The sequence below is a fragment of the Bizionia paragorgiae genome, assembly GCF_900107625.1.
GTDB lineage: Bacteria > Bacteroidota > Bacteroidia > Flavobacteriales > Flavobacteriaceae > Bizionia > Bizionia paragorgiae.
In genome coordinates, this window is sequence record NZ_FNQK01000010.1 from 57,672 (window position 1) to 115,342 (window position 57,671).

Below are 57,671 nucleotides of genomic sequence, written 5' to 3' on the forward strand. Positions count from 1 at the left end.
ATGAGTCAAGTTAAAATTTTTGAAAACACAGAAGTTGCATTTTCTTTAAAGAGTGATTCTCAATTAGAACGTGCTTATTTTCTGTTTAAAATGATTTCTAGCCAACCTTTAGTAAGAATAGGGGCAGCGGCTACGAATTTTGCATTAAAGGCAAATTTACCGGTAGAAGGGTTGATTAGAGCAACCGTTTTTGATCACTTTTGTGGTGGTGTAAATGAGGAAGATTGCTTGGAAGTCATAGAAAATATGTACACCAAAGGCGTGAGTTCTGTTTTAGACTATTCGGTAGAAGGTAAAGAGGAGGAGGAGCAGTTTGATGAAGCGACCTTAAAGCTTCTTAAAATTGTTGGTTTTTCAGATGAAAAAGAAGCTATGCCGATAGTTGTTTTTAAACCAACAGGGCTTGGTCGTTTTTACTTATACCAGAAAAAAGGAGAAGGGAAACCATTTACTGAAGCTGAAACTTTGGAATGGGGGCGTATAGTATCTCGTTTTGATGCGATTTGTAAATTGGCAAGTGAAAAGGATGTAGAGGTTTTAATTGATGCTGAAGAAAGTTGGATGCAAGATGCTGCCGACGAGCTTGTGGAGCAAATGATGTCTATATACAATAGAGAGAAACCTATGGTGTATAACACCCTTCAAACGTATAGATGGGATCGTTTGGATTATCTAAAAGAACAACACGAACGCGCTAAAAAAGAAGGCTATAAGTTGGGCTTTAAAATTGTTCGCGGCGCCTATATGGAGAAAGAACGCGAGCGTGCTCACGAATTAGATTATGAGTCTCCAATTTGTAAGGATAAATATACTACAGACGTAAATTTTAATGACTGTTTAAAATATATTTTGAATAACTTAAATGATATATCGATTTTTATAGGAACCCATAACGAAGAGAGCTCATACCTAGGCATGCAGCTTATGGAAAATTTAAAAATTGACAAAAACGATAACCGTGTGTGGTTTGGGCAATTGTATGGTATGAGTGATCATATCAGTTTTAATCTTGCTGCTTTAGGTTATAACGTAGCGAAATACGTGCCTTTTGGACCTGTAAAAGATGTGATGCCCTATTTAATTAGACGTGCTGAAGAAAACACCTCGGTAGCAGGACAAACAAGTAGAGAGTTGTCTTTATTGAAAAAAGAAAGAAAAAGAAGAAAACTAGAATAAAAAGTTCTTCTTTTTAGATTAGAATATAAAAAAACCTCATAGTTTAAACTATGAGGTTTTTTTTATTGAGGACTATAGTTAGTTTATAAATTCAATACGTTTTAATAGGGCTTCTTTTTCGCAATTCTCTATGGTAATCGCGGCTTCTTTTTGGTTAATTTGACCTTCTATATAATATTCTCCGCAGGGTTCTTTGCGAGTGTTACTTTTAGAAAAATGAACATCTCCTTTGTGGAGTATATAATTAATTTGAATCGTATCTATACTATTTTGTTGGGCAAATAATTGAGCCTCATCGGATAGTACCAGTGTTTTAGTTCGTATATTTTTTAGTACCCGAGATTCCGGACCGTAGCTACACGATACTTTTTTTCCGTTTAAAAAAAAGGCTAAAAGTAACAAGCCTAAAGAGAATCCTCCTATGTAATAGGCTATTCTTCGAAGTAAAGACATAATGAATTATTAATTGTTTAGTAAATAGAAATTATTTACTGCAAATTTAGAATATTAAAAGGTTAATGTCACTATGTTTTAAGTCAAACCATTCCCCAACGGAACGATTTGTTAAAATCCCATGATAAAAGTACAAGCCATTTTTTAAACCTTTGTCCATTCTTATCGAATGTTCCAATCCGCCATCATCGGCAATTTTAAGTAAATAGGGAGTAAAAATATTGCTTATTGATGCCGAAGCCGTTCGAGCATAACGCGAAGGAATATTTGGTACGCAATAATGAACGATACCATGCTTTTTAAAAGTTGGTTTAGTATGTGTCGTGATTTCACTGGTTTCAAAACACCCGCCCATATCAATGCTAACATCTATAATTACAGACCCAGATTTCATTTGTTCAACCATTGCTTCGGTAACTATTACCGGTGCGCGATCTTTTCCGCGTACAGCGCCAATAGCTACATCACAACGTTTTAATGCTTTGTTTAAATATTTTGGTTGAATTGTAGAGGTGTAAATTGTTCGGCCTAAATTAGCTTGTAGACAGCGTAATTTAGTGATTGAATTATCGAAAACCTTAACATTAGCACCTAGACCGATAGCACTACGCGCTGCAAATTCTCCTACGGTACCGGCGCCCAGTATAACCACTTCAATGGGTGGTACACCACTAACATTTCCAAATAGAAGGCCATTTCCTTCACTAGCATTACTTAGTAATTCTGAGGCAATTAAAACTGATGCGGTTCCGGCAATTTCACTTAATGAGCGCACTGCTGGATAAGCGCCGTCTTCATCGCGAATAAACTCGAAAGCTAAAGCGGTAATGCGTTTACTTGCTAAAGTTTCGAAATATTTTTTTGATTGGGTTTTTAATTGTAAAGCAGATATTAAAATAGTTTGAGGATTAATTAGTTTTATTTCCTCTAGAGTAGGAGGGACAACTTTTAAAATCATCGGACAGCCATATACTTTCGCAGTATCATTACTAATTTCTGCACCGGCCTCACTGTAATCTTTATCGCTAAATTTAGATCCCAAACCTGCCCCCGTTTCTATTAATAAGCGATGTCCATTGTTTACTATCGCAGATACAGCATCTGGTGTTAGACACACCCTTTTTTCTTGAAAAGCCGTTTCCCTGGGAATTCCTATAAAAAGATTGCTTTTCTTTTTTAAAATCTCTAATGTTTCTTCTTGAGGAAGTAATTGTGATTTTGAAAAAGGAGAGTGTATTGATGACATATAACGGAGCTATAATTTATTAATAAATGAAATTACGAATAAATTTTGAATGCTCATATCTAGAATTAAAAATACTGCTTAATTTTATCAATTAAATTTTTGGGTTTAATTTTTAATTCGTCCTCTAAATCTTGAGTGGTTTTATTTACGGTGTTTATACGATCGAATAATTGGGCACGTATTAAATATATAGATGGAATAATTACGGCCATTAATGGAAGGAAGTACGTGAGTTCTAATCTATCAAAATAAGATATATCTTCATTGATAACACTAACTAACTGTATAATGTACATTATAATTGGTATCAATAAAGCGTGATACCACCAGTGCCTACAAGTGAAAAACCATATTACAAGAAAGTATAATGGCATTACCTTTCCTGTGATGGTCCAAAATGCAACTTGGGCATTCTCATAATGAACACTCGTATACTTAAAAAATAGAGTGTCCCAAACAGCTTGTTCTGGAACACTCTCGTATGCGTAAAATAGGTAAGGAGAAATCGCAATTAAAATAGCGAAAACACTCCCTAGTAAAATACTTTTTCTATCCGTTTCTCGGAATTTTGATTTTTCTTTTGTCAATTTGTGTTTGTACTTGATCGTTTAAGTCTATAATATGTGTTGCTTGAGCAGTAAATAATGTACCTCCAAAAATTGCTAGTGCTATTAAAAAATTTCTTGCTTTCATAAAATTAGGTTTTTTATTTGATTAAACTAGACTGCTAAACTATCAAATATGATCCTTCAAAAATGAGCTAAATGTTAATAAAGTGTTAAAACAAGCGTTTTTTCGATAAGTGGTTACGGCAAAAACCGTAATCGCATAAAAAAGCCTCTTTTTACACTAGTATTTTCTATAAATTATTACTTATATACTGTAATTGAAGCTTACGCTTTTCATTATTTACCCGTTCAATTGTAATCTCATAAAACCCATCTCTAAGTAATGGCTTTAATAATGATGGCCACTCTACAAACTTCCAAGAAGGCGCATCTAAATAATCTTCAATTCCGAAATCATACAGCTCATCCTCATGTTCCAAACGGTATAAATCAAAATGATAAATAGATGCGGAATCCGAGTGGTATTCGTTAACTAAAGAATACGTCGGACTACTAACGGTATCGTTGCAGCCCATCGTTTTTACTAATTCTTTTATTAAAGTCGTTTTACCTGTACCAAGATCTCCATTGAAAAGGATGATATTAGAACGCGTTGCCGTATTAATTATCTCATCTGCAACCGCTTTAAGGGATTCTAAACTATATTCAATTTCCACGAGTATCCAATTTTGTGCAAAGCTATTGTTTTGGATTTAAAACAGCAAAGGGAATGATCATTTCCTCTAAAGAAACTCCGCCATGTTGATAGGTATTTCTATAATAACTCACATAGTGATTATAATTATTAGGATAAGCAAAAAATAAATCTGTTTTCGCAAAGATAAATGCGCTATTCATCGATAAGGATGGTAGGAGTATAGTTTCTGGGTTTTTAGCAGCGAGTACATCTTTTTCTTCATAGCTTAAACTGCGACCTGTTTTATACCGTAAATTTAAACTTGTATCACGATCTCCAATAACTTTCGACGGATTCTTAACATTTATAGTACCGTGATCGGTGGTTATAATTAACTTAAAACCCATTTGCTGTGCTTGGATAATCATCTCTAAAAGTGGAGAATTTTTAAACCAACTCTGTGTTAGTGAACGATACGCTTTATCGTTGGATGCTAATTCTTTAACGACATCCATTTCTGTTTTCGAGTGGGATAACATGTCTACAAAATTATAAACCACAACGGTTAAATCATTTTCTTTTAATCCTTTAAAATTTTCGGCTAGCTTTCGGCCGGATTTCAGGTTGGTGATTTTATAGTACTCATGCTTTAGATGTGTTAACCCTAAACGCTTCATTTGAATATCTAAAAAATCCGCTTCATGTAAATTTTTCCCACCATCATCGGTGTCATTTTTCCATAAATCTGGATGAAGACGCTCCATATCTCTAGGCATCAACCCTGAGAATATCGCGTTTCTAGCATATTGAGTTGCAGAAGGTAGAATACTAAAGTAAGGGGTTTCTGATTCTTTTTTATAGTAGGTCGACACAAAAGGTTCAAAGGCTTTCCATTGGTCGTATCTTAAGTTGTCAACAACCACAAGCAGTGTAGGTTGCTCTTTACTTAATTCGGGAACGACTTTGTCTTTAAATAAATTATACGATAAGGTAGGGGCTTCAGTATTCGGTTTAAACCAAGACGGGTAATTTTTATCTATAAATTTACCAAACTGTATATTAGCTTCGTTCTTTTGCGATTCTAAAATTTCAAACATCGCCGGGTCTTCAATATCCTCTAGCTGAATTTCCCAATAAATAAGCTTTTGGTACAGCGTAACCCACTCTTCATAGGAGTTTACCATAGATAAATCCATAGCAATCTTTCTAAATTCTTGTTGGTAATTAGACGTCGTTTTTTCTGAAACTAATCGCGAATGGTCTAAATTCTTTTTTAAACTCAGTAAAATCTGATTCGGATTAACAGGTTTTATAAGGTAATCAGCAATCTTATTACCAATAGCCTCCTCCATAATATACTCCTCTTCACTTTTGGTAATCATAACCACTGGAAGGGCGTTATTTTTCTCTTTAATCTCATGTAAGGTCTCTAAACCTGTTAGGCCCGGCATGTTTTCATCTAGAAAAACAATATCGAAGGTATTACTTTCTAATACTTCTAAGGCTTCCGTACCACTTTTGCATGTCGTTACAATGTAATTTTTCTTCTCTAAAAAAAGAATATGTGGTTTTAATAAATCTATTTCGTCGTCAACCCAAAGTATATTAATAGTGTTCATGTATATTTGTTTAAATTTAATTTAAAATATTAAAAGCTTGCAGACTATTAACAAACTCAAAATATTAAACGACCCAATTTACGGATTTATTACCATACCTAATTCGATGATTTTCGATTTAATAGAGCATAAGTATTTTCAGCGGTTACGTCGTATCTCTCAAATGGGCTTATCCTATTTGGTATATCCTGGTGCTCATCACACGCGATTTCACCATGCTATAGGGTGTATGCATTTAATGCAAAAAGCGGTTAATGTACTGCGTTTTAAGGGGGTGGCAATTAGTGAAGAAGAGCAAAATGCACTTTATATTGCTATTTTATTACACGATATTGGTCACGGACCTTTTTCTCATGCTATGGAACACAGTATTGTAAATGGGGTGTCTCATGAGCATATTTCTATGTTTTTTATGCAAAAACTGAATAAGGAATTTAACGGCGATTTAACACTTGCTATTGAGATTTTTCGAGGAAAGTACAAGCGACAGTTTATGTGCCAGTTAATTTCTAGTCAAATTGATATGGATCGCGCAGATTACCTTAAGCGCGATAGTTTTTATACCGGGGTGGCCGAAGGGAATATTAATAGCGAACGTTTAATTACCATGCTCAACGTAAAAGACGACCAACTGGTTGTTGAGAATAAAGGGATTTACAGTGTCGAAAAATTCCTTACCGCAAGGCGTTTAATGTATTGGCAAGTCTATTTACATAAAACGGGAGTGGCGGCCGAACAATTGCTAATAAGAGTATTAAAAAGGGCAAAGGAGCTTACACGCCAAGGCGTAACCTTAACGGCAAGTATGCCTTTAATGTACTTTTTAAAAAACGATATTACTTTAGAACATTTTAATACAGAAGCCTTAGAGTTATTTTCAGAATTAGATGATTATGATATTGTTTCGGCAATGAAGGCCTGGCAGTATGAAGACGATTTTGTTTTGAAAAACCTCTGTGGAATGATTATTAACAGAGATTTATTAAAATGTAAATTAAAAAAGAAACCTATAAAAAAAGAATTGCTAACAAAACATCGCGAGGCCTTAATCGCAAAATACAACATCTCAAAAACAGAAGCAGATTACTTTGTGTTTTCGGGAGAGGTTTCTAATCAGGCGTTTACAGAGAAAAAGCAGCGAATAAAAATTTTACATAAAAACGGTAAAATTGAAGATATAGTTAAGGCTTCAGATCAATTAAACATAAAAGCCTTATCAAAATCGGTGACGAAATATTTTATATGTTACCCAAAGGAAAAAGTTTGATACATTTTTTCTATTTTTGTCAATCATGAAGTTTACAGCAGAACAAATAGCAGATATTTTAGAAGGCGAGGTTTCGGGGAACCCAAGCGTTGAAGTTTCTAAATTATCAAAAATTGAAGAAGGCGTCGAAGGAGCATTAACCTTTTTGGCAAACCCTAAATACACGTCACATATTTATAATACAAAAGCATCTATTGTAATTGTAAATAAAAGTTTTACACCCGAGAAAACGGTAACGCCCACTTTAATTAAAGTTGACGACGCCTATAAGTCATTCTCCAAACTTTTAGAATATTACAATCAGGTAAAGCTTAATAAGTTCGGAATCGAGCAACCCGTTGTGGTGCCAGAATCGACCGTAATAGGAAAAGATGTCTATATAGGTGCCTTTTCATATTTAGGTGAAAATGTGGTAATCGGTGATAATGTAAAGATTTTTCCTAATAGTTTTATCGGTGATAACGTTACAATAGGAGATAACACCATTCTGTTTTCAGGAACTAAAATATATTCAGAATGCAGTCTCGGTAAATATTGTATTATCCATTCTGGAGTTATTATAGGAGCCGATGGTTTTGGTTTTGCTCCTAATGAAAATGGTGAGTATATTAAAATACCCCAGATAGGTAATGTTATTCTTGAAGATTTTGTAGAGGTAGGAGCGGCTACAACTATAGACCGCGCAACCTTAGGTTCTACAATTATTAGAAAAGGTGTTAAGCTAGACAATCAAATTCAAATCGCTCATAATGTTGAGATTGGTAAAAACACGGTTATTGCAGCGCAAACTGGTATAGCGGGTTCTACTAAAATTGGTGAAAACTGCCAAATTGGTGGTCAAGTTGGTTTTGCGGGACATATTACAGTGGGGAATAATGTAAAAATACAGGCGCAATCTGGTATTGGTCGTAATGTAAAGGATAATGAAGTTTTACAAGGCTCTCCTGCTTTGTCTTATGCCGATTATAACAAATCTTACGTATATTTTAAAAATTTGCCTAAACTGGCAAAATCCATAAATGAACTAGAAAAAAAAGAATATGGCAATAGTTAGTACTGAAATAAAGCAAAAAACGATAAGTAAGGAAGTATCCCTTAAAGGGGTGGGCTTACATACAGGAAAAGATGTCACATTAACCTTTAAGCCTGGTCCAGTAAATTCTGGGTTTGCTTTTAAAAGAGTAGATTTAGAAGGTGCTCCTACTATAGAAGCTGATGCTAATTATGTTACAACTACACAAAGAGGTACCTGTTTAGAAAGAAATGGAGTGACTATTCAAACTTGTGAGCACGTTTTAGCGGCGTTTATAGGTTTAGATATTGATAATGCTATCATAGAACTCAATAATTCTGAGCCACCAATTATGGACGGGTCATCAAAGTATTTTGTGGAAGCTATTGAAGAGGCTGGTATTGTAGAACAAGATGCATATAGAGAAGAGTACGTGGTGAAAAACGTAATTTCTTACACCGACGAAGAATCGGGAAGTGAAATTCTTGTTATGCCAGCAAATGAATACCAAGTTACTACTATGGTGGATTTTGGAACCAAAGTATTGGGTACCCAAAATGCGACCTTAAATAACATGTCTAATTTTAAGGATGAAATAGCAAGTTCAAGAACGTTTAGTTTTTTACACGAACTTGAAATGTTATTGGAGAACGGACTGATTAAAGGAGGGGACTTGAACAACGCTATTGTATATGTAGATAAGGAATTATCTGAAGCTACGATGGAAAAGTTAAAAGTTGCTTTTAAAAAGGATTCTATTTCTGTTAAACAAAACGGTATATTAGACAACCTAACATTACACTATCCTAATGAAGCCGCAAGACATAAATTATTAGATGTCATTGGCGATTTAGCATTAATTCGTACACGAATCAGAGGTAAAGTTATAGCTAATAAACCTGGACATTTTGTAAACACCCAGTTTGCTAAAAAAATGTCTAAACTCATAAAAAACGAGCGTCGAAATAATGTGCCTGCAATCGATTTGAATCAAGAACCAGTAATGGATGTGAATCAAATTATGCAAATGTTACCGCATAGGCAACCTTTTTTGTTAATCGATAAGATTTTTGAAATTACCGATGATCGTGTTATTGGAATGAAAAATGTGACTATGAACGAGTCGTTCTTTCAAGGTCACTTTCCTGGCGCACCAGTAATGCCAGGGGTACTTATAGTGGAGGCAATGGCTCAAACAGGAGGTATTCTTGTTTTAAGTACAGTTCCTGATCCAGAAAACTACCTCACATTTTTTATGAAAATGGATAATGTGAAATTTAAACAAAAAGTAGTTCCTGGAGATACTCTAATTTTTAAATGTACCTTAATTTCACCTATACGTCGTGGTATTTGCCATATGCAAGGTTATGCTTATGCCAATGGTAAATTATGTGCTGAAGCCGAATTAATGGCGCAAATTTCAAAAGTAAAATAAAAATCAATCACAAAAATCACAACATGAACCAACCACTAGCTTACGTGCATCCCGGTGCTAAAATTGCTAAAAATGTAGTCATTGAGCCTTTTACAACAATCCATAATAATGTTATTATTGGAGAAGGCACTTGGATTGGAAGCAATGTTACCATAATGGAAGGTGCCAGAATTGGAAAGAACTGTAGTATCTTTCCAGGTTCAGTTATTTCGGCAGTACCACAAGATCTAAAATATAATGATGAGGATACACTTACTATTATAGGTGATAATGTTACTATAAGAGAATGTGTAACCATTAATAGAGGAACAACCGACAAAATGAAAACCGTTGTTGGTGATCATTGTTTAATTATGGCTTATTGCCATATTGCTCACGATTGTGTAGTTGGTGATTATTGCATCTTTTCGAATAACACGACATTAGCAGGACATATTACAGTTGGTGATTATGTTGTGCTCGCAGGAATGACGGCTGTTCACCAATTTTGTTCTATTGGTAACCACGCTTTTGTAACCGGTGGATCTTTAGTAAGAAAAGATGTGCCTCCATTTGTAAAAGCAGGTAGAGAACCTTTATCTTACGTCGGTATAAACTCTGTTGGTCTAAGACGTCGCGGTTTTACAACCGATAAAATAAGGGAGATTCAAGATATTTATCGCATTTTATATCAAAAGAACTATAACAACACACAAGCAGCAGGAATTATTGAGGCTGAAATGGAAGCGACACACGAGCGCGACGAAATCCTTCAGTTTATAAAAGATTCTCAAAGAGGTATTATGAAAGGCTATTTCAAGTCTAACTAACTTCTATAAATCGTAATAATTAAATATTAAAATATTAAAACTAGATCATGGCATCAACATCAGACATAAGAAACGGACTCTGTATTAGATATAACAACGACATTTATAAAATTATAGAATTTTTACATGTAAAACCTGGTAAAGGTCCAGCATTTGTAAGAACAAAAATGAAGAGTGTTACCAGCGGTAAAGTGTTAGAAAATACATTTTCAGCAGGACACAAAATTGAAGACGTTCGTGTAGAAACTCATAAATTTCAATTTTTATATCACGATGGTGAATTCTACCATTTTATGAACCAGGAAGACTACACGCAAATTCGTTTGTTAGAAGCGGCTTTAGATAGACCTGATTTAATGAAGGAAGGAGAGGTAGTAACAGTATTGATTAATACCGAGGATAACATGCCGTTATCTGTAGAGATGCCTGCTAGTGTTGTATTAGAAGTAACCCATACAGAGCCTGGTGTTAAAGGAAATACTGCCACTAATGCAACAAAACCTGCTACTGTAGAAACAGGTGCAGAGGTTAACGTGCCATTATTTATTAATGAAGGGGATAAAATTAAAATTGAAACTGATAAAGGAACCTATAAAGAAAGGGTAAAAGAATAATTATAAGGTCTTTTAATCTTTATAAACGCATTTAAAATGAAATTCCCCAAATTACATTCTTTAAAGGAAATTGCACAATTAATACAGTGTGATTACATTGGTGATGATGATTTTCCTGTTTTAGGAATGAACGAAATTCATGTTGTAACCCCTGGGGATATCGTGTTTGTAGATCACCCTAAATATTATGATAAGGCCCTTCAGTCGGCAGCAACCGTAGTATTAATAAACAAAAAAGTAGATTGTCCAGAAGGTAAAGCCTTGTTGATTAGTGACGATCCTTTTCGTGATTTTAATGTATTAACGCGTCATTTTAAACCTTTCCAAAGTGCGAATGTAAGCATCTCTCCAACAGCAAGTATTGGAGAAAATACTATAATTCAACCCAATTGTTTTATAGGACACCATGTAACTATAGGAAAAAATTGTACTATTCATTCTAATGTGAGTATATATGACGATACGGTAATTGGAGATAACGTTTCTATTCACGCCGGTACTGTTTTGGGAGGAAGTGCTTTTTATTATAAAAAACGCCCAGAAGGTTACGATCAGTTAGTATCTGGTGGTCGCGTTATAATAGAAAACAATGTGCATATTGGCGCCTTGTGTTCTATTGATAAAGGGGTAACTGGTGATACAACAATAGGGGAAGGGAGTAAGTTGGATAATCAAATTCAAGTTGGTCACGACACCATAATTGGTAAAAACTGCCTCATAGCCTCACAAACTGGAATTGCAGGATGTTGTATCGTTGAGGATGGCGTGACGCTTTGGGGTCAAGTTGGCACAACAAGCGGTATTACAATTGGTGAAAATGCAGTGGTCTTAGGACAAGCAGGTGTAACCAAATCGATTTCAGGAAATAAAACATATTCTGGAACACCTATAAATGAAGCGCGTGCAAAACTAAAAGAAATAGCAACGCTTAGAAAACTTCCAGAACTAATAGAACAACTAAAAAAGAAATAATTATGACAGCTAAAGAAGTAGTTAAACAATTTTACGATCTTGATTTTGCTAAAGATGACACTGTTTTAGATTTAATTCACCCCAATTGCGAATTAAATTGGAACAGTAGTAAAGGCTACACATGTTTAGATTATAAAGGTATTCAGGAAAAAATTGCTGATATAAGAGAAACGTACTTTACGTTTAATTATAAACTTAGTCATTTGTTAGAGGATAATAATACGGTTACAGCGCGTTATACGATTTACGGAACGCCTATCGAAAAAGATGGTGAAGACAATAATCAAGAAGCTATAGCGCATTTTATCTCTATTTGGGAGGTAAAAGATGGCAAATTATATAGAGGATATGAGATAAGTCAGCTGTTAGATGACAAGGCAGAAAATATCTCTACTTTTTCAGAAATAAACATATAAAAATAATTCGTAAATAGCGCTCAAAACCTTATTTTTGCAGCGTTTTAAATAATAAACTATAAAGATGAGCGTTTTAGTAAACAAAAATTCAAAAATAATAGTTCAAGGATTTACTGGTAGTGAAGGTACTTTTCACGCAGGACAAATGATTGAATACGGAACTAACGTAGTTGGTGGTGTAACACCAGGTAAAGGTGGTCAAACACATTTAGACAGACCCGTTTTTAATACTGTATCAGAAGCTGTTGAAAAAGCAGGTGCTGATACTACAATCATTTTTGTACCGCCAGCATTTGCTGCTGATGCAATTATGGAAGCTGCTGATGCAGGTATTAAAGTAATCATTACAATTACTGAAGGTATTCCTGTTGCTGATATGATCAAAGCAGCGGATTATATTAAAGACAAAGACTGTCGTTTAGTAGGTCCTAACTGTCCAGGAATTATTACTCCAGGTGAGGCTAAAGTTGGTATTATGCCAGGTTTTGTTTTCAAAAAAGGAACTGTTGGTATCGTTTCTAAATCAGGAACATTAACTTACGAAGCTGCAGATCAAGTTGTAAAACAAGGATTAGGAATCACAACTGCTATCGGAATTGGTGGAGATCCAATTATTGGAACTACAACTAAAGAAGCGGTAGAATTATTAATCAACGATCCTGAAACGGAAGCTGTTGTTATGATTGGTGAAATTGGAGGTCAACTAGAAGCTGATGCCGCTAACTGGTATAAAGAAAGTGGTAGCAAAAAACCTGTTATTGGTTTTATCGCTGGTGAAACTGCTCCTGCAGGTCGTACAATGGGACACGCTGGTGCAATCGTTGGTGGTAGTGATGATACCGCTCAAGCTAAAAAAGCAATTATGAGATCATGTGGAATTCACGTGGTAGATTCTCCTGCTGAAATTGGTAAGAAAGTTGCCGAAGTTTTAAAAGGATAAGTAGAACATACATCGTATATAAAAAAGCTGTTTCAATCGAAACAGCTTTTTTTATGCCCAATTATTTGATTTCAATCACTTACAAGTAGTAACACTGGTAACATCTCCGCCTAATTCGTTAAAAAAACAAGTTTGTTACTGTTAAAATATGTTAAAATAATTATAATATGCTAATGTTATCGTCGCGTTGGCAGTACATTAGCTTGCGAACTTAACTAGTAATAAGCTACAAAACTGTAGCTTGCTTAACCCACCACAAATGAAACATTTAAATTTTGTTGTTGTGTTTATACTTGTTGCTTTTGTTTACAGTTGTAAGAAAAGTAATAAAGAAACACCAACACCCGTAAAAACAGAAACTATAACCGATGCAAATGGTTTTAGTTATGAAACAGTTAATAATGATCCTACCGGTTTACGCTTGTACACGTTGGATAACGGACTTAAAGTGTATTTAAGTAAGAACACCGACGAGCCTACAATTCAAACCTATATAGCTGTTAGAGCAGGGTCTAATTACGATCCTAAAGAATCTACAGGTCTAGCGCATTACTTAGAGCACATGGTGTTTAAAGGTACTCATAAAATAGGTACTCTAGATTGGGAAAAAGAAAAAGTGTATTTAGATTCTATTTCTCAATTATACGAACAACATAGAGCTGAACAAGATCCTGATAAAAAACGCGCTTTATATAAAAAAATTGACGAGGTTTCACTAGCGGCATCACAATTTTCTGTGGCTAATGAATACGATAAAATGACGAGTTCTTTGGGAGCTACAGGTACAAATGCACATACCTGGTTTGAAGAAACAGTATATAAAAATAAAATTCCTGCGAACGAGTTAAGTAAATGGTTAGCTTTAGAAGAAGAGCGTTTTAGTACTTTAGTACTACGTTTATTTCATACCGAGTTAGAGGCGGTTTTTGAAGAGTACAATCGCGGTCAAGACAATGATTTTAGAAAAAGCTATGCCGCAATGTTGTCAGATTTGTTTCCAAAGCATCCTTATGGTCAACAAAAAACGATTGGTACGGCAGAACATTTAAAAAACCCTTCTTTAGTAGACATCAATAATTATTTTGACAAATACTATGTGCCTAATAATATGGCTATGGTATTGGTAGGGGATTTGGATTTCGACAAAACAATCCAAGAAGTTAACGCTACGTTTGGTAACTTAGAAAAGAAAGAAGTTGTTCACCCAGAGCTTCCTAAAGAGGAACCTTTATCAGGAATTATTGAATCTGAAGTCTTCGGACCTACTTCAGAACGCGTTACGATTGCATTTAGATCTCAAGGTGTTAACACTAAAGAAGAGCAACTTGTAACCCTATGTGATATGATTTTAGCAAATGGAAATGCCGGTTTAATAGATTTAAACTTAAATCAGAAGCAAATTGTTCAAAATGCTGGATGTTCCCCAACATTTTTAAATGATTATGGTTACCATAGTTTTAATGGTTCACCTAAAGAAGGGCAGTCTTTAGAAGAGGTTAAAGATTTACTTTTATCGCAAATAGAAAAGCTTAAAAAAGGGGAGTTTGAAGATTGGATGATTGAAGCCGTAGTTAACGACTTAAAAAAATCTCAACTTCAGCAATATGAAAATAGTACCGCTTTAGCTACTGCTTATTTTAATGCCTTTATCCACCGTGAAAACTGGGCCGATAAAGTAGCATTTTTAGATGAATTAAAAAGCATTACGAAACAAGAGGTTGTTGATTTTGCTAATTCATTTTATCAAAATAACTATGTTGTAACGTACAAACGCAAGGGTGAGGATAAAAGTATTGTAAAGGTATCAAACCCAGGTATTACACCAGTAAATCTTAATCGCGATAAAGCGTCGGAGTATATGACTAATTTTAACGCGATTAAATCCGAAGAACTTAAACCTGTTTTTATAGATTATAAAACAGAAATAAAAGAAACGACTACAGATAACGGCCTTAAAGTGTCTTACGTTGAAAATAAAACCAACGATTTATTTAATATGAATATCATTTTCGATATGGGAAGTGATCATAATAAACAATTGGATTTAGCGGTTGGTTATTTAGAGTATTTAGGTACCGATAAGCTTTCAGCTGAAGACCTTAAAAAAGAATTTTATAAGTTAGGTATCGATTATTCTGTAAATGCTGGCCCAGAAAAAACATATGTAGGATTAAGTGGATTAAAAGAAAACTTACCTAAAGGCTTAGAGTTATTAGAGCAACTATGGACTAATGCTAAACCTGATCAAGAGGCTTATGAGAAATATGTTAAAGCTATAAGTAAAGACAGACAAAATAACAAAACAAACAAAGCAAGTATCTTACGTGGTGGTTTATTAAATTATGCCAAATACGGTGAAAACTCGAGATTGCGTAATATTATTCCGATTACTGAATTAGAACTAATCACACCTCAAGAATTGGTGGACTTAGCTAAAGATTTAAGAAACTATAAACAACGCATATTTTATTATGGTAAAGATGTGGATGCGGCTGTAGCAGCTTTAAATACACATCACAATGTTTTTGGAGAATTAAAAGATTATCCAGAAGCTAAAGTGTATACTGAACAGGAAACTGGAGGTAATGTCTTTTTTGTTGATTTTGATATGGTCCAATCAGAAATGATGTTTTTAGCTAAAGGTGATCCCTTTAAGCCAGAAAACATGGCAGCATCAACCTTATTTAACACCTATTTTGGTAGCGGTTTATCATCTATAGTCTTTCAAGAAATTCGTGAATCTAAATCTCTAGCCTACTCTGCATGGGCAAGTTATGCTACAGCAAGGGATAAAGATGATTCTAATTATGTTATGGCATATATGGGGACTCAAGCCAATAAAATGCCTCAAGCCGTAGAAGCTATGATGAATTTAATGAGTGATATGCCCGAAGCAGAAGATCAGTTTAACGCGGCGAAAGAAGCAACGCTTAAAAAAATAGCTGCTCAGCGTATTACAAAAGCTAATATATTTTGGAACTACGAAAGACTGCAAAAATTAGGTATCGATAACGATAATAGAGAAGAGATGTATAACACGATCCAGAATATGACTCTTGAAGATTTAAAAACATTCTTCAATACAAATATTAAAGGTGAAAAATACAATGTTATGGTTATTGGAAATAAAAAAGATGTCGATTTTAAATCTTTAGAAAAACTTGGAAAAGTAAAGGAAATGGATGTCGATTATTTATTTAATTACCAAAAACCTACAGACATTAAAATCTAAACTATAAATACGTACTTCTATACCGTAATTATTTAGCACAAAAACCTCACAGTTTATATTAAATTGTGAGGTTTTTATATATAAAACACTTTGTATTTACTATATTTGAATGACTAATAAATCACAAAAACTAATGAAAATTTTAGAAGGAAAAACAGCTATCATTACAGGAGCAAGTCGTGGAATTGGAAAGGGAATTGCTCAAGTTTTTGCACAACAAGGTGCAAATGTAGCATTTACATACAGCTCTTCGGTGGAAGCGGCTAATGCGTTAGAAAAAGAATTAAATGCCTTAGGCGTTAAAGCTAAAGGATATAAAAGTAATGCCGCTAATTTTGATGAAGCTCAAGCGCTTGCCGAAGATGTTGTAAAGGAATTTGGAAGTATAGATATTCTTGTTAATAACGCAGGAATTACTAAAGATAATTTACTAATGCGTATTACTGAAGATGATTTTGATAAGGTGATCGAAGTCAATTTAAAATCAGTATTTAATATGACTAAAGCGGTGCAACGTACCATGCTTAAACAACGTAAAGGATCTATAATCAATATGAGTTCGGTAGTAGGAGTAAAGGGTAATGCTGGTCAAACTAACTACGCTGCATCTAAAGCTGGTATTATAGGATTTTCTAAATCTGTTGCTTTAGAACTGGGCTCTAGAAATATTAGAAGTAACGTAATCGCTCCTGGTTTTATAGAAACCGAAATGACAGCAAAATTAGATGAAGAAACCGTAAAGGGATGGCGTAATGCAATACCTCTAAAACGTGGTGGGACTCCAGAAGATATTGCCAATGTTTGTGTGTTTTTAGCCAGCGATATGTCGGCTTACATTACAGGTCAAACACTGAATGTTGATGGTGGAATGCTAACTTAATAGATTTTTAAAATTAATGAGTTACCCAACTCTTTTATATATCATTTTAGCTGGAATTGCAGCTCTTTTAATAGCGCTTTTTCAATATAAATTCAAAACAAAAAGCGCTGCTAATAAGACAGCGCTTTTTGTGGTTTTACGAACCATTACATTTTTCGCTGTGTTTTTGTTGTTAATAAATCCGGAATTTGAACAACTTACCATAAGCACAGAAAAACCAAACTTGGTAGTGGCCGTCGATAACTCAAATTCTATTAAACACCTCAATAACGACGATAAAATACTAGAAATTTTAGAATCGTTAAAAGAGAACAACGCTATCTACGATAAATTTAATGTGGATATCTTTTCCTTCGGTAACACACTGCAACCATTAGACACCTTAGATTTTAAAGAAAACCAAACCAACATCGCTGCAGCTTTTAATAGCTTAAACCAGGTTTATAAAAACACCTTGTCTCCAACCATAATTATAACCGATGGAAATCAGACTTATGGTAGCGATTACAGTTATGCAGCTAAAGCCTATAACCAAGAGATATATCCCATCGTAATAGGAGATACCACCAGTTATACCGATTTAAATCTGACCCAGTTAAACGTTAATAGGTATGCCTTTTTAAAAAATAAGTTTCCTGTTGAAGCTATTGCAGTATACACCGGTAAAGATCCGATAACGACTACCTTTCAAATCACTCAGGGTAAGGCAATCATCTACTCGAAACAGTTAACCTTTTCAGAAACAAAAACCTCTGAAATAATAAACTTGACTTTACCAGCGCATAGTGTCGGAGTACAATCGTATACAGCTACAATACGTCCTATTGATATAGAAAAAAACACGACTAATAATTCTAGAAACTTTGCAGTCGAAGTTATTGATCAAAAAACAAACGTTGCTTTGGTGAGCTCTATTTTACATCCAGATTTAGGCGTCCTTAAAAAGAGTATTGAAACCAACGAACAACGCACGGCAACCATCTTAAAACCCCACGAGTTACTAGGTAAATTAAATGATTACCAAATGGTTATCGCCTATCAGCCCAACTCAAAATTCACTCAGTTATTTGCGGAAATTGAGACTTTAAATAAAAATAAATTTGTGATTACCGGGACAAAAACAGATTGGAATTTCCTTAATACGCAATCCCCACACTACAAACAAGAGGTAACATCGCAAACTGAAGATTATCAAGCACATTTAAATACCAGTTATTCATCATTTATTGTTGAAGATCTAGATTTCGAATCATTACCTCCATTATCATCTCCTTTTGGAGCACCCGAATTTTCAATCCCAATAGAACCTTTATTGTATAAAACAGTAGGGAATTTTAAAACTAATGAACCGCTTTTAGCGACGTTTGAAGTAGGAGGGAATCGTGAAGCTATTTTATTTGGTGAACACCTTTGGAAATGGAGGGCTCAAAACTATTTAAACACAGAAAGCTTTAGCGAATTTGATAATTTTATAGGAAAACTGGTTCAATATTTAAGTTCTAACAAACGTAAAAATCGATTAGAAATTGAGTATAAATCATTTTATCAAGGGAATACAAATGTAACTATTAAAGCACAGTACTTTAATAAAAACTATGAGTTTGATAAATCGGAAACTTTAATGTTAACAGTTAAAGATGAGACGAATACAGTCGTAAAAACCCTGCCGTTTTTACTTAAAAACAATGGTTTTGAGGCCGATTTAAGTGACTTACCAGCAGGATCCTATCAGTTTTCAGTCCAAACGAAATTAGAAAACATTTCTAAATCCGGAGCGTTTCAAATTCTCGAGTATAACGTAGAACAACAGTTTTATAGCGCTAATGCTTCAAAATTAGACTACATTGCCACACAGCGTTATTTTGCGACAAATTATCAAGAGTTATTTACTAACTTGTTAGAGAATTCGAACTATAAACCGATTCAAAAAAGTAATAAAAATACAGTGCCTTTAATCGACTGGAAATATCTATTAGCATTAATAGTATTAAGTCTATCGATTGAATGGTTTTTAAGAAAATATAAAGGATTAATTTAAAATAGATAAATAAGAAAGTAAATGGAAAAATTACCAAAAGTAGGCGTACCAATTATCATTGGAATTGTAATAGTATTAATAGTAATGTTTAAATCGACAGTCACTATCGACTCAGGACAAGCGGGTGTTTTATATCGAACATTCGATAATGGTGTAGTAACCGATGAGCCGCCATTAGGTGAAGGCTTTCATGTTGTTGCCCCTTGGAATAGAGTAACAATTTATGAAGTTCGTCAGCAAGAAATTTTAGAACAAATGAATGTGTTATCTTCAAATGGATTAGACATTAGATTAGAAGCTTCGGTATGGTTTCAACCTAGTTTTAAAGATTTAGGAAAATTACATCAAGAAAAAAGTGAAATGTATAAAGACCGTGTGCTTTTACCAGCTATTCGATCGGCAGCTCGTAGTGTTGTAGGACGTTATACACCAGAGCAATTATACTCTAGTAAACGTGATGCTATTCAACAAGAAATTTTTGAAGAAACTAAAAACATTGTAAAAGATCAGTACATTCAACTTAACGAAGTTTTAGTAAGAGATGTGACTTTGCCATCAACAATAAAAGATGCCATAGAACGCAAATTGAAACAAGAACAAGAGTCTTTAGAATACGAATTTAGATTAGTTACGGCGACAAAAGAAGCTCAGAAACAAATTATTGAAGCTCAAGGTAAAGCGGATGCTAACAGAATTTTAAGTGCCTCTTTGACCGATAAAATCCTTCAAGACAAAGGTATCGAAGCTACTATTAAACTATCAGAATCACCTAATAGTAAGGTTGTTGTGATCGGATCAGGAGATAGTGGAATGCCTATAATTTTAGGCAACTAATTATTGTCATTATAAATATAAATTACAAATCATTAGGATTTGTAATTTATATTTAACAATATTTGTACTCAATAAAACAAGATCAATGCCTTTTATTCAATTACATCATCATTTTCATATTTGCTCTCAAGCGAAGTGAAAGTGTATTGAATAAATTCAACATATTTTTTAAACCCGTTTGAGTAAATCAAACGGGTTTTTTATTTCTACTCACTAGCGGTTTACTCAAATTTTATTAATCTAAATATAAATGAGTAAATTAAAAATTGCAATTCAAAAATCAGGACGACTCAACGAAGAGTCCATGCGAATCCTTAAAAACATTGGTATTTCTATAGATAATGGTAAAGACCAACTTAAAGCATCAGCAAGAAACTTCCCCTTAGAGGTTTTTTACCTTAGAAACGGTGATATTCCTCAATACCTTAGAGATGGCGTTGTAGATATTGCTATAATTGGAGAGAATGTATTAATAGAAAAAGGTCAAGATTTACCTATAGTAGAACGTCTAGGATTCTCAAAATGTAAAGTCTCTATTGCCGTACCAAAATCCTCAAAAAGCAAAAGTTTACAAGATTTAGAAGGGAAGCGCATAGCAACATCGTATCCAAATACCGTAAATCATTTTTTAAAACTTAACAAGGTCTCTGCCGATTTGCACGTTATTAATGGCTCTGTGGAAATCGCTCCAAATATAGGTTTAGCTGATGCGATTTGCGATATTGTTTCTAGTGGAAGTACCTTATTTAAAAACGGATTAAAAGAGATTGAAACCCTATTAAAATCGGAAGCCGTTTTGGCTGTATCTCCAAAAATATCGAATGAGAGTAAAACTTTATTAGATACACTTCAATTTAGAATACAAGCGGTATTAAAAGGTCAGAATTCTAAATATGTCTTACTGAATGCGCCTAACGCAAAGCTAAATACTATCATCAGTCTTTTACCAGGGATGAAGAGTCCTACAGTTCTACCACTAGCTAAAGAAGGTTGGAGTTCTGTACACTCGGTAATTAACGGAAATGAATTTTGGGCGGTCATAGATGCTTTAAAAGCTGCTGGGGCCCAAGGCATATTAGTTTGTCCAATCGAAAAAATGGTCGTGTAATGAATTATATAGAAAACCCTAGTAAAAACCTGTGGACTGAGATTCTAAAACGTCCTACACAGTCTGTAAACACTATCGAACAGACCGTAATTCAATTATTTGATGATATTAAACGGAATGGTGATAAGGCCATTTCCAAATACACCGAGCTATTTGACGGCGCCTCTTTAAGTCACTTTCTCGTTTCAGAATCAGAGTTGAAATCAGCTTCTAAATATGTGACAGCTGAATTAAAAGAAGCTATACAGCAAGCTAAATCTAATATAGAAAGATTTCACGCAGCACAAAAAACTGCGCCCATAAAAGTAGAAACCCAACCCGGGGTTTTATGTTGGCAAGAGAAAAGAGCAATTGAAAACATCGGATTGTATATTCCTGGAGGATCGGCACCTTTATTTTCTACCGTTTTAATGTTGGCCGTACCTGCTCAGATTGCAGGATGTAAAGAAATTATTTTGTGTACTCCACCAAATAAAGATGGGCAAATAGCTAACGAAATCCTTTACACAGCAGCACTTTGTGGTGTTACAAAAGTGATAATGGTAGGAGGAATTCAAGCCGTTGCCGGCTTAACTTTTGGTACCGAGAGCATCCCTAAAGTAAATAAAATATTTGGACCAGGAAATCAATTTGTGACTGTAGCCAAGCAAATGGCAACAAAATACGGTGTAGCTATCGATATGCCTGCTGGACCCAGTGAACTTTTAGTAGTTGCAGATCATAGTGCAAACGCTAGTTATGTAGCTTCCGATTTGTTAAGCCAAGCAGAACATGGTGCCGATAGTCAAGTGATTCTAGTATCCACGTCCAAAGCGCTTATTAAAGCTGTTGAGCGTGAACTCTATAAACAACTAAAAGCATTGCCAAGACAGGAGATAGCCGAACAAGCACTTGCTAGTTCTAAATTAATTTTAGTCGATTCTCATGCCATAGCTTTGGACTTAATAAATGAATATGGGCCAGAACACCTTATAATATGCACTAAAAATGAAGATTATTACTGCACTAATGTTGTAAATGCAGGCTCTGTCTTTATCGGTAATTTCACTCCTGAAAGTGCTGGTGATTACGCTTCAGGGACTAATCATACCCTACCAACAAACGGATTTAGTAAGGCCTATTCCGGAGTGAATTTAGATAGCTTTATGAAAAGTATGACCTTTCAAAAAATCACTAAGAGCGGTTTGCGAACACTAGGTAAAGCCATAGAACTTATGGCAGAAGCAGAAGGACTACAAGCTCACAAAAATGCAGTATCAATACGATTAAAAGACTTATAATGAGTATACAACACTTACTAAGAAATAATATAAAAAACTTAAAAGCTTATGCTTCTGCTCGCGATGAGTTTCAAGGGAATAGTACTAGTTTACGGTTTTTAGATGCTAATGAAAATCCCTATAACACAGGATTTAATCGTTATCCAGATCCGAAACAATTGCAATTAAAAGCACTGCTTGCTAAACATAAAAAATGTAGGCTAGAAAACATCGTTTTAGGTAATGGGAGTGATGAGATATTAGATTTAATCATTAGAGCATTTTGTGAGCCTAATCGAGATAGTATCATCACGCTACCACCCACTTATGGAATGTATGAAGTATTAGCAACTATTAATGCGGTAGCTGTAAAAAAAATAAATTTATCATTGGGTTTTCAACCCCAAGTGGATGCTATTTTAGAAGCAACTACACCTCGAACTAAAATTTTGTTTTTGTGTACTCCAAACAACCCTACGGGTAATAGTTTTACGGAGCAGGCTATGGAAGAATTGCTCTTGAAATTTAAGGGAATTATTGTGATTGATGAAGCGTACATTGATTTTTCAAATCAAAAAAGTTGGTTGGAGAAATTAGACCAATTCCCTAATCTTATTATCACACAAACCTTCTCTAAAGCTTATGGTTTAGCTGGAATACGCTTGGGAGTCTGCTATGCTTCAGAAGAAATAACTGAAGTACTTAATCGGATAAAACCGCCGTACAATATTAATGTATTAACCCAGAAAAAAGCTTTTGACCGGCTTTTAGAACACCAATTGGTTCAAACAGAAATCAACCAAATAAAAACAAATAGAGCACAGCTAATTGAGGCATTAAAACACGTCGCGTGTATAGAAGAAATTTATCCTTCAGAAAGCAATTTTGTCTTAGTTAAGGTAGATCATGCCACAAAGCGTTATCACGAATTGGTTAGTAAAGGTATTGTTATTAGAAATAGAACTAACGAGCCATTATGTACTAACTGCTTGCGTTTAACAGTAGGTAACGAAGAAGACAACGTGCTATTAATAACAAGTTTACAAGCTCTAAAATAAAATGAAAAACATGAGAAAAGTATTATTTATAGACCGCGATGGCACTCTAATTAAAGAAGTTGCAGACGAACAAATTGATGACTTTAACAAGCTAGAGTTTTATCCTAAAGTCATTCAGTATTTAAGCAAGATAGCTACAGAATTGGATTTTGAAATTGTAATGATTACTAATCAAGATGGATTAGGAACTCTAGAGTTTCCTGAAGACACCTTTTGGCCGGTTCACCAATTTATTATCAATACGTTTGAATCTGAAGGAGTGATTTTTAAGCAACAGTTTATAGATAAAACATTTGCTAAAGATAACGCCGCAACACGCAAGCCCAATACCGGGTTATTAAACCAGTATTTTTCTGCAGAATATGATTTAGAAAATTCATTTGTGATTGGAGATCGCTTAACAGATGTTGAATTGGCTAAAAACTTAGGAGCCAAAGGAATTTATATTAACGATAATACCCATTTAGGAACCAACGAAATTACTGTTAAAACAGCGGAGTTAAAAGCTGTTATAGCACTAGAAACCAACGATTGGCAAGTCATTTATGAGTATTTAAAATTAAAATCCCGTTCGGCGACTATCCGCCGACAAACTAATGAAACGCAAATAGCCATAGATTTAAACTTAGATGGTACAGGGTTGAGTGACATTGACACAGGGATTGCTTTTTTCGATCACATGTTAGATCAAATTGCACGCCATGGCAATCTGGATTTAGTCGTTAAGGTTAATGGCGATTTGGAGGTCGATGAGCACCACACTATTGAAGATACCGCGATTGCTTTAGGAACCGCTTTTAATCAAGCTCTAGGAAGCAAATTAGGCCTCGAACGCTATGGTTTTTGTTTACCAATGGACGATTGTCTAGCGCAAGTAGCTATTGACTTTGGCGGGCGGAATTGGCTCGTTTGGGAAGCCGATTTTAAACGTGAAATGATAGGGAAAATGCCTACAGAAATGTTTATGCATTTTTTTAAATCGTTTACCGATGGTGCGCAATGTAATTTAAATATAAAAGCAGAAGGCATTAACGAACACCATAAAATTGAATCCATTTTTAAAGCCTTTGCAAAAGCTATTAAAATGGCTATTAAACGCGATGTTAACGCTATGGTTTTACCAAGTACTAAAGGCGTATTATAAAAAACGTAAAACACTTTAAATTAAAACTATGAATGTTGTTATTATTGATTACGGAGCAGGAAATATTAAAAGTCTGCAATACGCTTTTAACCGATTAGGCAGTAGTGCTATACTTACAAATTCTCCTGAGAAAATTAAAGCCGCCGATCGGGTAATTTTTCCTGGGGTAGGTCAGGCGAGTAGCGCTATGAAAATGCTTCAAAAGAATAAACTTGACCATCTTATTCCCACCTTAACACAACCGGTTTTGGGTATTTGCCTTGGGATGCAATTGCTTTGTAATACCTCCGAGGAAGGCAATACTAAAGGACTTGGCATTTTTGACACACAGGTCAAGCAATTTTCAAAAAACGTAAAAGTGCCACAAGTAGGATGGAATACTATTGAGAATTTGAAATCCGATCTCTTTAAATCTATTAATGACAAGGCTTATATGTATTTGGTGCATAGTTATTATGCTGCTATAAATTATCAAACCATTGCACATACCAGCTACGATACAATCTATGCTTCGGCCTTACAGCACAATAATTTTTACGGGGTTCAATTTCATCCCGAAAAAAGCGGTGATGTAGGCGCCCAATTATTAAAGAATTTTTTAGAACTAGACTAAGCAATTGGATAAGACTAAAGAAAAGGATAACAGACAATAAAAAAGTTAATTATGAGAATAATACCCGCAATAGACATAATAGATGGTAAATGTGTTCGCTTATCAAAAGGCGATTACAATACAAAAAAGATATATAACGAAAATCCTTTGGAGGTCGCCAAACAGTTTGAGGATTCTGGTATTCAATATTTACATTTAGTGGATTTAGATGGTGCCAAGGCAAAGCATATAGTAAATTATAAAGTACTCGAGGCTATCGCGACGAAAACAAATCTAAAAATAGATTTTGGTGGGGGTTTAAAATCAAGTGACGATTTAACCACTGCGTTTAATTCTGGTGCAAAGCAAGTTACTGGAGGAAGTATTGCAGTGCACAATACTGAAATCTTCGAAAATTGGTTATCTACCTACGGTTCACAAAAAATTATTTTAGGAGCCGATTGTAAAAATGAAAATATCGCTATTAGTGGATGGTTAGAAGACAGTACCCTAAAGGTAATCCCGTTTATAAAAGGCTATCAAAAAAAAGGTGTCCAATATGTAATCTGTACCGATATTTTAAAGGATGGCATGCTTGAAGGTCCGTCGTTAGCATTGTATAAAAAGATACTCTCAGAATGTTCAAACAGCAATAGTAAAGATCAGTCTGTAAAACTAATCGCTTCTGGAGGAATTACAAGTATAACGGATTTAGAAACGTTAAAAGACCTAGGCTGCGAAGCGGCTATAATAGGAAAAGCCCTTTACGAAAACCGAATTTCGTTAAAAGATCTAGAGCGTTTTTATTAATCCCAATCAACTAATTATTATGTTAACAAAACGCATTATACCATGTCTCGATATTAAAAATGGGCGTACAGTAAAAGGAGTGAATTTCAAGGGCTTACGAGACGCCGGCGACCCTGTTGAGCTTGCTAAACGCTATGCAAATATGGGGGCCGACGAACTTGTTTTTTTAGATATTTCGGCAACTTTAGAAGAGCGCAACACCACCTTAGATATGGTTTTAAAGGTTGCAGAGCAAATCAACATCCCATTTACCGTTGGCGGCGGTATTTCCTCGGTTGCTGATGTAGATAGACTTTTAAAATCAGGAGCCGATAAGATTTCTATTAATTCATCAGCCATAAAACAGCCTGCTCTAATTAACGAGCTATCCAATACCTTTGGAAACCAGTGCATAACTGTAGCTATTGATGCAAAAGAAATTAATGGCGAGTGGATTGTTCACTTAGCTGGTGGACATATACCCAGCAAATTAAATCTCTTTGAATGGGCAAAAGAAGTAGAACGCAGGGGAGCTGGTGAAATTTTATTTACCTCTATGAACAATGATGGAACTAAATTAGGTTTTGCAAATAAAGCTTTAGGTCAATTATCGTCGACTTTAAATATTCCTATTATTGCTTCTGGTGGCGCAGGAACCATACAGCATTTTATCGACAGCTTTAAAAAAGGAAAAGCCGATGCCGCCTTGGCAGCAAGTGTTTTTCACTTTAATGAAATCACTATACCCGCCTTAAAAAAAGAATTACAAAATAATGGTATTCCTGTGCGGTTATAATTGTAACCCGCATTAAAACACTAAAAAACGAATGATGACTATAGATTTTAATAAAAACAAAGACGGTTTGGTACCCGCTATAATCCAAGATTACAATACTAAAAATGTATTGATGCTAGGCTATATGAATGAAGCGGCTTTTAAAGCTACTAAAGACACTAAAAAAGTAACTTTTTACAGCCGATCTAAGCAACGCTTATGGAGAAAAGGAGAAGAAAGCGGTAACGTATTGCACGTGGTAGATATGCAACTGGATTGCGATAATGACAGTTTACTTATATTTGTTAATCCTGATGGACCCACTTGCCATAAAGGATCTGATACCTGTTGGAATACCAAAAATGAAACGCAGTACGGATTTATCTCTGTATTAGAAAACACGATCACATCACGAATTAGTGGAAACCAAGAAGGATTGTCTTATGTCGCATCCCTTTTTGAAAAAGGCATTAATAAAATAGCACAAAAGGTAGGGGAGGAAGCGGTAGAAGTTATTATAGAAGCTAAAGATAATAACGATACGCTGTTTTTAAATGAAAGTGCAGATTTGCTATTTCACTATTTATTATTACTTCAGGCCAAAGGCTTTAAGCTCAATGATGTCGTTTCCGTTTTACAAGAAAGAAATCATTAAAAAACCTTGATTTATTAGTCATTTTTAGAACAATAAATCAAGGTTTATCGGTTATTTAGTCATTGATTTTTATGAAATCCAACCTTTACTTAATGCTTTTTTAGCTAGATAGTAAATTACAAATCCGAATATTAACACCATAATAGGCATAATAACGGCTCCAGGGCCATATACTTCTAAAGCATTACTGATGAATAAATTATAAATCAGCTGAACGATGATCCCTATCAACGACACCAATAGCAGTACTTTTGCCCAACTTTTTCTCAATAAAAGCGCTAAACTCCCTAGAAATCCAAAAAACACTGCAGTTGCAAATGCGGCCATAACCCATCCGGGAGTATTTATAACCATTTCTAGGATTTCTGGATCCGGATACATGGCTTTAAAGGCTTCGGTTTGGTAAGCTTGTTGTAAATACTGATAGACTCCCATAGCATTCCAGATTAGTGCAAAACCTGCTATAATCCAATACCAAATGGGCGGTTTTTGTGTCGTTTTTTCAGTCATATATTTGATAGTTTTAGTTAGTTAATAGAATACAAGGTATTAAAATTTTGCGAAATGTGATTATATAAGCTACTTTCGGCCAAAAATAAATTATTTTGAAAAAGTTTTTCTACGTTATAACATTACAATATTTAGGATACCGTTTTCACGGATGGCAAAAACAGCCTAATGTTAAAACGGTACATTTAATGGTAGATAGGACCTTAAATTATATTTTAGAAGGCAAACGCTTTAAGAGTTTGGTGTCAGGGAGAACCGATGCCATGGTTTCTGCCGAAAACGCAGCTTTCGAATTGTTTTTGTATGAACCAATTGAGGATTTACAGGCATTTTTAGATTTGTTTAATTATAATTTACCTCAAGATATTCGCGCTACAGGTATTCGGGAAGTGGATGCCAAGTTTAATATTATTCAACATTCAAAACTTAAAGAATACAATTATATTTTTGCGTTTGGAGATAAATTCCATCCCTTTTGTGCGCCTATAATCACCACCATATTAGACGATTTGGATATTGATATTATGATGGAAGGCGCTAAACTGTTCGAAGGCGAACATTATTTTAAGAGTTATTGCTTCCGACCAACAGATCACGGTATTTATACGCGGACAATAGAACTTTGCGAACTGGTTGAAAACACAAAATATACAGCAAATTTTTTCCCTGAAAAAACCTATATGTTACGAGTTAAAGGAAAAGGTTTTATGAGAAACCAAATCCGATTAATGATGGGGACTTTAATCGATTTAGGAAAAGGAAAATTAAGCCTACAAGACATTAAAGACTCCTTAAAGCCTGAAAACACAAACAGAATGGAATATATCGCTCCTGCATCAGGGTTAATATTAAGCAAAATAGATTTTGAGTAATAACAAGGTGTTAAAATTATTAGCAGTATTTAAGCGGGTTTAACTTAAATTATGTTAATTAAATCCTAAGCAGGTTAAAGGTTGTTAAAGCCTTGTCTTCACTGTAATATGTCTCTATATTGAATGGAAACCAAAAATCTATTCAATTATGAGTTATTTAAATATACAAGACGAAAAATTATTACCTGTAGTTATGGAGCTAAACACGTTATTAGCAGATTACCATATCTATTACCAAAAACTGAGAACGTTTCACTGGAACGTTTTAGGAAAAAATTTTTTCGATTTACATGTTAAGTTTGAAGAAATGTACAACGATTCAAAAGTAAAAATTGACGAAGTAGCGGAACGTATTTTAACATTACGTCATCATCCTGTTAGTAAGTTTAGTGACTATCTAAAAATGTCTTCTATTAGAGAAGGTAACACTTTAGAAACAGACGAGGATATGGTTAAAGAACTTTTATCTGATCACAAAATCATTTTAGCACAAATGTCTAGTGTCCTCGATAAGGCGGATAAAGCTGGGGATGAGGGAACAATTGACTTAATAGGAGCGTATATTCGTGAATTAGAAAAAACAAGTTGGATGTTGAACGCATGGTCTAAAAGTTCTAAAGAACAACTTAAAGTGAGTGGGTTAGAAGCTGCAACTCATTAATTATTTGTATATTAATACAATTAAATAACCCAATTATATCTTTAACCTTAAAACAACTAGCCAATACCGCGTATGGAAGACCAAATTAAAAACTCTTTTAATTTACTGTCAGAAAAATTGTTAGGGTGGTTTAATGCTTTTGTAAACAACCTCCCAAATTTATTTATTGCAATTATAGTTTTAGTCATTTTTTACTACCTCTCTAATTATGCAGCAAAACTGGTCAAGCGATTAATTTCTAAGCGTATACACCAAGATTCTTTAGTAAATATAATCTCTAAGATCACGACAATTTTAGTATTGGCAGCGGGTTTATTTCTTGCTTTAGGCGTTCTTAATTTAAGTCGGACATTAGAAACACTTATTGGGGCTGCAGGAGTATCAGGATTAGTTATTGGTTTGGCATTACAAGGCACTCTTAGTAATACTTTTGCCGGAATCGTGCTCAGTTTCAGAAAATCGATTGAATTAGGACATTGGGTTGAAACCAATGGGTTTTCTGGCGAAGTTATAGAAATTAGTCTCAAAAATTTTGTTGTGAAAGAAGCCGATAATAATATGGTGATGATTCCCAATAAAAGCATTTTAGAAAACCCGGTTAAGAATTATTCGCTGACATCGAAAATGAGGGTCTCATTTAATTGTGGTGTAGGGTATGAGTCGGATCTAGAGTTTGTCGAAAAACTAACAAAAGAAACTATCGCTAAAGCATTTCCGAATATAGAGAATACAGAGCAAGTCGAGTTTTATTATCAAGAGTTTGGATCAAGCTCTATCGATTTTTTATGCCGATTTTGGATTGAAGGCGATAAAGCAATTTATAAATTAAGAGCTATTAATACAGCTATAATTGAAATAAAGAAAGCGTTCGACAAAAACGCTATAAATATCCCGTTTCCTATACGAACGTTACAATTTGATAATGATTTATCGCTAAATAATGATGTGAAGCCTTCTGAATAATATGTAGTGGTATAGCCGATTGACAAGCTTAAAAAGTAATGTGATCAATGATAAAATAATTATATGAAGCAAAAATTAATTAAAAATTGATTACATTTAAAACAACCAAAAACCTATTATTAATTTTTAAAAACCAATTAACATGAAAAAATTAGCATACACTTTTATTGTATTGTTTACAATGGCGACTGTCTTTACAGGCTGTCGTGAAGAGAAATCGGCAGGAGATGCCATTGAAGATGTAGCAGATGATATCGAAGATGCAGTAGATTAATGTACTGCGTTAATAATTCATTATAATATAAAGTCCCGAAAATCTCGGGGCTTTTTTCTATGCCCTAAAACCTAAAAACAGACTTACACTTATGAATGCTGAAGCTATATTTAAATTTCTTACTCAATTAGAACTCAATAATAACAGAGAGTGGTTTTCTGACAATAAACAAGAGTTTAGAGCTGTAGAAACAGAAATTAAAATAGTTTACAATACTATTTTAGAAGCTTTAAATACGCATGATAATGTAGATAAAGTAAAGATTTTTAGAATTTACCGCGATGTTCGTTTCTCTAAAAACAAACTTCCTTATAAAACTCATTTTGGAGGCTCTTTTCACCGCGTAAAACCAGAATTAAGAGGTGGCTACTATTTACAAATACAACCCGGTAATAAAAGTTTTATGGCCGCTGGATTTTGGAATCCTGAGCCTGCCGACTTATTAAGAATTCGTAAAGAATTCGAAACAGACGCTAGTGAAATTAGAGCGATAATAGAAAACCCTAATTTAAAAAATACCTGGGGAGAACTTACCGGAGACGAAGTGAAAACCGCTCCAAAAGGCTTTAATCGCAATGATGAAAATATTGACCTTATAAGAAAAAAGCAATTTATATTTACTAAAAACTTTACTGACAAAGACGTTCTAGATCCTGAATTTACGACTCGAGTAAATGCTGCTTTTAAAACTATTCGTCCGTACTTTGACTATATGAGTTCTGTATTAACTACCGACTTAAATGGTGTTTCTACAATCTCATAAAAACGTAGTAAAAAGTAAAAAAGCATCCTTTTTATAGGATGCTTATAATAGTATAATTCTTGTCATTAAACGTAAAGCGATCGCCTTTAGTTTTTCCTCTTAACAGTTGTCCAATAGGAGATTGCAAAGAGATGGCATAATAGGTTTTATTTTCAATTTCTATTTGCCCTACACTAGTTGAAATATAAAATGTAACACTTTCAGTTTCAACGACACTTCCTAAAACTGCAGTATTGCAGACGTTATTCGCGTTTATTTGCAATAAAAAGTCACGTATTCTTATGGCTTCATTTAAATACCCCGCGTTCTTTTCGAGATCGTTTAATAATTTTCCATTTCCAGAGTCTTCATCTTCCGACTCTTTATCATTGGTTTCTATAGCTTCATTAATTAAAGCCATTTCATTTTTGTAATCGGTAATGCGTTTTTCGACATTATCCTTACACGCTTGCAAAAGGAGTTTTTTTGTGGTCATTGTTTATCAAACAGCAGATAGGGTTTTGGGTTTATCTAATAATTGTATATTGCTTTGTAAACGCTCTCTTATTATATTTATTAATCGTTTATTTAAAGCGGAAGAATTTTTAATATAACGTGAATATTCTTCAACCGTAAATTGACCGATAACCATGCCCTTTAACGCATTGCGTAATTTAATGTCTTTTTGAAGCGCATTTTCAATATAATCTAAGCGTTTTTCTAAAGGTAATTGGTAAAATACATTTTTGTGTTTATCAATGTAGTTTCTAAAGACCTCTGTAAACAAGTTGCTTTGTAATTTTATAACAGGTCGTAAGGTTTCGTTTTGAAACCGCTCACCACTACTCATACCGTCGGTGATCCTAATAGTTGATATCACTGGTCTAATCGCTAATAATTGCTCTTTACGTGTATTCATAATTTATAAGCCTTTGTTATAAAAGTACAGACAAAGATATCGCATAACACGATATGAAAATTATTTTGTTCACTAGGTTATGAACAATTACACCTGCCATGTTATGGCTTTTCATGACGATATTATCCGTCTGTAAAGCTCTAGAAATCACTATGAGATACCACTAGTTTTGTAATAATTAATCAGATCATTTAGCTAACGCTGAAGAGATAAAACAACTGCAAACATTATAGCGCCTAAAATTGCAATTAGAGGGTCAGTATATTGTTGAAAAAACCTTTGTAAAATAAATTAATAAAAAGTTTATTGTGCATACAATTTAATCAGTCTCAAGCCGTTACAAGAGACGTAACATGAAAGGTTGAAAACAATTTATAATACAATTTTAACAAACTGATTTATAGCAGATTAAGAAATTATTGTATATTCGCTTCGTTTTTAACCCCAACTTGAATTTCCCTTTAGCAAGTGATAGGTTAATTTTTAATTAAATAATAGATTAATAGTATATGAATAAACACATTAAACGCAGTTGTTTTTTACTGCTTCTTTCCTTAAGCTTTTTAGCTAATGCACAACAGCAATTACCAATAGATTGTACAAGTGACATTGAGCACATTGCTCAATTACAAGATAGCTCACTTCAAGACATATTAAACACCGAAATAAATTCTAATGCGCAATGGAGGCGCTTAGTAGACTCTAAAAAGATGTCTATTGGAATTGTTGACCTTAGCGATGCATCGAATATAAGATATGCTGGGATTAATGATGAAAATATGATGTATGCGGCTAGTTTGCCTAAAATAGCTATTCTTTTGGCTGCCATGGATGCTATAGACAAAGGCGAGCTAAAAGATACTAAGGAAGTTAGAGATGATTTACGCTTAATGATAAGTAAATCTAACAATCAAGCTTCGACGCGTATGATTGACCGCTTGGGTTATGAAAAAATAGAAGCCGTTTTACGAGCTCCAGAGACCAAGTTATACGACGAAAATGTAGGAGGAGGTTTATGGGTAGGTAAGCGCTATGCTGCTTCCGGTAAGCGTCACCCAGAGCCTTTAAAAGGATTAAGTCACGCAGCGACTACAAAGCAAGTGTGTAGTTTTTACTACCAATTAGCCATGGGGAACCTAGTGAATACAAAACGCTCGAAAGAAATGTTAGAAATCATGAAAGACCCTGCCTTACACCATAAATTTGTAAATACATTAGATCGCATTGCTCCAACGGCAAAGGTCTATAGAAAATCAGGTTCATGGAAAAACTTTCATTCAGATTCTGCATTAGTATGGGGACCAAATAGAAAATATATTATCGTTGCTTTAATTGATGACAGTTATGGTGAACAAATTATGAGAAATTTGGTGGAACCATTAGATAAAGTCTTAAAAAAATCACGTTATTTACTGTAGAAACAACCAACAGTAATTAAAGACGACGTGTTAAAACAAGTATTACACAAAACATTTGGATTAAGAGATGGTGAAATACACATCTCTTTTTTAATGCAATTGTATGTGTTTTTAATTATTACGGTTTTACTCATTGTAAAGCCAACCGTCAACGCACTTTTCTTATCGCGTCTAGGTGCAGAGCATCTTCCGTATGGTTATATCTTAGTTGCAGGTATAGCTGTAATTACTTCTTATTTTTACAATAAGGCACTGCGAAAGTTTTCAATTCTTAATGTCACCATTATTTCATTGATCAGCTTTAGTCTTAGCTTTATTTTACTGAGTGTTTTTATTCAATTCGCGCTTTTAAATGATGTATTACTCTACATTTATTATTTAGGGGTTTCACTTTTCGCAGTAATTGCCACCTCACAATTTTGGATTTTAGCTAATATGGTTTATAATTCAAGAGAAGCCAAGCGCATCTTTGGTTTTATTGGTGCCGGAGCAATTGCGGGAGGTATATTTGGAGGCTATCTTACCAGTATTATTGCCTCTAATTTCGGAAACAAGACTGTCGTACTCTTAGCAGGACTATTAATTTTATTGTGCATTCCTATTTTAAAGAAAATCTGGAAACTGCGCATTCGTAAAATGAACATCTATGTCCGTAAACAACGTAAAGCAAATAAAACAGATGTCGAGGATTCTTCGATTATCTTAATTTCTAAATCAAAACACTTAACCTATCTTGCCTTTATTACAGGAATAGGAGTAGTGGTTGCTAAATTAGTCGACTTTCAGTTTAGTGATTTTGCGTATAAAGCCATTAGTGATCCTGATGAGCTTGCAACCTTTTTCGGATTCTGGTTTTCTACATTTAATGTTATTGCTCTAGTGCTTCAGCTGTTTTTAACTAACCGTATACTGAGTAAGTTAGGCGTGTCATCGACACTACTTATTTTACCTTTAGGTATAGCTTTAGGCTGCTTATTGTTTTTAACCTTTCCAGAATTATGGGTGCTTGTAATTATTAAGGGGATAGATGGGAGTTTTAAACAATCCCTCAACAAAGCAGCAGTTGAATTGTCTATTTTACCCATTCCATTACTTATAAAAAACCAAGCTAAATCGTTTATAGATGTCGTTGTAGATAGTATTGCCACAGGAATCTCTGGCTTCATGTTACTTTTCTTAATTCGACGTTTAGAGCTCAGTAGTTCCTACATCACCGTTATTGTATTACTCTTTGTATTTGTTTGGATTATATTAATTTATAGACTTCGAGAGGCCTATTACGAATCATTTCGTGAAAATATTCAAAGAAATATTTCTGTAGACTCTAAAAGTAAGAAGAAGCAGAAAAACGACACTACAATTAGTGTGGCTCTAGATATTTTAAATAATGGTAATGAAGAAGATATTATTGCTTTACTAAAACATATTAGTAGCTACAAATTAAGAAATTTAAAACCTAATGTCATTCATTTATTAGATCATGACTCTCATGATGTTAAAAATGAAGCTATTAAACATTTATATGACTACGATAAGGGTACAGCGATAGAGAAAGTACAGCAATTAGTATATATTAAAAATGATGCTCTTGTATTAACAGCCTTAGAGTATATTTTAAACCACTCGTCATTATCAGAAGAACATTTTTTCAATAAATATTTAGACAATCAAAGTGATTACATTGCTAATGCAGCTTTACTATGCTTAGCTAAAGAAGCATCAAACAACCAACATATAGCAAATCGCTTTCAGTTGGAAACTCGTATTCAGAATAGAGTACGGTATTTAAATTCCCCAGAAGGCTTTAGCAGAAAAGAGGCTGTAGGAGAGCTATTAATTACCATTGCTTATTCCGGAATAGAAAAGTATTACCCTTTTATTTCCGTCCATTTAAATAATAGAAACCCCTTTATAGTGGCCAAAGCGATTAAAGCCGCAGGGCTAACCAGCCATCAAAAATATATACTCCCCTTGTTAGAGTACATTGATGATGCGGAGCAGCGCAAAAATGCTATTAAGGCTTTAAAAGAATTTGGACCGCAAATTATAGACACTATTTTAGAATTAGAAAAAAATGAAACCCTTAAGGATAATATTAAACAACATTTACCACGTGTAATCGAAGCGTTTAAAACCCAGGACGCGGTAAAAGTATTGTTTAGACTCATGCGAAGTCGTGATATTATTATCCGTTTAGAAGCCGTAAAATCGCTAATTAAACTAAAGAATAATAACAGTGCCTTAGATTTTAATAAACGCCTTCTTAAAAGTTTAATCTTTAAAGAAAGTAAATATTATAAAACGACAGTGAATGCTATGCTGTCAGTGCGTTATAACATTGAACAGTATAAAGATAACGACGCGTTAACGGATAAAGACACCGAAATTTTACTTGCACGACAAAGTATTGAAGAGCTTTTAAAGCAACAACAACATCAAAGTTTAAAATGCATTTTTAAGCTGTTAAGTCTGCTGTATTATGAAGATGACATTGAAGTAACCTATGCCGGAGTCATTAGCGACGTTAAAGAAGCCCGTGTTAACGCCTTAGAGTTTTTAGATAATCTGATTCAAAACGATTTAAAACGGCGTTTATTTCCTTTAATAGAACACTTTGTAATAGATGAAGATGCTTATGACACCTCTGTTTTAAAGTTAAAACGACTACCAGAAAAAGCCTATATCAATATCTTATTAAAGAGTAGAGGTAAGAAGATAAAACTTGAGGTTTTAAATCTTATAAAACAGCTAGAAGATGTGAGCTATCTTCCCATTGTACTACCTTATAAAAAACATAGAAATAAAGAGGTTAAGTTTTTTGCCTACGACACCATAAACAGCTTACAAGAATTGCAAGCTTAATTCCCAGAATCGTCAGCATCATCTTTGTACACTTCTTCTTTTACTTCTGTTTTGTTGTCTTTATTATTTTTATTGATGATATCGTCAATTTTACTAGCTAGATACATATGCGCTCCTGCAGAATTCTTATTCAACACGTTAGACATTAAGCAGACAATATATTTTGTGCCATTAGGATGTTCTACGATGATAACCGAATTCATATAATTAAATACATTACCCGCATAGTCACTACAGTTTGGATTTTTGGTACGGTCACATTTATAATAACTTCCCGATTTAAAATAAACGGCTGCGCTATCCAAACGCGGTGATCTCGCATAGCGAATACGTCTATCGGTACTATAAAGCAAGCGTTTCATTTCTAAGCTTGTTTCGTGATCGACTATAGCGCCTTGTTCTAGCTTTACTAAAAATTGCATTAACCCTTTTGGCGTTCCAATACTACCACCTTTGCGTCCTACATACTTTTCTGGACCACGTGTAAACAGTCCGCCTAATTTCCAATCATTTTCAGCGATTCCCATATTTAATAAAGGTTCATTAACAACGGCATGCGCCAAGTTAGTTAACGAATCTCTAGAGGTTTCTTTAAAAAATGCATCCGTTTTTTCTTGGTTAAGGAAAAAATACTCCGAACCAAAGGCACGCATTAACATAGCTTCACGATACACCACACTAGCGGCACCATTATTACTTACAGACACCATGTGATCTAACCATTCGTATAGAGAAAACTCATCACTTGCCACCACGCGTCGTTTTGTTAGTTTGTTTTTCTCAATATCGTAAACAGGAATGGTGTGGTGATCTCCAGTTCCCCAATACCCAGAAGTTACTCGAGTGTTTTTAAGGTAAAAAGCACGATCTTCCCAAGAATCAGGACACAATTCGCTAAGCTCCGTCATTAAAGCGACTAAAACCGCTAATTTCCCTACACTTCCAGGTTGATACCCTACATGCTCGCGATAAGCCGCATACTTTAAATCTTCAGGATTACTCATATCTAAAATTGCTGCCGAATAACCACTACCAGGAAACAATGCACGAACCTCTTTTGTAAACGCGTCATCTTCCTTTAATAGCACATCCATACTATCTTTAGATCGCGATTTTAAATTGAGTTTAATGTCTGCCAAGTTTAAATAAGCTCCAGCTGGAATTCTGTTGTACGGAATACTGTCGACTTGAATTTTTCTTAAATGGTAGAGTCTTGAAATACCGGTAGACTCATAACCATCAATAGGGTAGGAGATAAAACCGAAGGACAAGATTATACAAAAACTTATGGTAAAATAGAATAGTTTTTTCATTAGTATAGCGCCGTGGATAAAGCCACGTGTTTATTTAAATTAATATTAGGCGAAATAGATATCAAATATTCTGAACTTTTAGCTTGCTTGTTTTCTACAAAAGGGCGGATTTGAAACAGCCACAGTTTATCGTCTTTAAAACCAAATTCTACATCATAGGCTTGATCTGCATCAGATGTGTTTCCTACTGTTTCCCTGATTGTTTTTGCTAATACTCGAATATCCTCTATATTTTTTTCATTTAATATAGGAGCGTTGTACGACGTGTAATAGGTTTTTGTCCCACCAACACTTGGTAATCGAATGTAATTAGGTTGTCTTGCAGGCGCCAATAATTCAGAGCTGTTTTTAGTAATTAATCGCGTTTCTGCCGATTGTCCGTCGACAGCACCACCAGCGCCACGGCTGAAAGCAACTGTTAAGTCGTTAGCATTACCTGTATTAATTCCTTTAGTAATCATAACTCCAGAATAATCTACATCGACACTTGGAATGATTAAAATAGAAGGGAAAACGTTCTCCGGATTCGATAAATACTTTTGCCTCCATTTAAAACTACGTTCGGTATAGGCAGAAGCCCAAACCTGCTTGATTCCTTTTAAAATAGCTTCCTCCGAAACGATATTAAATAAGGTCAAGTTTAAACCAGCGCCGGTAAACTCTTTAAGGTCCTCCATATTAGTATCACTTCTTAAAAACACGGGCACTGTCCCTAACGCACCATTAAAAGCGTCTTTAAAACTAGCTTTTATATCCTTTTCAAAAGCGCTACTTAAAGGCATCGCTATAATAGCTTTATGTAATTTGGTTAAGTTTTCTAATTGAAAAGCTTCTATACTTGCTTCATCTGTATTCTCTACACGCATAGCTTCCGCTTTTAAAAACGTATCGGTTAAATAGGTCCAATAGCTTTTTCCTTCGCCAGGCATTTGTTGATCCATATGCGATCTAAACACACCAAAGGGAATCACCAAACCTTCTACTACTTGTTCCGGAAATAAGTGTTTAAGCTCTCCCAAGTTTGCAGCTTTAGGACCGCATAGTTTTCCCGAGTTAACGGCACGTACATCACGCATATTTAAAACTTCATTGGTATCCAATTTAATATCTTCAACAGGGACTGCTATTCTATTTTTAGTTTTTTCGGTTTTAGAAAACAAGTCTTTTTCCTCTTCAGTCATATCGCCTTCCACTTTTAAAATAACATGGCCTTGGTTAGACACTGCGTAGAACACATTTTTACCGTCGTAAGCTTTTAAATCCTTTAGATTCTCGTAGGATAAGGCTGCGTTTGGAATACCTAAATTCCGTGCTAACAGTTGCACATGGGATACTAAATTCCCTTCTGAAACGGTCATAATACCTGCTACAGGCTTTAAATCGGAAGGCGGTTTTTCAAAAATATAAATGTTATTAGAGTTTACGTTAACTTCTTCGGGGTTTCCGTCTACAACCATGAGTTTCCCAAAGGCGTACCCCGGATTTAACCCGCGAATTGCTGTTTGATTTTTAAGGTCTACAACGGCATTATTAATGTTTGAAAGCTTCGCGATTAACGCTCCTAATTCACTCACTTCTTCACCAAGGTTTAACGAGATACTACTACGTACTTTGTCGTCTATAAAACCATAGGCAAGTGGTTCGAATTTAGTATAGGTATTTACTTCCTCTTGATAATTTGCTTTAACCATTGTCGTTGTCCATTCTACAATACTACGACTCACATTAAGCACAGCGTGCAGTGTTTTTAATGTTGTTTTTTCTCCAGAAATCTGTGGTAATAATTGCGATTCGATGGCATCATACTCCCAAGATTCAATTAAACCAGTTCCTAAAGTAGCGCAAGCTAAAGTGTTTATTTTATATAAGTTATCGATTATATTTTCTGACTCCCATTCTTGTGATTCTTTTAATAAAGTATTTTCTAATTGTATAGATAAGTCTAAAATTGCTAGTCGGTTTTTACTGTATTTAAAATCGGTAATATGCGTTCTTATTGTATATAAAACGTTGGCTATTGCCGAAGATATTTGTTCTGGAGTAGAAGCTTGGGTATAGTCTTTTAGAAAGTTTGAAACACTAAGTGTCGCTTCATTTTTTTCGGTAATTTTTGATAAATCATCTTGTAAAACCTTAAAATCGATAGGAGCATAAAAGGCTTGCATCGTTTTTACTAATGCTTCAAACGCAGTTAATTCCTCTGCTTTCAATACAGATGCCTTGGTTTTAAGATAGTTGTTTACAAGTTTTATATCCGAGACTTCTGGCTGGCCATGAATTTTAATTCTGATATCCATAAACGACGGATGGTCTTCAGATAATAGTTTAGACTGACTACGCATGAGTTGCGCTATATTATCATCTCCGCTATGGGGAATATCTTTTAAACTTTGGCGTATTAAATAGTAATTTTGAATAATGAAGTCATCATCCTTTAAGATTTGAATAAAAAAGTCTTTACCCCATGTTTCTTCATCTTCCGATTGGATAGCACCACGGTAAAATTGTGCTTTTCTAAGTACCCATCCATTATCAACACTACTTAAGTATTTTCCTATTTGATATTGCTTTAAACGACTAAAATTAGCATTGCGATCTAAAAACTCTTTTGGGGATAAGCCTGCTAAAATTTCACCAAAAAATAAGTGATTACTACGTCTTAACTGTAGTGCTGACGCCTTAAAACTTGCGTGTTGTATTCCGCCTCCAATAGCGTCTGGACAAGGATCTTTAGGCTCTCTTTCTGTGCCGTCTTCACAAAACCATTTAATACGATGGTAGGGGCCACGTGGATCATCCTTATAAGTTGAAATCAACTGTGATATCTCCTGAGGCGTTCGTTCTTGTGAATAGGTCTTTAGCGTAAAACAATTGGCAATAAGAAATAGAGCTACAAATTTAAGTGTATTCATAAAGTGCATTATAGCGGTTAGTTAGTGTATGTATTTAAAAATACAATAATAAACCATAAAATAACGCTGAAATACTCCAAAAGCATTAAATATTAGCTCTTTTCATAAAAATTAAAGCACATTGTATCTTACCGTTATAAATAACACGTCCTTTAAACTAGTTGTTTTTTTATGATTACGACTACTTACTGCGCTAACGGCTTAAAGTATTTATGGTCTGCATAAAAGGTTCCGAAAGGTAATAAGGAACATAATATGATGATAAAAAATGCTTTATTATCCCATTTGTAAGTAGCCCTTAAAAAGATAGCAAAAGCGACATAGGCTACAAATAGTAAACCATGCGGCATGCCTAGCATTTTTACGTATTGCGGATCGTTAGCAAGGTATTTTAATGGGGTTGCAATAAATAAAAGTAGGATGTATGATAACCCCTCTAAAAACGCAATTATTCTAAACGTACTAAGCATGAAAATTTTTTTTTTCAAAGCTAAGAATAAGCCGGCATTGGTACAAGTATTATTGGTCGTTTTTGTATCTATTAAAATTTAATAATAAAAGGAATTTTCTATTATTGAAACTGTATTTTTGCAGTTCAAATAAAATTATGAAACTACAAGATCGCATACTCAATAAATTAGGGATTAAAGCATTAAATGCTATGCAGGAAGAAGCTAATTTAGGTATCATGGCGGCGGATAATGTTATTCTATTGTCACCCACGGGAACAGGTAAGACCTTAGCTTTTTTATTGCCAATTATTAATAGCCTTCAAAATGATATTGAAGGTATTCAAGTGCTTATTTTAGTGCCGTCTCGCGAACTAGCAATTCAAATTGAACAGGTGGTTCGAGAAATGGGAACAGGATTTAAAGTTAATGCCGTGTATGGCGGGCGTCCGTTTTCGAAGGATAAAATTGAATTAAGTCATGCTCCAAGTATTTTGGTGGGAACACCGGGTCGTGTGGCCGATCATTTACGTCGAGAAACCATTAGTGTAAACCAAATTAAAACTTTGGTTTTAGATGAATTTGACAAGTCTTTAGAAGCTGGTTTTGAAGGCGAAATGAGTGAAATTATTTTCGCCTTATCACATATTGAAAAACGTATTCTAACCTCAGCTACACAAAATATAGAAGTGCCTAAGTTTGTAGGTTTAGAAAATGAAGTTGTTATTGATTATTCCGATACGGTAGCTTCTAAATTAGCGGTAAAAGCCGTTTTATCACCCGACAAAAATAAATTACAAACCTTGGTCGACCTGCTATGTCATATCGGTAATAAACCGGGAATCATTTTTTGTAATTTTAAAGATACCATTCAATTTGTTAGTGATTTTTTAACCGACAATAAGATTGCTCACGGCTGTTTTTATGGGGGATTAGAGCAAATAGAGCGAGAGCGCGCTCTTATTAAATTTAGAAATGGTACGCATCAAATAATTATTGCAACAGATTTAGCAGCACGAGGCTTAGATATAAATGAATTGAATTTTATTATTCATTTTCAATTACCATTAAAAGAAGAAGAGTTCACACATAGAAATGGTAGAACAGCTCGTATGAATAGTGAGGGTACGGCTTATGTATTACAGTGGGAAGAAGAGCCTTTACCTGAATTTATAAAAACAGATGGGATAGAACGTTTAGATACCAAAAAAGCACCTAAACCAACAGATTGGTCAACTTTATTCATTTCTGGAGGTCGTAAAGACAAAATCTCTAAAGGTGATATCGCCGGTTTATTGTTTAAACAAGGGGAACTAAATAAGGACGAATTAGGAATTATCGAACTCAAGCAGGACTGCGCTTTTGTGGCTGTACCACGATTTAAAGCAGAAGCGGTTATTGCTAAAACGAATAACACGCGCTTAAAAAAGAAGAAAGTACGAATTACCTTGGTTTAGAGAGTAGGCTTCAAACTGATAAAAGGAAGTATAACTAGTATAAGTAAGACAAAAGACTTCAATACTACAATAAATAAAAAAGCGAGATTAAATATCTCGCTTTTTTATTTTATTCTTGATTAATATAGAAGGCGTGAATGACTCCAGGAAGCCACCCTAATAAGGTTAGGATTAAATTAATTAAGAATTTACCTCCTAGGCCATGTTTTAAAAACACACCTAATGGCGGTAAAAGAATAGTAATTAAAATGTTTAGTACAGACATATATTTTAGTTTTTATAGTTGAATAATTCGTTTGAAAGGTACTTAGCTAAAAAGTTAATAGGTTATTTATGTCATTAAATGTATTAATTTCATTGCAAAACTGCAGATGTTTAACAGATTTTGTTAAATTATCGTTTAGTTTACTTTCAAATCTTAATTTTGTTAGAAACCAAACTTCACCACGCATTGACTATAAAATCATTTAAAATACAAGATTTACCAAAACTGCTCTTAGAAACGGGTAAAGCATGGTATGCCAATGAACCTTTTAAATTGAGTGCTATCGTGGCCTATTATTCTATTCTATCTTTACCTGCCTTATTAATCATAATTTTTAACGTCGTTGGCAACGTGTGGGGTAGAGATATCGTTCAGGGTGAGGTTTTAGATGAGATTTCGCGAGCAATTGGTGTTGAGGCTGCCGAGACCATTCGGGGCATGTTGCTAGATAAAGGGGATAAGCCCACCTCAATATTTGCTACAACTATTGGGTTATTCACTTTATTATATGGAGCTACAGGTGTTTTTTACCAATTAGAAAGTGCATTTGATAGTATTTGGAAAACTGAACCTAGATTTTCTAATGGACTATTAGCAACAATTTTTAGTCGACTTAAAAGTTTTGGTTTTATTTTAATTATCGGTTTTTTACTTTTAGTAAGTTTTGTTATGACCTCACTATTAAGTACTTTTAGTAAACGCATTCAAAACCTATTACCGGATAACTTAATTGATTTTGTATTTGTTATTGATATTGTTATTTCTCTAAGCTTTATTTATGTACTCTTTGCCGCCATGTTTAAAGTTTTACCAAATGCTATTATTCCATGGAAAGCTGTAAAAATAGGGGCTGGTTTAACGGCTTTACTTTTTACCATTGGAAAATACTTATTAGCCATTTATTTTAGTGAACTGGAACCAGGATCTACGTATGGTGCAGCAGGGTCTGTTATATTAATTATGTTATGGGTATCTTACACTAGTTTAATCTTGTTTTTCGGTGCTCATTTTACCAAAATTTATTCCGATCATTACATTACCGGTTCAGTATGAAATCAATAGCTTTAGCATCCATTCACCAGCAATTACAACCTTTTATTCATAACACTCCAATTTTAACATCTACCTTATTAGATCAAAATATTGGAGCTTCACTTTATTTTAAATGTGAGAACTTTCAAAAAACCGGGTCTTTTAAATTCCGCGGTGCTACTTATGCTATACAGCAGTTAAACGAAGAACAAAAGCGCAGAGGAGTAGTCACACATTCTTCAGGCAATTTTGCTCAAGCATTAGCTTTAGCAGCGCAGAGATTGGGGGTTAAAGCTCATATTGTAATGCCAAATAATGCTCCGAAAATTAAAAAACAAGCCGTTTTAGAGTATCACGGTCATATTACTGAGTGCCTTCCGACAAATAGCGCAAGGGAAGCAGCGGCAGAACATATAGAAAAAACATCAGGTGCCACATTTATTCACCCCTCAAATAATAAAAATGTTATTCTAGGTCATAGTACATCTGCCTTAGAATTACTTTCGGAAAAGCCCGATTTAAACGTGGTCATAGCACCTGTTGGGGGAGGTGGCTTATTAGCAGGAACGGCACTCGCAGGAGAGCAATATACGGACACTAAAATTATCGGAGCTGAACCCACACAAGTAGACGATGCTTATCGGTCGTTAATAAGCGGAACTATTGAAAAAAACACGCATACTAACACCATTGCCGATGGCTTACGTACACATTTGGGGTCTATTAACTTTCCTATTATTCAAAAGCATGTACAGCGTATCATATGTGTTGAGGAAGACGAGATTTTAAATGCTATGATCCTAGTGTTTCAGTACTTAAAAATTGTTATAGAACCTTCTAGTGCTGTGGCATTAGCAGCTGTTATAAAAGAAAAAGAACGGTTTAAAAACCAATCCGTAGATATTATTATATCCGGTGGAAATGTTGATTTAGAGCAGTTTTCTTTTAGCTAATTATACGATAGCGTCAAAACTATTTCTATATGCATTAACCTATTTGAAAGCGTATCTATACCTTAGGTAAATAAAAATAGATACAATGAAGCACGTTAAAGCATACGGAACAGAAAACCCAAACGCCCAATTACAACCCTTAACTATTGAACGCCGAGAGGTTCTAGACGATGATGTCGATATAGATATTTTATATTGTGGCGTCTGTCACAGTGATATTCACTCTGCACATAATGATTGGGGAGGGTCAAAATATCCATTAGTTCCAGGTCATGAAATTATTGGTAGTGTTACTCAAGTGGGTACTGCGGTAAAGTCATTTAAAATAGGTGATTTAGTAGGTGTGGGTTGCATGGTCGACTCGTGCCAAGACTGCAGCTCATGCGCAGAAGATTTGGAGCAATATTGCGAAAACGGCATGGTTGGCACCTATAACGGCAAAGACAAACATACCGGAAAACAAACCTTTGGCGGATATTCTACAAACATAGTGGTGCGCGAAAAATTTGTTTTACGCATTCCCGAAAACCTCGATACCAAAGCTGTTGCTCCCTTATTATGTGCTGGAATCACAACATTTTCTCCATTAAATCATTGGAAAATTAAAAAAGGAGATAAAGTAGGTGTAATTGGACTTGGTGGTTTAGGTCATATGGGAATTAAATTCGCTCATGCAATGGGTGCTGAAACTATTATGATTACCACATCTCCAAATAAAGCTGAAAGCGCTAAAGATTTAGGGGCCGACGATGTGCTGATTTCTAATGATAATGAGGCTATGAAAAAACATCGCGGAACTTTCGATTTTCTATTAAATACGGTCCCCGTAAAGCATGATTTAAACCCTTATATCTCCTTACTAAAAAGAGATGCTACAATGGTACTTGTAGGTGCCATCGAGCCTTTAGAGCCAATGAATGGCGGACAAATTATATTGGGTAGGAAGCGCATTGCAGGATCGTTAATTGGTGGTATCAAAGAAACACAAGAGATGTTAGATTTCTGCGGCAAACACAACATTGTAAGTGACATTGAAATGATCACTATGCAAGAGATTAATACCGCTTTTAAAAGGGTTACGAGTAACGATGTAAAATACCGATTTGTAATTGATATGAAGAGCTTGAAATAAAATACCACTGAAGCTGACAGCTAATAATAAATAAACAATAATGATAAAACCAAGAGAGAAAACACCAGATTTAAATATACAGTTAGTAAACGGTACACAATGGAAGCTTAGCGAGCAATCGCCTAAAAATTTTACAATGATTCTTTTTTACAGAGGAAAACACTGTCCTGTATGTAAAAAACAATTGCAAGAGCTACAAGCTTCATTAAGTAAATTTACAGAACGCGGTGTTAATGTAATCGCTATGAGTTCAGATACAGAAGAGGTGGCGCAACAAACTTATAAAGAATGGAATATTAAAGATGTTCCTTTAGGCTACGGATTGCCAATAGAAGAAGCACGAAAATGGGGCTTATTTATTTCTAAAGGAATAAAGGACGAACCTGAACATTTTATAGAGCCTGGTTTATTTATCTTAACACCAGAATCTACCGTGTATTGGGAATCTATTCAATCGATGCCGTTTGGGCGACCGGAATTTAAAGACGTTTTAGGCGGAATTGATTATATTCTTAAAGCCGATTATCCAGCTAGAGGAGAAGCTTAAACTCTTACTAACTGAAAAGAAAATAGAATTATTAACTTAAATATAGAAATGATGAAAATAGGAATTATAGGAAGTGGAAACATTGGAGGAAATTTAGGTAAACACTGGGCCAAAGGAGGCCATGAAGTATTATTTAGTTCAAGACACCCTGAACAATTAAAAGATTTAGTCCGCGATGCTGGAACTAATGCAAAAGCTATGAGTGTAGAACAAGCATTTGAAGCCAATGCGGATGTGTATTTATTGGCGACACCCTTTAAAGCTATCGGTAAGTTAGCAGAATTGTATGCTGGAGAATACGGAAATAAAGTGATTATTGATGCTACAAACCCTTATCCTGAACGCGATGGACAAATGGCTCAAGACGTAAGAGATAGTAACCGTAATGCATCAGAGTATACGGCGATGAAGTTTGGTACAGCTAAGACGGCAAAGGCTTTTAATAGCATTAAAGCTGAGCATTTACGCGATTATGCTTGGCGAACTCAAGATAAGATTGCTATACCATTTGCTGCTCAAGATGCTGATAGTCGAGCAAAAACACAACAGTTAATTGAAGACATTGGATTCGATGCTGTATATATTGGAGATTTAGATCAGACTAAAATTATGGATCCGGAGCAAAAACTATACGGTAAAACGCTAGTTAGAAACGAATTAGAGGATTTAATTAAAGCATAAACACCTAGACATTAAATGGACTATATCTTTTAAGATTGAAAAAGCCTGTTAACAATGAGTTTACAGGCTTTTTTATACATACTAATCACTAAGTGAACTTAATTCAGCTTATTTTAAAGCGTTTAGCAACTTCTCTGCAACTAATTCTGAAGAGGCAGGGTTTTGACCAGTAATTAAATTACCATCTTGTATAGCGTAGGCGGTCCAATCTTCTTTTTTAGAATACTCGCCACCATTCTCCTTTAGCATATCTTCAACTAAAAAAGGAACGACATCAGTTAGTTGTACAGCAGCTTCTTCAGTATTCGTGAATCCTGTTACTTTTTTGCCTTTAACTAAAGGTTTACCGTTCGCGTCTTTCACACTTTTTAAAGCGGCAGGGGCGTGACATACAAAAGCGATTGGTTTTTGTTGCGCATTAAATGCTTCAATTAAAGCAATCGATGTGCTGTCGTTTGCTAAATCCCATAGTGGTCCGTGACCACCAGGATAAAATACAGCATCAAAATCTGTTGCATCAACAGTGCTTAATGCCAATGTGTTTTTAATTTTGTTTTGAGCTGTAGCATCCGTTTTAAAACGCTCTGTAGCCTCTGTACTTGCAGCTGGTGTATCGCTACTTGGATCTATAGGTGCAGCCCCACCTTTTGGTGTCGCTAATGTTATAGTTGCTCCTTGGTCTAGTAAGCTGTAGTACGGACTTGCAAATTCTTCAATCCAAAATCCTGTTTTCTTACCTGTATCTCCTAACTGATCGTGAGATGTTAATACGAATAATATATTCATTTTATTTTCAGTTTTAATGTTATCTTCTAAAACGATTTCAGAAGTAGATGTTTTATCACTATCCTTACAGCTAGAGGCTGTAATAATAGTTAAAACGATGGCTAATGATTTTAATAGATTCATTTAATATTTTTTCTAACTAATTAATAAGCCATTTTTACAATTTTCTCGGCATCTTGAGGTGTAAGAGCTTGGCGTTCTCCTAAACCTTTCCATCCGCGATTTGTAAATCGTTTTGCAATTTCCTCAGCAGTTCCTTCAAAGTCTTTAGTATAATCAGATAGCTTGGTATCGATGCCTAAATCTTTGAAAAAAGCTTCTGTTTTTTCAATTGCTGCATAAGCTTTATCGTCTAAATTACCTTCGGTAACACCCCATACACGTTCTGCATATTGTGCTAATTTTTCTTTTTTAGATTCAAAATTATAGGTGTAGTGACTTGGCGTAATTATAGCTAAAGTCCTAGCGTGATCGATTCCAAAGAGAGCGGTTAATTCGTGTCCCATCATATGAACTGCCCAATCACCTGGCATTCCTTGTTGAATTAATCCGTTTAAAGCCATTGTACAACTCCACATAAAATTAGAAGCTGCTTGGTAATCGGTAGGGTCTTTTAATACGGCTGGAGCCACTTCAATTAGTGTTTGTAAAATACTCTCTGCAAAGCGATCTTGTAATAATCCACCAACAGGATAAGTCATATATTGCTCTAATACGTGGGTAAACGCATCTGCTAATCCATTAGCTATTTGACGTTGCGGAATAGATGTAATCACTTGAGGGTCTAGAATAGAGAATACTGGAAACAATCCAGGACCACCCATAGCTAGTTTTTCTTTAGTTTCTTGTCTTGTAATCACTGCTCCCGAATTCATCTCAGAACCTGTAGCCGGTAGCGTTAATACCGTTCCAAAAGGCATTCCTTTTGTAGAGCGGATATTATTTTTTAAAATATCCCATGGTGTATCTCCGTCGTAGAGCGCGGCAGCGGACAAGAATTTTGTTCCGTCGATTACAGAACCTCCACCAACAGCTAATAAATACGTAATCTTTTCGTCTTTAATTACTTTTAAAGCTTTCATTAGAACGTCGTATTCAGGATTGGCAGGAATACCACCAAACTCTATGGTATCTATTGACGATAAGGCCTTTTTTACTTGATCGTAAATACCGTTTTTCTTAATACTTCCACCACCGTAAAGTAATAGTACTTTGGCGCCTTTAGGTATTTCGTTAGTCAGTTTTTCTATGCTGTCTTTACCAAAAATAATTTTAGTAGGATTTTTGTATTCAAAATTGTTCATTGTTTTATTTTTTAAAGTTTTACAATCATTTTTCCTTTGTTTTTTCCATCGAATAAATCGATGAAAGCACGAGGGATGTTTTCAAAACCGTTAACTACAGTTTCGGTATATGTTAATTTACCTTCAGACAACCACATTGCTAAAGTTTGCATAGCTTCTGGGAACTTTTGTGCATAATTAGATACAATAAAGCCTTGCATTAAGGCGCTATTCTTAACTAAGAAAGGTTGAACGCTAACGCCTTTTGGTACTTCGGTTGCATTATAAACAGAAATAGCTCCACAAATAACCATTCTTGCAAACGTGTTGATATTAAATAGTACCGCATCAGAAATTGGCCCGCCGACATTATCAAAATAAATATCAACACCCTTAGGAGCCGCTTTAGCAATATCCGCTTGTATATCACTGCTAGTCTTATAATTTATCCCTGCATCAAATCCGAATTTAGAGATTAACATATCGATCTTTTCATCGGTACCTGCTAGACCTATAACCCTAAGTCCTAATAGTTTTCCTATTTGTCCAACTACACTGCCTACGGCTCCAGCAGCACCAGATACCACTAGTGTTTCGCCTGCTTTTGGTTTTCCGATTTCTGTTAATCCCAAATAAGCTGTTAATCCAGTCATTCCTAACAGGCCCAAATAGGCACTTAAAGGCGCTTTATCAGGGTCAACTTTAATAAGACCATCTCCATTTGAAATCTGTTTAGTTTTCCAATCTAATAGTCCAGAAACAACATCACCCTCTTGAAAGTTTGCATTTTTAGAGGCAATAACCTTAGCAATAACCCCCGAGCTTATTGGTTTATTAAGTTCAAAAGGAGGGATGTACGATTTAGAATCGCTCATTCGTCCTCTTAAATAAGGATCTACTGAGACATAAAGAGGTTCCAAAAGTAAATCTTGATCCTTTAGTGTCATTTCAGCCGTCTCGTTAACAAATTCAAAATCTGAAACTGACGGTTTTCCTTTGGGTCTGTTTTTTAATACTATTGTTTGTATCATAGTTTTAGGTATTAATCGATTACAGTCACTAAGTCTTCTGTACTTTTTCTAACTTTTACTAAGTTTACTAACCAGTCGTCTTCTGTTTTTCTATATCCTAATGGAAGTAACACAGCGCTACGTAATCCTTTCTCTCTTAAGCCAAGTATTTGATCTACAGCCTCTGGATCGAATCCTTCAAGTGGTGTGGCATCAACCCCTTCGAACGCAGCAGCTGCAATAGCTTGTGAAAATGCTATATAAGCTTGTTTTGCTGCGTGATTAAAATTGACTTCAGCATCTTGTTGTGGGTAGGAATTTAATAACATTTGACGGTAGTTTTCCCATCCTTCATTTTTAAATCCTCGAATGTCGTTCGTTAAATCGAACATAAAATTAATACGATCTTCAGTATAGGTATCCCATGCTGCAAATACGAGAAGATGAGAGCAATCGGTAATCACCGATTGATTCCAAGCTATTGGCTTAATCTGTTCTTTTATTTTTTGATTTTTTATTACGAAGATTTCAAAAGGTTGTAAGCCACTAGATGTCGGGGCTAAACGTGCCGCTTCAAGAATACGATCGATTTTATCTTCAGCGACTTTTTCACCATTCATCGCTTTAGCAGCGTATCTCCAATTTAATTTATCTAATAATTCCATATTTATTTATTTGCTAGTTCTTTAATGTTGTGTGATTCTATTATCTCGACGCCTTTACTTGGGCCTTTGGAAGCCTCTAAAAGTGCTTGAGCTATGTGCTCGGCGTGTATGATTTTATATTTTTTTAAACCACCTATAAAAAGTGGTTGTAGCCCTTTTAGTACGATTAGCCCAACGGATTCTAAAAAGCGTTTTTCATGCCTCGGTCCGTCGATTAATGAAGGCCTAAAAACGATTGTATGTTTTAGTTTTTGCTGTATAACAGCAGCTTCCATTTCACCTTTAACGCTGTTATAAAACACCCGACTATCTTTATCAGCTCCCATGGCCGAAATCACCAGAAACGTCGGTATGTTATTCCTTTTACACAATTGTGCAGCAGCGACTGGAATACCGTAATCAATTGCTTTATATAGGTCTTTATTTGGTGTTTTTTTTGCCGTTGTGCCAATACAACAAAATACGACATCTCCAGTAAAATCAGCTGCAAAAGCGTCTAATTTTAGTAAATCTCCTGTATACTGCTTGACTTTTTCAGGGAGCCCTTTTAAAGTGTTTCGGGAAAACAATTTAATGCTGTCAAACGACTCATCTTTTATTAGTTTTTTAAGCAGGTAAGACCCTGTTAAACCTGAAGCTCCTAATACAATAGCTGTTTTACCCATTATTTGTACATTTTTTAATGCTATTCCATGCCGCTTGGTAAGCTTGTTCAATATCTGATGCTTCAATTTTTAAAACACCGCGTTGCTGCATAACCATTAAGAAAGATAACGGGTTAATACTGTAGGCATATAAAAGGTAGTCTGAAATCTCATTAATCACACCTTCTTCCTTACCACGATGCCATAGGTCGAGTAGGGGTTTTAAATGACTTATACCAGCTTGTCTACTAGCTTCATCAATAATTGGTGCATTATCACATTGTGCTAAAAACAAGGACTCTCTAGTTTGATTCAGTTTAAAATCGGCAATTCGTTTCCAAATCAATTCAAAACCTTCTTCAACAGTCATCGTTGGGGAGTATGTTTTAAAAGCATAGTCGGTAAACACTGCTTTAACTTCCACATACACTTTATTGACTAAATCCTGTTTATTATCAAAATAAAGGTAGATTGTGGCAGGAGAGACATTCGCAAGCTTAGCAATTTTTGATATTGGTGTTGCATGAAACCCGTTATTATTAACTAGGTCTATAGTAGCACGTACTAATGCGTCTCTTTTATCAATACTTTTTTGCAGTTTGGCCATAATGTGTTTTAATTATCCGATACAAAGATACGAAAAAAGTGAACGTTCATTCTTTTTTTAGTGTTTTTAATATAGGTTTAACATGTTTAGGACACAAAAAATGATGAACTGACAACCTAAAGGGTAAGGTATAAGCACGATAACTTAAGAATGCAGCTTGTTTCTTAGGGTTTTTAGATTTAATAAATTAAGTGTCATACTTGAAAAATAAAAAAGAGATTATAAATTATTTTCTAAAAATAACAAACAGTACAGTAGATAGAAATAGAAGCGCTATGTACCAGGTGTTAAGCAGCAAATTGAAATAGCCTATGACGCCATCAGCAAGGCTTAATAATAATAAAACTTGAGCCCCATAGGGTAATACACCTTGAGTAATACAGGCGAAAATATCTAATAAAGATGCTGATTTCTTAGCGTCCAAGTCGTATTCTGTATTTATAGTTTTTGCTATGGGCCCTGTGATAATAATGGAAACCGTATTATTAGCGATAGCTATATTCACAGCACTTACTAAGGTGGCTATCCCAAATTGGGCTGAAGTTTTTCCACTAATCACTTTCCGCGTTTTTTCTAAAATAAACGCAATACCACCATTTTTAGCCACTAAAGCTGCTAGACCACCTGTTAACAAAGACAAAAGAAATATTTCTGTCATATTTGTAAATCCAGAATATGCTATCCTTGTAAATTCTAAAGTTGTAAAATCACTATAGATCACACCTAAAACCCCGGCTGAAACCACTCCTAAAAGCAGAGTTATAAAGACATTAACACCTATTACAGATAGAATAATAACCAAAATATAAGGCATTATTTTAATAATGGAATAGGAATAGGATATATCTTGTGTGGTAGTGGACGCTATTTGCAAGCCGAAAAAAACAAGCACTCCCATGGTTGTCAAGGCAGCGGGTAAGACGATTTTAATATTTTCCTTAAATTTATCACTCATATTCACCCCTAAGGACTGGGTTGCAGCGATGGTGGTATCGGAAATTACTGATAAATTATCCCCAAACATAGAACCACCAAGTAGCGCACCACATAATATAGATAAGGAAAACACACCAGTATCTCCAAACCCTATAACGATTGGGCCTAAAGCAACTATTGCACCTACAGAGGTTCCGGTTGAAACAGATAAGAATGCTGCAATGATAAACACCCCTAAATAGATAAACTGACTTTGAATCATGTCTAAACCTAAATTAACGATACTATCTACGCTCCCTGTCGCTTTAGTTACAGCTGCGAAGGCACCGGCTAAAAGGTATATCAAACACATGGTTAGAATTTTATGATCACCACAGCCTTTTAAAAATGTTTCTATTTTAGACGGAATGGATTGTCCAAACAGTAAGAACGCCATTAAAATTCCTGCGATTACGGCAATTGGAGCCGGTAAGGCATAGAAATCATTTTGGGCAATTCCAACACCTAAAAAGATGCTAATAAATACTATAAAAGGTATTAACCCTTTAAAACTTGGTGTAACGGCATTATTTGTAGTCATTTGTCTGTTTTTGCAGAATCACAAAAAAAGAGCTTGATAACAAATAGATAGGAATGGATTTAACATTTTTTCCAAAGTATTTGGCTTATCCTTTTTAGCACCTTGCTTGTTATTGCAGGTTGCTATCTCTTTTGAGATTCTTGATAATTAAGGCGACAAAACTAAAGGATTTTTATATATCAAAAACTTAAAATTTTGTTATAATTTATTTGTGATTCACCTTGTGTTTAATGCCTTGATAATGTGTCATTAATCAGCTCTTTTATAAATCCGAACACTTATAAATCATATTAACTAAAACTTTATATAAATATACGTAACCATCTAAAAAAGACTTTATTATATCATATATTATTATTTTAAAATAAACTAAGTAAGAATAAAAAAAGGTTGATATGCGAACATATCAACCTCCTTAGATTACTTATTAATTTAATTGTTTATTTTATATTTTTTCTTTTAAAATTATATAGGGTTTCATCTATGGTAAACCAACAGAAATAAAAGATACCTGCCGAGAAAATAATATCACCAATCATACGCATCCATTTTAAGGTTTGTACTACTGGAGAGTATAATAATTCAGCATCTCTCGCAAACGAATAACCTTGGGTAATAGACGTGTAGGCTTGAATGATTCCGATAGGTAATAGACTAAAGACCACCATTGCTACTAAACCTATATTTAACAACCAAAAGGCGCGTTTAAGTTTAGTGTTTTGCCATACGCGATCTGAATAAAAACGAAGACAAATAATAATAAAGCCCATACCTAACATACCATATACTCCAAATAGAGCTGTATGTGCATGCACAGCGGTTGTATTTAATCCTTGGATATAGTACAGTGCAATAGGCGGATTAATTAAGAATCCGAATACTCCAGCTCCAATAAAATTCCAAAAAGCAACAGCTATAAAGAAAAATATTGGCCATTTATATTTTTGAATCCAATCTTTACTTTTTAATAAGTTCCAATTTTCTCTAATCTCAAAGCCCATTAAGGTTAAGGGTACCACTTCTAGTGCACTAAAGGTAGCGCCTAAGGCAATCGCTTGTACAGGTGTACCAGAATAGTATAGGTGGTGTAAGGTTCCGATAATTCCACCTGCTAAAAATATGGCTGCAGAGGCTACCGACACACGACCAGCAGTTTTAGGAGAAATCACTTTCATTCTAGAAAAAATAAAAGCAATCACAACGGTAGCAAACACTTCGAAAAAGCCTTCTACCCATAAGTGAACCAACCACCATCTCCAATAATTAATCACCGGCAGACTGCTATTTTCACCATACATTAATCCGGAGAAAAAGAATAATCCGATAGCCATCACCGAAATAAGAAGAATAATAATTAGATGTTTTGATTCATCATTTTTACGAATAGCAAATATTAGGTGACGACTTACCATAATAACCCAAAGTACCAAACCGATACCAAGGAAAATCTGCCAGAAACGCCCTAAATCCATATACTCATACCCTTGATGCCCAAAGAAAAAGTTAGTTGTAAGGTCTAAAAATTGATGTACACCAAGCCATTCACCTAGCATAGAACCTAAAACGATAACGATTAAAGCGATAAATAAGAAGTTGATACCAAACACTTGGTATTTCATTTCTTTACCCGAAATCATAGGTGCTAAAAATAATCCGGTAGCTAACCACGTGGCTGCTATCCAAAAAATAGCCAATTGCGTGTGCCACGTTCTAGAAATAGAGTAGGGTAGAACACTCGATAAATCAAAACCGAAAAAGGCTTGCCCTTCTACAGTATAATGCACGGTAATAATACCTAAAACGACTTGTAGAGCAATTAATAACGAAATAACTATAAAATATTTTAATACTGATTTTTGAGAAGGTACTAATTGTAATTTCGATAGTGGATCAATATTCGGTTTCTCTAAAACTTCACCTTTTTCATGATTTCTAAGGTAATAATACGTTAGAATCCCGATAAATAGCAGAAGTAAGACAATAGATAGTCCTGACCAAATTAGAGAATCGTCGGTAATTAAATTGTCTATTAATGGCTCATGTGGCCAGTTTGAGGTGTAGGTGTAATCCTTTTCTGGTCTGTTGGTACTTGCAGCCCAAGACGTCCAAAACAAAAACGCATTTAACTGCTCTAATTTAACCTCATCGGTTAACGCACCTTTAGGAATGGCGTATTGTTCGTGACCTTCAGAAAATATAGTGCTATAATGTTTAATATTTTCTTGAATGGCATTCCATCGTATTTCCGAAATACTAATGGTTTTAGTGTCTGGGTTAAAGCTATTGGTTTTAATATCTTTAATTAGGCGGGCTTTTAATGCGGCCTTCTTTTCAACATCTAAGTCATTATATGAGGTGTTAAAATCGGCCTGTGCCCAATGTTCTAACATATAAACAGCTTCTTTATGTATCCAATCGGCTGTCCAATCTGGCGCCACGTAACTCCCGTGACCCCATATAGAGCCCACTTCCATACCTCCGATGGACTCCCATACATTTTGGCCGATTTGTATATCAGCTTTAGTATAAACCTCTTCGTTGGTTTCTTTAATTATAACATGTTCGGGAATTGGGGGCTGTGTTTGGTACACTTCGGTACCAATCCATATTAGTACGACGAATGATAGTACTACAACGCTTATAAAAGCGATCCATATTTTTCTCATGGTTTTTTATTTAGTAGGTTGGTTTATTTAATGACGTTTTTTACGCGATCCACACTATCCGTTTTGGATAATGATAAGCGTACAATACAATCTTCGGTGCATAACAAATCGTGTGGTACATTAGCTTCTAGAGCAATCAAATCGCCTTTTTTAAGTTTTAGTTTTTCGCCGTTTACACCAAAGTCTATAGCACCTTCAAAAATAGATACTACAATAGGTGAGGGGGCTTTATGCTCTTTCATTAATTGCCCTGAACGCATAGCTATTCTTATTTCTTTAGAATGGTTACTGTCCAAAAGAACTGTAATAGCAGGTTTGTCTGTGTTATAGACCAATTGGTCTGTCATTGAAGCTGTTTTCATAAATATTGAGATTATTTTGTTATTTGTTATAAAAGGGTCTTTTTATCCTTTATTGTTTTAAATCGTTTATGTTTTTAAGTGGAAGACATCTAATTCCATATCATTAGCTAACATTATAAGTGTCGTATTTTCAAGCATGTATTTAAGTTTTTCTCTAATGTCAACAAACTTGAAGTGTAGGGGACAAGGTTTATCTTCATTACATTGCTTAAGGCCAAGTCCACAACCCGTATATATATCATCGCCATCTAAAACTTTAACCACTGCGCTTAAATTGAGTGTTTTCATTGCTTCCATTTCTATGTAAAATCCCCCGTGAGGGCCTTTTATAGAACTGACAATATTGTTTCTAGTTAACTGCTGTAATATTTTAGCAGTAAACGCTTGAGGTGAGTCTATAGCTTCCGAAATCGTAGTTAAACTTACCTTCGTATCCAGTAGTGATTGTTGAGCTATAAAAATAACTGCTCGTAGTCCGTATTCACAAGATTTTGAAAACATAATAAAGATTTATACTACAAAAGTAATTTAAAATATTATAAAGGACAATAATATCTTTTATTAATTTTGAAAAATAATTAGGCATCCACTAACCTTAATTT

Annotated in this window: 57 protein-coding genes and 1 riboswitch; of the genes, 34 read left to right on the forward strand and 23 right to left on the reverse strand. The window is 34.7% G+C overall.

Annotation, left to right across the window (positions count from 1 at the left end; genetic code table 11):
* Positions 1-1,176: a proline dehydrogenase family protein gene (locus BLV64_RS08820; RefSeq protein ID WP_092134152.1), complete on the forward strand. Its 1,176-nt coding sequence runs from the start codon at positions 1-3 to the stop codon at positions 1,174-1,176.
* A gap of 78 nt (positions 1,177-1,254) precedes the next feature.
* Here BLV64_RS08820 and BLV64_RS08825 read toward each other — a convergent pair whose 3' ends face one another.
* From BLV64_RS08825 to porX, 6 genes are all read right to left on the reverse strand, one after another.
* Positions 1,255-1,629, reverse strand: coding sequence for a DUF4258 domain-containing protein (locus BLV64_RS08825; protein WP_092134154.1), 375 nt, complete (start codon positions 1,627-1,629; stop codon positions 1,255-1,257).
* Positions 1,630-1,675: 46 nt separating this feature from the next.
* Positions 1,676-2,875, reverse strand: coding sequence for an alanine dehydrogenase (locus BLV64_RS08830; protein WP_092134156.1), 1,200 nt, complete (start codon positions 2,873-2,875; stop codon positions 1,676-1,678).
* A 65-nt stretch (positions 2,876-2,940) separates the two neighbouring features.
* Positions 2,941-3,462, reverse strand: a complete 522-nt coding sequence (locus tag BLV64_RS08835; RefSeq protein WP_092134159.1) for a hypothetical protein — start codon at positions 3,460-3,462, stop codon at positions 2,941-2,943.
* Complete coding sequence (locus BLV64_RS14550; RefSeq protein WP_177165311.1) at positions 3,425-3,568, reverse strand: hypothetical protein; 144 nt, start codon at positions 3,566-3,568, stop codon at positions 3,425-3,427. Before BLV64_RS14550 ends, BLV64_RS08835 begins: the two co-directional genes overlap by 38 nt.
* 166 nt (positions 3,569-3,734) lie before the next feature.
* On the reverse strand, positions 3,735-4,160 hold the full coding sequence (tsaE, locus tag BLV64_RS08840; RefSeq protein ID WP_092134161.1) for a tRNA (adenosine(37)-N6)-threonylcarbamoyltransferase complex ATPase subunit type 1 TsaE: 426 nt from the start codon (positions 4,158-4,160) through the stop codon (positions 3,735-3,737).
* 22 nt (positions 4,161-4,182) lie between these two features.
* A complete protein-coding gene (gene porX, locus BLV64_RS08845) occupies positions 4,183-5,739 on the reverse strand; it encodes a T9SS response regulator signal transducer PorX (RefSeq protein ID WP_092134166.1) in 1,557 nt (518 codons plus the stop codon).
* 37 nt (positions 5,740-5,776) lie between these two features.
* Here porX and BLV64_RS08850 point away from each other — a divergent pair, with 37 nt between their 5' ends.
* The 20 genes from BLV64_RS08850 to hisIE all read left to right on the forward strand — a co-directional run bounded on the left by BLV64_RS08850 (position 5,777) and on the right by hisIE (position 27,568).
* Complete coding sequence (locus BLV64_RS08850; protein WP_092134168.1) at positions 5,777-7,006, forward strand: HD domain-containing protein; 1,230 nt, start codon at positions 5,777-5,779, stop codon at positions 7,004-7,006.
* Between the two features lie 25 nt (positions 7,007-7,031).
* Positions 7,032-8,060, forward strand: coding sequence for a UDP-3-O-(3-hydroxymyristoyl)glucosamine N-acyltransferase (lpxD, locus tag BLV64_RS08855; protein WP_092134171.1), 1,029 nt, complete (start codon positions 7,032-7,034; stop codon positions 8,058-8,060).
* The gene (locus BLV64_RS08860) at positions 8,047-9,453 is read left to right on the forward strand and encodes a bifunctional UDP-3-O-[3-hydroxymyristoyl] N-acetylglucosamine deacetylase/3-hydroxyacyl-ACP dehydratase (protein ID WP_092134173.1); all 1,407 of its coding nucleotides are present in this window, start codon (positions 8,047-8,049) and stop codon (positions 9,451-9,453) included. The genes lpxD and BLV64_RS08860 overlap by 14 nt, the downstream gene beginning before the upstream one ends.
* A 23-nt stretch (positions 9,454-9,476) precedes the next feature.
* Entirely contained in the window at positions 9,477-10,262 is a 786-nt protein-coding gene (gene lpxA / locus BLV64_RS08865; protein ID WP_092134175.1) for an acyl-ACP--UDP-N-acetylglucosamine O-acyltransferase, read from the forward strand.
* 47 nt (positions 10,263-10,309) lie between these two features.
* A complete protein-coding gene (gene efp / locus BLV64_RS08870) occupies positions 10,310-10,876 on the forward strand; it encodes an elongation factor P (RefSeq protein ID WP_092134177.1) in 567 nt (188 codons plus the stop codon).
* Positions 10,877-10,912: 36 nt separating this feature from the next.
* Positions 10,913-11,848 carry a UDP-3-O-(3-hydroxymyristoyl)glucosamine N-acyltransferase gene (locus BLV64_RS08875; protein WP_092134180.1) on the forward strand — a complete coding sequence of 312 codons (936 nt, stop codon included), beginning with the start codon at positions 10,913-10,915 and terminating at the stop codon, positions 11,846-11,848.
* Positions 11,849-11,850: 2 nt separating this feature from the next.
* Positions 11,851-12,264, forward strand: a complete 414-nt coding sequence (locus tag BLV64_RS08880; RefSeq protein ID WP_092134182.1) for a nuclear transport factor 2 family protein — start codon at positions 11,851-11,853, stop codon at positions 12,262-12,264.
* Between the two features lie 64 nt (positions 12,265-12,328).
* On the forward strand, positions 12,329-13,204 hold the full coding sequence (sucD, locus tag BLV64_RS08885) for a succinate--CoA ligase subunit alpha (RefSeq protein WP_092134184.1): 876 nt from the start codon (positions 12,329-12,331) through the stop codon (positions 13,202-13,204).
* A 259-nt stretch (positions 13,205-13,463) separates the two neighbouring features.
* The gene (locus tag BLV64_RS08890; protein WP_092134186.1) at positions 13,464-16,436 is read left to right on the forward strand and encodes a M16 family metallopeptidase; all 2,973 of its coding nucleotides are present in this window, start codon (positions 13,464-13,466) and stop codon (positions 16,434-16,436) included.
* Between the two features lie 133 nt (positions 16,437-16,569).
* Positions 16,570-17,316: a 3-oxoacyl-[acyl-carrier-protein] reductase gene (gene fabG / locus BLV64_RS08895; RefSeq protein ID WP_092134338.1), complete on the forward strand. Its 747-nt coding sequence runs from the start codon at positions 16,570-16,572 to the stop codon at positions 17,314-17,316.
* Between the two features lie 16 nt (positions 17,317-17,332).
* On the forward strand, positions 17,333-19,354 hold the full coding sequence (locus BLV64_RS08900; protein ID WP_092134188.1) for a vWA domain-containing protein: 2,022 nt from the start codon (positions 17,333-17,335) through the stop codon (positions 19,352-19,354).
* A gap of 21 nt (positions 19,355-19,375) precedes the next feature.
* Positions 19,376-20,188, forward strand: coding sequence for a prohibitin family protein (locus tag BLV64_RS08905; RefSeq protein ID WP_092134190.1), 813 nt, complete (start codon positions 19,376-19,378; stop codon positions 20,186-20,188).
* Positions 20,189-20,438: 250 nt separating this feature from the next.
* On the forward strand, positions 20,439-21,296 hold the full coding sequence (gene hisG / locus BLV64_RS08910) for an ATP phosphoribosyltransferase (protein ID WP_092134192.1): 858 nt from the start codon (positions 20,439-20,441) through the stop codon (positions 21,294-21,296).
* Complete coding sequence (gene hisD / locus BLV64_RS08915; protein ID WP_092134195.1) at positions 21,296-22,576, forward strand: histidinol dehydrogenase; 1,281 nt, start codon at positions 21,296-21,298, stop codon at positions 22,574-22,576. Before hisG ends, hisD begins: the two co-directional genes overlap by 1 nt.
* Positions 22,576-23,613: a histidinol-phosphate transaminase gene (gene hisC / locus BLV64_RS08920; protein WP_092134198.1), complete on the forward strand. Its 1,038-nt coding sequence runs from the start codon at positions 22,576-22,578 to the stop codon at positions 23,611-23,613. Before hisD ends, hisC begins: the two co-directional genes overlap by 1 nt.
* A gap of 10 nt (positions 23,614-23,623) precedes the next feature.
* The gene (hisB, locus tag BLV64_RS08925; protein WP_177165312.1) at positions 23,624-24,757 is read left to right on the forward strand and encodes a bifunctional histidinol-phosphatase/imidazoleglycerol-phosphate dehydratase HisB; all 1,134 of its coding nucleotides are present in this window, start codon (positions 23,624-23,626) and stop codon (positions 24,755-24,757) included.
* A 28-nt stretch (positions 24,758-24,785) separates the two neighbouring features.
* Positions 24,786-25,370 carry an imidazole glycerol phosphate synthase subunit HisH gene (gene hisH, locus BLV64_RS08930; protein WP_092134204.1) on the forward strand — a complete coding sequence of 195 codons (585 nt, stop codon included), beginning with the start codon at positions 24,786-24,788 and terminating at the stop codon, positions 25,368-25,370.
* Between the two features lie 51 nt (positions 25,371-25,421).
* Entirely contained in the window at positions 25,422-26,159 is a 738-nt protein-coding gene (hisA, locus tag BLV64_RS08935; protein ID WP_092134207.1) for a 1-(5-phosphoribosyl)-5-[(5-phosphoribosylamino)methylideneamino]imidazole-4-carboxamide isomerase, read from the forward strand.
* A 19-nt stretch (positions 26,160-26,178) separates the two neighbouring features.
* Positions 26,179-26,934, forward strand: coding sequence for an imidazole glycerol phosphate synthase subunit HisF (hisF, locus tag BLV64_RS08940; RefSeq protein WP_092134210.1), 756 nt, complete (start codon positions 26,179-26,181; stop codon positions 26,932-26,934).
* 34 nt (positions 26,935-26,968) lie between these two features.
* Positions 26,969-27,568 carry a bifunctional phosphoribosyl-AMP cyclohydrolase/phosphoribosyl-ATP diphosphatase HisIE gene (gene hisIE, locus BLV64_RS08945; protein WP_092134213.1) on the forward strand — a complete coding sequence of 200 codons (600 nt, stop codon included), beginning with the start codon at positions 26,969-26,971 and terminating at the stop codon, positions 27,566-27,568.
* Between the two features lie 69 nt (positions 27,569-27,637).
* Here hisIE and BLV64_RS08950 read toward each other — a convergent pair whose 3' ends face one another.
* Positions 27,638-28,078, reverse strand: a complete 441-nt coding sequence (locus tag BLV64_RS08950; protein ID WP_092134215.1) for a hypothetical protein — start codon at positions 28,076-28,078, stop codon at positions 27,638-27,640.
* 95 nt (positions 28,079-28,173) lie between these two features.
* Between BLV64_RS08950 and BLV64_RS08955 the strand changes: the two genes are divergently transcribed.
* From BLV64_RS08955 to BLV64_RS08970, 5 genes are all read left to right on the forward strand, one after another.
* Positions 28,174-28,950, forward strand: a complete 777-nt coding sequence (locus BLV64_RS08955; protein WP_092134219.1) for a tRNA pseudouridine synthase A — start codon at positions 28,174-28,176, stop codon at positions 28,948-28,950.
* A gap of 148 nt (positions 28,951-29,098) precedes the next feature.
* Positions 29,099-29,611, forward strand: a complete 513-nt coding sequence (locus tag BLV64_RS08960) for a Dps family protein (RefSeq protein ID WP_092134222.1) — start codon at positions 29,099-29,101, stop codon at positions 29,609-29,611.
* Positions 29,612-29,683: 72 nt separating this feature from the next.
* The gene (locus BLV64_RS08965) at positions 29,684-30,574 is read left to right on the forward strand and encodes a mechanosensitive ion channel family protein (protein WP_092134224.1); all 891 of its coding nucleotides are present in this window, start codon (positions 29,684-29,686) and stop codon (positions 30,572-30,574) included.
* Between the two features lie 142 nt (positions 30,575-30,716).
* The gene (locus tag BLV64_RS14795) at positions 30,717-30,848 is read left to right on the forward strand and encodes a hypothetical protein (RefSeq protein WP_262484282.1); all 132 of its coding nucleotides are present in this window, start codon (positions 30,717-30,719) and stop codon (positions 30,846-30,848) included.
* A 91-nt stretch (positions 30,849-30,939) separates the two neighbouring features.
* Positions 30,940-31,611, forward strand: coding sequence for a DUF2461 domain-containing protein (locus BLV64_RS08970; protein WP_092134227.1), 672 nt, complete (start codon positions 30,940-30,942; stop codon positions 31,609-31,611).
* Positions 31,612-31,642: 31 nt separating this feature from the next.
* On the opposite strand, the gene BLV64_RS08975 is transcribed toward BLV64_RS08970, so the two are convergent.
* Both BLV64_RS08975 and BLV64_RS08980 read right to left on the reverse strand, forming a co-directional pair.
* A complete protein-coding gene (locus BLV64_RS08975) occupies positions 31,643-32,086 on the reverse strand; it encodes a GreA/GreB family elongation factor (RefSeq protein WP_092134230.1) in 444 nt (147 codons plus the stop codon).
* Positions 32,087-32,092: 6 nt separating this feature from the next.
* Complete coding sequence (locus BLV64_RS08980) at positions 32,093-32,509, reverse strand: glyoxalase (RefSeq protein ID WP_092134233.1); 417 nt, start codon at positions 32,507-32,509, stop codon at positions 32,093-32,095.
* Positions 32,510-33,018: 509 nt separating this feature from the next.
* Here BLV64_RS08980 and BLV64_RS08985 point away from each other — a divergent pair.
* Together BLV64_RS08985 and BLV64_RS08990 are read left to right on the forward strand one after the other, a co-directional pair.
* A complete protein-coding gene (locus tag BLV64_RS08985) occupies positions 33,019-33,927 on the forward strand; it encodes a serine hydrolase (protein WP_092134235.1) in 909 nt (302 codons plus the stop codon).
* Between the two features lie 27 nt (positions 33,928-33,954).
* Positions 33,955-36,789 (forward strand): Npt1/Npt2 family nucleotide transporter, encoded by a 2,835-nt coding sequence (locus tag BLV64_RS08990; RefSeq protein WP_092134238.1) that lies wholly within the window; start codon positions 33,955-33,957, stop codon positions 36,787-36,789.
* Here the strand turns inward: BLV64_RS08990 and BLV64_RS08995 are convergent.
* The 3 genes from BLV64_RS08995 to BLV64_RS09005 form a co-directional block, all read right to left on the reverse strand.
* A complete protein-coding gene (locus BLV64_RS08995; protein WP_092134240.1) occupies positions 36,786-38,102 on the reverse strand; it encodes a serine hydrolase in 1,317 nt (438 codons plus the stop codon). The genes BLV64_RS08990 and BLV64_RS08995 overlap by 4 nt on opposite strands.
* On the reverse strand, positions 38,102-41,014 hold the full coding sequence (locus BLV64_RS09000) for a PEP/pyruvate-binding domain-containing protein (RefSeq protein ID WP_092134243.1): 2,913 nt from the start codon (positions 41,012-41,014) through the stop codon (positions 38,102-38,104). The genes BLV64_RS08995 and BLV64_RS09000 overlap by 1 nt, the downstream gene beginning before the upstream one ends.
* 185 nt (positions 41,015-41,199) lie before the next feature.
* Complete coding sequence (locus BLV64_RS09005) at positions 41,200-41,484, reverse strand: DUF3817 domain-containing protein (RefSeq protein ID WP_092134246.1); 285 nt, start codon at positions 41,482-41,484, stop codon at positions 41,200-41,202.
* Between the two features lie 137 nt (positions 41,485-41,621).
* Between BLV64_RS09005 and BLV64_RS09010 the strand changes: the two genes are divergently transcribed.
* Positions 41,622-42,920, forward strand: coding sequence for a DEAD/DEAH box helicase (locus tag BLV64_RS09010; protein WP_092134249.1), 1,299 nt, complete (start codon positions 41,622-41,624; stop codon positions 42,918-42,920).
* Between the two features lie 109 nt (positions 42,921-43,029).
* Here the strand turns inward: BLV64_RS09010 and BLV64_RS09015 are convergent, their stop codons facing one another.
* Positions 43,030-43,185: a YqaE/Pmp3 family membrane protein gene (locus tag BLV64_RS09015; protein WP_092134252.1), complete on the reverse strand. Its 156-nt coding sequence runs from the start codon at positions 43,183-43,185 to the stop codon at positions 43,030-43,032.
* A 186-nt stretch (positions 43,186-43,371) separates the two neighbouring features.
* Here BLV64_RS09015 and BLV64_RS09020 point away from each other — a divergent pair, with 186 nt between their 5' ends.
* From BLV64_RS09020 to BLV64_RS09040, 5 genes are all read left to right on the forward strand, one after another.
* Positions 43,372-44,238: a YihY/virulence factor BrkB family protein gene (locus tag BLV64_RS09020; RefSeq protein ID WP_092134341.1), complete on the forward strand. Its 867-nt coding sequence runs from the start codon at positions 43,372-43,374 to the stop codon at positions 44,236-44,238.
* Positions 44,235-45,170, forward strand: a complete 936-nt coding sequence (locus BLV64_RS09025) for a pyridoxal-phosphate dependent enzyme (RefSeq protein ID WP_092134255.1) — start codon at positions 44,235-44,237, stop codon at positions 45,168-45,170. The genes BLV64_RS09020 and BLV64_RS09025 overlap by 4 nt, the downstream gene beginning before the upstream one ends.
* Before the next feature lie 85 nt (positions 45,171-45,255).
* Positions 45,256-46,302 carry an NAD(P)-dependent alcohol dehydrogenase gene (locus BLV64_RS09030; protein WP_092134258.1) on the forward strand — a complete coding sequence of 349 codons (1,047 nt, stop codon included), beginning with the start codon at positions 45,256-45,258 and terminating at the stop codon, positions 46,300-46,302.
* Positions 46,303-46,342: 40 nt separating this feature from the next.
* A complete protein-coding gene (locus BLV64_RS09035; protein WP_092134261.1) occupies positions 46,343-46,849 on the forward strand; it encodes a peroxiredoxin-like family protein in 507 nt (168 codons plus the stop codon).
* A 48-nt stretch (positions 46,850-46,897) separates the two neighbouring features.
* A complete protein-coding gene (locus BLV64_RS09040) occupies positions 46,898-47,530 on the forward strand; it encodes an NADPH-dependent F420 reductase (RefSeq protein WP_245705890.1) in 633 nt (210 codons plus the stop codon).
* Positions 47,531-47,638: 108 nt separating this feature from the next.
* Here the strand turns inward: BLV64_RS09040 and BLV64_RS09045 are convergent, their stop codons facing one another.
* The 10 genes from BLV64_RS09045 to BLV64_RS09090 all read right to left on the reverse strand — a co-directional run bounded on the left by BLV64_RS09045 (position 47,639) and on the right by BLV64_RS09090 (position 57,570).
* The gene (locus tag BLV64_RS09045) at positions 47,639-48,439 is read right to left on the reverse strand and encodes a type 1 glutamine amidotransferase domain-containing protein (protein ID WP_177165313.1); all 801 of its coding nucleotides are present in this window, start codon (positions 48,437-48,439) and stop codon (positions 47,639-47,641) included.
* A 20-nt stretch (positions 48,440-48,459) separates the two neighbouring features.
* The gene (locus BLV64_RS09050; protein ID WP_092134267.1) at positions 48,460-49,620 is read right to left on the reverse strand and encodes an iron-containing alcohol dehydrogenase; all 1,161 of its coding nucleotides are present in this window, start codon (positions 49,618-49,620) and stop codon (positions 48,460-48,462) included.
* Between the two features lie 11 nt (positions 49,621-49,631).
* Positions 49,632-50,630, reverse strand: coding sequence for an NADP-dependent oxidoreductase (locus BLV64_RS09055; protein ID WP_092134269.1), 999 nt, complete (start codon positions 50,628-50,630; stop codon positions 49,632-49,634).
* 11 nt (positions 50,631-50,641) lie between these two features.
* Positions 50,642-51,274 carry a nitroreductase family protein gene (locus BLV64_RS09060; protein ID WP_092134271.1) on the reverse strand — a complete coding sequence of 211 codons (633 nt, stop codon included), beginning with the start codon at positions 51,272-51,274 and terminating at the stop codon, positions 50,642-50,644.
* Positions 51,275-51,276: 2 nt separating this feature from the next.
* On the reverse strand, positions 51,277-51,939 hold the full coding sequence (locus tag BLV64_RS09065; protein ID WP_092134273.1) for an NAD(P)H-binding protein: 663 nt from the start codon (positions 51,937-51,939) through the stop codon (positions 51,277-51,279).
* The gene (locus BLV64_RS09070) at positions 51,932-52,525 is read right to left on the reverse strand and encodes a TetR/AcrR family transcriptional regulator (RefSeq protein WP_092134275.1); all 594 of its coding nucleotides are present in this window, start codon (positions 52,523-52,525) and stop codon (positions 51,932-51,934) included. Before BLV64_RS09070 ends, BLV64_RS09065 begins: the two co-directional genes overlap by 8 nt.
* Before the next feature lie 226 nt (positions 52,526-52,751).
* The gene (locus BLV64_RS09075) at positions 52,752-54,041 is read right to left on the reverse strand and encodes a Na+/H+ antiporter NhaC family protein (protein ID WP_092134277.1); all 1,290 of its coding nucleotides are present in this window, start codon (positions 54,039-54,041) and stop codon (positions 52,752-52,754) included.
* Between the two features lie 55 nt (positions 54,042-54,096).
* Positions 54,097-54,193, reverse strand: a riboswitch (SAM-I-IV-variant riboswitch).
* 288 nt (positions 54,194-54,481) lie between these two features.
* Complete coding sequence (locus BLV64_RS09080) at positions 54,482-56,707, reverse strand: nitric-oxide reductase large subunit (RefSeq protein WP_092134280.1); 2,226 nt, start codon at positions 56,705-56,707, stop codon at positions 54,482-54,484.
* A gap of 23 nt (positions 56,708-56,730) precedes the next feature.
* On the reverse strand, positions 56,731-57,069 hold the full coding sequence (locus BLV64_RS09085; protein WP_092134282.1) for a cupin domain-containing protein: 339 nt from the start codon (positions 57,067-57,069) through the stop codon (positions 56,731-56,733).
* A 66-nt stretch (positions 57,070-57,135) separates the two neighbouring features.
* Positions 57,136-57,570, reverse strand: a complete 435-nt coding sequence (locus BLV64_RS09090) for an RrF2 family transcriptional regulator (protein ID WP_092134284.1) — start codon at positions 57,568-57,570, stop codon at positions 57,136-57,138.
* Between the last annotated feature and the right edge of the window lie 101 nt (positions 57,571-57,671).

Excerpts from the sequence above, each read along its gene's own strand:
- BLV64_RS08820 (WP_092134152.1), top strand. The coding sequence starts at position 1 with ATGAGTCAAGTTAAAATTTTTGAAAACACAGAAGTTGCATTTTCTTTA.
- BLV64_RS08825 (WP_092134154.1), bottom strand. The coding sequence starts at position 1,629 with ATGTCTTTACTTCGAAGAATAGCCTATTACATAGGAGGATTCTCTTTA.
- BLV64_RS08830 (WP_092134156.1), bottom strand. The coding sequence starts at position 2,875 with ATGTCATCAATACACTCTCCTTTTTCAAAATCACAATTACTTCCTCAA.
- BLV64_RS14550 (WP_177165311.1), bottom strand. The coding sequence starts at position 3,568 with ATGAAAGCAAGAAATTTTTTAATAGCACTAGCAATTTTTGGAGGTACA.
- porX (WP_092134166.1), bottom strand. The coding sequence starts at position 5,739 with ATGAACACTATTAATATACTTTGGGTTGACGACGAAATAGATTTATTA.
- lpxD (WP_092134171.1), top strand. The coding sequence starts at position 7,032 with ATGAAGTTTACAGCAGAACAAATAGCAGATATTTTAGAAGGCGAGGTT.
- BLV64_RS08860 (WP_092134173.1), top strand. The coding sequence starts at position 8,047 with ATGGCAATAGTTAGTACTGAAATAAAGCAAAAAACGATAAGTAAGGAA.
- lpxA (WP_092134175.1), top strand. The coding sequence starts at position 9,477 with ATGAACCAACCACTAGCTTACGTGCATCCCGGTGCTAAAATTGCTAAA.
- efp (WP_092134177.1), top strand. The coding sequence starts at position 10,310 with ATGGCATCAACATCAGACATAAGAAACGGACTCTGTATTAGATATAAC.
- BLV64_RS08875 (WP_092134180.1), top strand. The coding sequence starts at position 10,913 with ATGAAATTCCCCAAATTACATTCTTTAAAGGAAATTGCACAATTAATA.
- BLV64_RS08880 (WP_092134182.1), top strand. The coding sequence starts at position 11,851 with ATGACAGCTAAAGAAGTAGTTAAACAATTTTACGATCTTGATTTTGCT.
- sucD (WP_092134184.1), top strand. The coding sequence starts at position 12,329 with ATGAGCGTTTTAGTAAACAAAAATTCAAAAATAATAGTTCAAGGATTT.
- BLV64_RS08890 (WP_092134186.1), top strand. The coding sequence starts at position 13,464 with ATGAAACATTTAAATTTTGTTGTTGTGTTTATACTTGTTGCTTTTGTT.
- fabG (WP_092134338.1), top strand. The coding sequence starts at position 16,570 with ATGAAAATTTTAGAAGGAAAAACAGCTATCATTACAGGAGCAAGTCGT.
- BLV64_RS08900 (WP_092134188.1), top strand. The coding sequence starts at position 17,333 with ATGAGTTACCCAACTCTTTTATATATCATTTTAGCTGGAATTGCAGCT.
- BLV64_RS08905 (WP_092134190.1), top strand. The coding sequence starts at position 19,376 with ATGGAAAAATTACCAAAAGTAGGCGTACCAATTATCATTGGAATTGTA.
- hisG (WP_092134192.1), top strand. The coding sequence starts at position 20,439 with ATGAGTAAATTAAAAATTGCAATTCAAAAATCAGGACGACTCAACGAA.
- hisD (WP_092134195.1), top strand. The coding sequence starts at position 21,296 with ATGAATTATATAGAAAACCCTAGTAAAAACCTGTGGACTGAGATTCTA.
- hisC (WP_092134198.1), top strand. The coding sequence starts at position 22,576 with ATGAGTATACAACACTTACTAAGAAATAATATAAAAAACTTAAAAGCT.
- hisB (WP_177165312.1), top strand. The coding sequence starts at position 23,624 with ATGAGAAAAGTATTATTTATAGACCGCGATGGCACTCTAATTAAAGAA.
- hisH (WP_092134204.1), top strand. The coding sequence starts at position 24,786 with ATGAATGTTGTTATTATTGATTACGGAGCAGGAAATATTAAAAGTCTG.
- hisA (WP_092134207.1), top strand. The coding sequence starts at position 25,422 with ATGAGAATAATACCCGCAATAGACATAATAGATGGTAAATGTGTTCGC.
- hisF (WP_092134210.1), top strand. The coding sequence starts at position 26,179 with ATGTTAACAAAACGCATTATACCATGTCTCGATATTAAAAATGGGCGT.
- hisIE (WP_092134213.1), top strand. The coding sequence starts at position 26,969 with ATGACTATAGATTTTAATAAAAACAAAGACGGTTTGGTACCCGCTATA.
- BLV64_RS08950 (WP_092134215.1), bottom strand. The coding sequence starts at position 28,078 with ATGACTGAAAAAACGACACAAAAACCGCCCATTTGGTATTGGATTATA.
- BLV64_RS08960 (WP_092134222.1), top strand. The coding sequence starts at position 29,099 with ATGAGTTATTTAAATATACAAGACGAAAAATTATTACCTGTAGTTATG.
- BLV64_RS08965 (WP_092134224.1), top strand. The coding sequence starts at position 29,684 with ATGGAAGACCAAATTAAAAACTCTTTTAATTTACTGTCAGAAAAATTG.
- BLV64_RS14795 (WP_262484282.1), top strand. The coding sequence starts at position 30,717 with ATGAAAAAATTAGCATACACTTTTATTGTATTGTTTACAATGGCGACT.
- BLV64_RS08970 (WP_092134227.1), top strand. The coding sequence starts at position 30,940 with ATGAATGCTGAAGCTATATTTAAATTTCTTACTCAATTAGAACTCAAT.
- BLV64_RS08975 (WP_092134230.1), bottom strand. The coding sequence starts at position 32,086 with ATGACCACAAAAAAACTCCTTTTGCAAGCGTGTAAGGATAATGTCGAA.
- BLV64_RS08980 (WP_092134233.1), bottom strand. The coding sequence starts at position 32,509 with ATGAATACACGTAAAGAGCAATTATTAGCGATTAGACCAGTGATATCA.
- BLV64_RS08985 (WP_092134235.1), top strand. The coding sequence starts at position 33,019 with ATGAATAAACACATTAAACGCAGTTGTTTTTTACTGCTTCTTTCCTTA.
- BLV64_RS08995 (WP_092134240.1), bottom strand. The coding sequence starts at position 38,102 with ATGAAAAAACTATTCTATTTTACCATAAGTTTTTGTATAATCTTGTCC.
- BLV64_RS09000 (WP_092134243.1), bottom strand. The coding sequence starts at position 41,014 with ATGAATACACTTAAATTTGTAGCTCTATTTCTTATTGCCAATTGTTTT.
- BLV64_RS09005 (WP_092134246.1), bottom strand. The coding sequence starts at position 41,484 with ATGCTTAGTACGTTTAGAATAATTGCGTTTTTAGAGGGGTTATCATAC.
- BLV64_RS09010 (WP_092134249.1), top strand. The coding sequence starts at position 41,622 with ATGAAACTACAAGATCGCATACTCAATAAATTAGGGATTAAAGCATTA.
- BLV64_RS09015 (WP_092134252.1), bottom strand. The coding sequence starts at position 43,185 with ATGTCTGTACTAAACATTTTAATTACTATTCTTTTACCGCCATTAGGT.
- BLV64_RS09025 (WP_092134255.1), top strand. The coding sequence starts at position 44,235 with ATGAAATCAATAGCTTTAGCATCCATTCACCAGCAATTACAACCTTTT.
- BLV64_RS09030 (WP_092134258.1), top strand. The coding sequence starts at position 45,256 with ATGAAGCACGTTAAAGCATACGGAACAGAAAACCCAAACGCCCAATTA.
- BLV64_RS09035 (WP_092134261.1), top strand. The coding sequence starts at position 46,343 with ATGATAAAACCAAGAGAGAAAACACCAGATTTAAATATACAGTTAGTA.
- BLV64_RS09040 (WP_245705890.1), top strand. The coding sequence starts at position 46,898 with ATGATGAAAATAGGAATTATAGGAAGTGGAAACATTGGAGGAAATTTA.
- BLV64_RS09045 (WP_177165313.1), bottom strand. The coding sequence starts at position 48,439 with ATGAATCTATTAAAATCATTAGCCATCGTTTTAACTATTATTACAGCC.
- BLV64_RS09050 (WP_092134267.1), bottom strand. The coding sequence starts at position 49,620 with ATGAACAATTTTGAATACAAAAATCCTACTAAAATTATTTTTGGTAAA.
- BLV64_RS09055 (WP_092134269.1), bottom strand. The coding sequence starts at position 50,630 with ATGATACAAACAATAGTATTAAAAAACAGACCCAAAGGAAAACCGTCA.
- BLV64_RS09060 (WP_092134271.1), bottom strand. The coding sequence starts at position 51,274 with ATGGAATTATTAGATAAATTAAATTGGAGATACGCTGCTAAAGCGATG.
- BLV64_RS09065 (WP_092134273.1), bottom strand. The coding sequence starts at position 51,939 with ATGGGTAAAACAGCTATTGTATTAGGAGCTTCAGGTTTAACAGGGTCT.
- BLV64_RS09070 (WP_092134275.1), bottom strand. The coding sequence starts at position 52,525 with ATGGCCAAACTGCAAAAAAGTATTGATAAAAGAGACGCATTAGTACGT.
- BLV64_RS09075 (WP_092134277.1), bottom strand. The coding sequence starts at position 54,041 with ATGACTACAAATAATGCCGTTACACCAAGTTTTAAAGGGTTAATACCT.
- BLV64_RS09080 (WP_092134280.1), bottom strand. The coding sequence starts at position 56,707 with ATGAGAAAAATATGGATCGCTTTTATAAGCGTTGTAGTACTATCATTC.
- BLV64_RS09085 (WP_092134282.1), bottom strand. The coding sequence starts at position 57,069 with ATGAAAACAGCTTCAATGACAGACCAATTGGTCTATAACACAGACAAA.
- BLV64_RS09090 (WP_092134284.1), bottom strand. The coding sequence starts at position 57,570 with ATGTTTTCAAAATCTTGTGAATACGGACTACGAGCAGTTATTTTTATA.